Source organism: Consotaella aegiceratis, assembly GCF_036541425.1.
Lineage (GTDB): Bacteria > Pseudomonadota > Alphaproteobacteria > Rhizobiales > Rhizobiaceae > Consotaella > Consotaella aegiceratis.
Genome location: NZ_JAZHFT010000030.1, coordinates 1 through 56516 on the forward strand (window position 1 = coordinate 1; position 56516 = coordinate 56516).

The window sequence follows — 56516 nt, forward strand, 5'->3', positions numbered from 1 at the left end:
AGACGCGACTTGGGGCCCAGGGCATCGGCAGTAGGCGACATGGCGGCGGCTCCTCGAATCAACCGCCGCCATGGAATCAGTCTCTGCGCAACCCGTCACCCAATGTCATTTGAGTTCGGAGCCCTGGGGCAAAAGGGGTTAGGGATTCCCATATGGCGTCACGTCCCGGCCTCCAGGGCTGGACCGCGCCACGATTCGCCCTTAAGCGACGTGTCGATACGACGTGGACAGGCCGTCGCCTCGTCATCCTGTCAGAACGCCGGAGCTGCCATGCGTCCCTATCTCGATCTTCTGTCGCATGTCTTGGAGCGCGGCACCGACCGCGCCGACCGGACGGGAACCGGCACGCGCTCAGTGTTCGGCCATCAGATGCGCTTCGACCTCTCGGCCGGCTTTCCGGTGGTCACCACCAAGAAGCTGCATCTGCGCTCGATCATCCACGAGCTGCTCTGGTTTTTGAAGGGCGATACCAACATCGCCTATCTGAAGGAAAACGGCGTCTCGATCTGGGACGAGTGGGCCGACGAGAACGGCGATCTCGGCCCGGTCTACGGCGCGCAATGGCGGTCCTGGCCCGACTATGACGGCGGCCACATCGACCAGATCGCCAAGCTCGTCGCCGATATCAGGGCCAACCCGAATTCGCGCCGGCTGATCGTCTCGGCCTGGAACCCGGCGCTGGTGGACGAAATGGCGCTGCCGCCGTGCCACTGCCTGTTCCAGTTCTACGTCGCCGATGGCCGGCTGTCGTGCCAGCTCTACCAGCGTTCGGCCGACATCTTTCTCGGCGTGCCCTTCAACATCGCGTCCTATGCGTTGCTCACCATGATGGTGGCCCAGGTCACGGGGCTCGAGCCTGGCGATTTCGTCCACGCGCTGGGCGACGCTCATCTCTACGCCAATCATTTCGAGCAGGCGCGGCTGCAGTTGGCGCGCGATCCACGTCCGCTGCCAAGGATGCACCTCAATCCGGAGGTCACGGACCTGTTCGCCTTCCGCTACGACGATTTTTCGCTGGAGGGCTACGATCCGCATCCGAGCATCAAGGCGCCGATTGCCGTCTGATCGGGAGAAACCGATGACCGAACCGAGGATCGTTGCCGTTTTCGCCATGGGCGAAAACCGAGTGATCGGACGCGACGGGGCGATGCCGTGGCGGCTTTCCACCGATTTCAAACGCTATCGTCGGCTCACCATGGGCAAGCCGATGATCATGGGACGCAAGACGCTGGAGTCGATCGGCCGCGCGCTGGACGGCCGTGAGACGATCGTCCTGACGCGGCGCGAAAGCCTGCCCTTCGAGGGGGTGCATTTGGCGGCTTCCGTCGAGGAAGCGCTGTCGAAGGCCAAGGATCTCGCTCGATCAATCGGCGCCGACGAAATTGTGATCGCCGGCGGAGAAGAGATCTATCGGCAGTTCCTGCCGTTCACCGACACTCTCTACGTCACCCTCGTCGATACGCGGCCCGAGGGCGACGCGTACGCTCCCGAGATCGACGAAACGATCTGGGTGAAGGCGGAGGAGGAGGCGGTGGCTGCCGGAGAGAAGGACAGCGCCGCCATGCGTTTCGTGCGCTACGATCGCCGCTGACGATCGGCGCCAGCATGGGGTCTGCGGCGTCTACGTCCCGGCGCATTCGATCGAGGCGCCGGAAGCCCGACGCTGAAAAGCCGGCGCTTGCGTTGAAAGGGCGCCTGCCAGTCATTATTAGAGCAACGCAATGCATGCGGCAGCTGTGAAGCGGTGCCGCTTCCGAACGCTTGGAGAGGACATCGATGCCCTGGAGCAATCAAACCGGCGGAGGCGGCTGGCAAGGAGGGGGCGGCCCATGGGGGCAGGGGCCGCAAGGACCGCGTCCGGGCGGCGGCGGTTCGCCCGACCTGGAAGAGATCCTGCGCCGCGGCCAGGATCGGCTGCGTCGTGCCATGCCCGGCGGTGGCGGTGGTGGCGGCTCGACGGGCGCCGCCTTGATCGCCGGACTGGTCGTCGTCGCGCTGGCGGTGATCTGGGTGTTTAACTCGATCTACACCGTGCAGCCGGACGAAGTCGGCGTCGAAATGCTGTTCGGCAAGCCGAAGCAGGAATTGTCGCAGCCGGGGCTGCATTTCGTGTTCTGGCCGATCGAGACGGTCGACACCGTGCCGACGGTCGAGAGCCAGGTCACGCTGGGCAGCGGCCAGAGCCGGGACGGCAGCGGCCTGATGCTGTCGGGCGACCAGAACATCGTCGACGTGCAGTTCGCGGTGCTCTACCAGGTCGACAATCCGCAGAACTATCTCTTCAACGTGCTCGATCCGGCGGGAATGCTGCAGCAGGTGTCGGAGAGCGCGATGCGCGAAGTCGTCGGACGACGGCCGGTGCAAGACGTGTTCCGTGACGATCGTGCCGGCATTGCCGAAGAGGTTCGCGGCATCGTCCAGGACACGCTCAACGAATACGGCGCCGGCCTGCGCGTCAACGCCATTTCGATCGAGGATGCGGCGCCGCCGCGCGAGGTGGCCGATGCTTTCGACGAAGTGCAGCGCGCCGAACAGGACGAGGACCGCTTCGTCGAGGAGGCCAACCGCTATCAGAACGAAAAACTCGGCGCCGCGCGCGGCCAGGCCGCACAGATTCGGGAGGATGCGGCCGGCTACAAGGATCGCGTCGTCCAGGAGGCCGAAGGTGAGGCGCAGCGCTTCGTCTCGGTGCTGAACGAATACGAGAAGGCGCCGGAGGTCACCAAGAAGCGCCTGTTCCTCGAAACGATGGAGGGCGTGCTGCGCGGCTCCGACAAGGTGATCGTGGAGCAGGACGCGGAAGGCGCCCAAGGCGTGGTTCCCTATCTGCCGCTCCCCGAACTGCGGCGCTCGTCCAAAACGACCACCCAGAATACCGACACCACCGGCCAGGGGGGCAACTGATGTCCAACCGCTTCTACGGCGCCCTCATCGTCATCGTCGCGGCCGTCCTTCTCCTGTGGAACTCCATTTTCATCGTCAACGAGAAGGAGCAGGCCATCGTCCTGCGGTTCGGCGAGATTCGGCGCGTGGTCAAGGATCCAGGGCTCTACTTCAAGATGCCGTTCTCCTTCGCCGGCGCCGATCGCATCCAGCGTCTGCCGGATCGGCTGCTGCGCTTCGATCTCGACGACATCCGGGTGCAGGTCTCGGGCGGCAAGTTCTACGAGGTCGATGCGTTCCTGGTCTATAAGATCGACGACGCCGCGCGGTTTCGTCAGGCCGTCTCCGGCGACATTCCGCAGGCTGAGCAGCGGCTGCGCACGCGTCTCGACGCCGCGCTTCGCCGCACCTACGGTCTGCGCGGCTTCGAGGCGGCGCTGTCGGCCGAACGCACCGACATGATGCGGGAAGTGCGCGACCAGATCCGTCCCGACGCGGCCTCCCTCGGCATCGCGCTGGAGGACGTGCGGATCCGCCGCACCGATCTCACGCAGGAAGTCTCCCAGCAGACCTACCAGCGTATGCAGGCGGAGCGCCTGGCCGAAGCAGAGCGGCTGAGGGCCCGTGGCCGCGAGGCGGGGGCGCGCATCAAGGCGGCGGCCGACCGCCAGGTCATCGAAACCCTGGCGGGAGCCCAGCGCGACGCCGAAATCCTGCGAGGCGAGGGCGAGGGGCAACGCACGGCGATCTTCGCCGAGGCCTTCGGACGTGATCCGGAATTCTTCGACTTCTACCGGTCGATGAAAGCCTACACGTCGGCGCTTCAGGATTCGGGCACCACCATGGTGCTCTCTCCGGATTCGGAATTCTTCCGGTATTTCAAATCCATCGGAGAGGCAGCGCCGACGGCTGCCGGCCGCGAGACGCCTGCTGCCTCGCCGGGCGGGCAGGCGACCGCGACCCCATCGTCCGATGCGGTGCCGGAAAGCCAGGCAGAGCCCGGCGATCGGGCGCAGGCGCCTGACGCCGCGGGAGAGCAGGCTTCCGGCGAAACCGGGAAGCCGTCTGCCGGACAGGCCTCTGCGCCAGTCGCGCCGCAGCAAGGAGATGCCCGCAACGGCGGGTCGGCCGAAGCCGCCAATCCGTGACCGACCTTTTCGCCGCGCTGGCGCTGATCTTCGTCATCGAGGGCGCTCTTTATGCCCTCTTTCCCGAGGCGGTGCGGCGGATGGGCCGGTCGGTGCAGGACATCTCGGAGACAAAGTTGCGAGCCGGCGGCCTGGCGGCCGCCGTTTTCGGCGTCCTCCTGGTCTGGTTGGTGCGCGGCGGCTGACATCGCCGCCACCGATGGCCGTTCGAATCACAGTCGCGCCAACTTGTCGGTTTGTACTTGATTCGGACTTTTTTATCGGATTGCGTTCAGCATCGCGCCGTGTTGGCCGTAAGACTCGAAGCGGTGATCCCGACTTCGGCGATGACGAAATGCGGCATTCCATGGATGCAACGGCCACGCATTCGATCTGGACCGGCTTTGGCCGACTGACAGGATCTCAGATGACCGGATATTCCCGTCGTTCCTCCGCGCCCCTTCCGGCGGTGTTGATTGCGTTGGGTCTGGCGCTGGCGGCCGAGCCGACTGCGGCGCAGACATCGGCCCCGGCTCCCGCCGCAGACGATGCGGACGCGCCAGCCGCGAGCCCGATGACCGTCGCGCCGGCAATGCCGCGCGGCCCGGCCTCGGTGGCCGACGTGGCCGAGGATCTGGTCGACGCGGTCGTCAACATCTCGACCTCTCAGCGCGTGGAAAGCGCCGGCCTTGGCGTGCCGCCGCCGGAGGCGCCGGAAGGCTCGCCGCTTCAGGACTTCTTCGACGACCTGATGCGCGAGGGCGAGGGTTCGCGCCGCGTCCAGTCGCTCGGCTCGGGCTTCGTGATCGACCCCTCGGGCTACGTCGTCACCAGCAACCACGTCATCGCCGATGCCGATGAGATCGCCGTCAACTTTCCCGACGGCACGCGGCTGGTGGCCGAGATCGTCGGCACCGACGAGAAGACCGATCTCGCGCTCCTGAAGGTCGAGCCGGAGAAGCCGATCAAGGCGGTCAAGTTCGGCGATTCCGACAAGGCGCGGATCGGCGACTGGGTGATGGCGATCGGCAATCCGTTCGGGCTCGGCGGCAGCGTGACTCTGGGCATCATTTCGGCCCGCGGCCGCAACATCAATGCCGGCCCTTATGACGACTTCATCCAGACCGATGCCGCGATCAACCGCGGCAATTCCGGCGGCCCGCTGTTCAACATGGCGGGCGAGGTCATCGGCATCAACACGGCGATCATCTCGCCGTCTGGCGGCTCGATCGGCATCGGCTTTTCGATCCCGTCACTTTTGGCCGAGAACGTCGTCGGCCAGCTCAGGGAGTTCGGCGAGACCCGCCGCGGCTGGCTGGGCATCCGGTTGCAGGAGGTCACCGACGAGATCGCCGATGGTCTTGGGCTGGACGAGGCCAAGGGCGCGCTGGTGATGGGCGTCGTGCCGGATGGTCCCTCCGACAACGGCGCCTTCGAGGTGGGCGACGTCATCGTCAAGTTCGACGGGCGCACCATCGACAGCTCGCACCAATTGCCGCGCGTCGTCGCCGAGACCGAAGTCGGCAAGAAGGTTGAGATCGAGATCCTGCGCAAGGCATCGCGCGACGCGCCGGCTGAGCGGCGGACCGTCGAGGTGACGCTCGGGCGGCTCGAGGACAGCGAGCAGGTCGCGGCCGATGCGGGCGATACGGACGACAGTGCCGATACCGGCGGCAATGAGGTCATGGCCGAGGATGTGCTGGGCCTGACGCTGGCGGCGGTCGATGACGAGACGCGGACGGAGTTCGAGCTGTCGGAGGATCTGGCCGGCGTCGTCATCACCGAGGTCGATCCCAATTCGGCGGCTGCCGAAAAGGGCATCGAGCCGGGCATGGTGATCAAGGAAGTTTCCCAGGAGACGGTTTCGAGCCCTGAGGAGGTCCGCACGAAGATTCAGGACCTGCAGGTCGAAGGTCGCCGCAATGCCTTGATGCTGATCGCGTCGAACACCGGCGATCTGCGCTTTATCGTGCTGCCGATCGAGTGATCGGCTGTCGGCGGAACGGCGTCAGGCAGGGCGGCGCCGTTCGATCCAGCGCTGCTTGGCCAGCCGGAACAGGCGGTGCGGCGAAAGCTCGGGATGACGCTGCGGATCGATCGTCGGATGGGCGAAGCGTCCGGCTTCGTCCTCGACGAATCCGAGGCGCAGCATGACGGCCGCCGATTTCACGTTGCTTTCGACGCAGAAGCTGACGATTTCACTGAGACCGAGCTCATCGAAGCCGTAGTCGAGGCAGGCTGCCGCCGCCTCGGTGGCGAAACCCTGGCCCCAGGCCGAAGGCATCAGCCGCCAGCCGATCTCCACCGCCGGACCGAAGGGGAGCTCGGTGCCGACGGGCGATAGTCCGGTGAAGCCGATGACCTCGCTTGTGTCGCGCCGTTCCAGCGCAAAGAAGGTCATGGCGTGGGCCGTGAACCGTTCGTTGAGCCGGTCCATGAGCGCATCTGACTCGTCCCGATTGCGCCGAAATGGGAAGAAGCGCATCACGGTCTCGTCCGAGTTCATCTCGTGAAAACGCGGCCGGTCGCGTTCTTCCCAGGGCCGGATGATCAGTCGGTCGCTGACGAGCGGGATCATTCGACGAATTCCGTGGCGTGGTAGCCCTGCATGAAGAGCAGGGCGGTCAGATCGCCGTGGTCGATGCGATGCGGCGCGGCGGCGGCGACCGATGGCTTGGCGTGCAGCGCCACGCCGGTGCCTGCGGCTTGGATCATCGCCAGATCGTTGGCCCCGTCGCCGACCACGATCGCATCGGCGATGGAAAGTCCCTGCGCGGCGGCGATGTCGTGGAGCGCGGCGAGCTTGGCCTCGCGGCCGAGAATCGGCTCGGCGACCTTGCCGGTCAGCCGGCCGCCTGTCACCAGCAGGCGGTTGGCGCGGTTCTCATGAAACCCCAACGCGGCGGCGATCTGGTCGGTAAAGGCGGTGAAGCCACCAGAAATCAGTGCGGTGTGGGCGCCGTGTGCGCGCATCGTCGCGACCAGCGTCTTGCCGCCGGCGGCAAGCGTGATGCGTTTTTCGATCACCTCGTCGATGACACTCTCGGCCAGGCCTTGCAGGAGCGAGACGCGTTCGCGCAGCGCCGGCTCGAAGGCGATTTCGCCGTTCATGGCCCGCGCGGTGATGGCCGCCACCCTGTCCTTGATGCCGATCTCAGCCGCCAATTCGTCGATGCACTCCTGGCCGATCATGGTGGAGTCCATGTCGGCGAGGAGAATCTGCTTGCGCCGCCGGCCTCTCTCCTGCACCACGCAGTCGAGCGCGGCCTCGAAGGCGAATGCGCGCAGCTCGGCCACGGCTTCGGGTGCAAGGGGCGCCTGGGTGAAAAAGTCGGCGGCGACGTCCGGCTCGAGCCAGTCGGGTCGCGTGCCGTCCAGCAACCGGGATGCCTCGTCGGCCAGCAAGGGCGTGAGGCCGGCGCGCGAACGCCCCGAGATCAGCGTGACGACGACCATGATCGGCAAGGCTCCGGGGCTTCGATGCGGCAGGAAGACGCAATTCTGATAGCGGGACCGACGGCGAGCGGCAAGTCGGGCTTGGCCTTGGCGCTGGCTCGACGGCTCGACGGCGTCGTCGTCAATGCCGATTCGATGCAGGTCTATGACGGCTTGAGGATCGTCACAGCGCGCCCGGGCGATGCGGATCTCGCCCTTGCGCCGCATCGCCTCTACGGCCATGTGCCGCCGGACCAGCCCTATTCGGTGGGGGCGTGGTCGCGCGACGCCGAATCGGTGCTGCGCGATATCCGGAGTACAGGCCGTCTGCCGATCGTCTGCGGCGGCACCGGCCTTTATTTCAGGGCGCTGCTCGGCGGTCTCGACGCGATCCCGCCGATTCCCGAAGTCGTGCGACGGCACTGGCGGGGCCGTCTGGCAGAGGAGGGGCCTGAGGCTTTGCATCGGCACCTGCAGGCGTTGGACGGCCAGACGGCTGCGCGGCTGGCGCCCGCCGATACGCAGCGCGTGCTGCGGGCGCTCGAGGTGGTCGAGGCGACCGGCCGACCGATCGGCGCATTCCAGGCCGGACAAGGCGCGCCGTTGGTCGATCCGAATCGGTGCCGGCGCTGGGTGCTGGCGCCCGATCGCGCAGTGCTGCGCGAGCGGATCGCGCAGCGTTTCGACGCGATGCTGGACGAAGGCGCGGTGGAGGAGATCGCCGCCTTTCGGCGCGACTGGCCGGCGGCCATGCAGGGGTCGGTCGGCAAGGCGATCGCCGTCGCGGAACTCTCGGCCTATCTCGACGGTGATCTGACGCTGGACGAAGCGCGCGAGCGCGCGATCAACCGAACGCGGCAATACGCCAAGCGCCAGGAGACCTGGTTCCGGCATCAGTTGGACGGCGGCTGGATTCGGCTAGCCACCGCTTCGGACCTCGATCTCGATCGGCTCTGACGCGGCGTTCTCGTCGCCCGTTCGGGAACCTGCCGCGGTCCACACAGTTGCATTCGACAGCAACAGGACGGGAAGGCCGATGATTGCACGACAAGCCATCCGCAGCGGCACGGATATGCTGGAGACCCTCGCGCGTGGAGGCTATGCAGCGCGGGGCCTGGTCTTTCTGATCATCGGCTACTTCGCCTTTCGAGCCGCTTTTGCGACCGGCCGGGCGATGGATTCCAAGGATGCGATCGAGCAGATTTTCGGCTCGACGTTCGGCGGCATCATGATCTGCGCGCTGGTCGTTGCGCTGGTGGCCTTCTCTCTTTGGCGCTTCGGCCAGAGCCTGCTCGATGTCGACGATCACGGCACCGGCGCCAAGGGACTGGCGGTCCGCGCCGGGCTGTTCGGAAGCGCCATCACCTACGGTGCGCTCGCCTTCTACGCCGCCTCGATCGTCATCGGCTACGGCTCGTCTTCGGACGGAGGTTCCGGCGGTCTGGTCGCCAAAGCCTATGAGGCCGGGTTCGGACGCGCGGCCACCTACTTGATCGGCGCGGTCTTCGCCGGTGTCGGCGGCGCCCACATCGTCAAGGGCGCCAAGGCGGGCTTCATGAAGTACATGTCGATCCCCGAGCGCTACTGCCGTTGGCTGAAGCCCGTATGCCAGTTCGGCCTGATCGCGCGAGGCATGACCTTCCTGGTGATCGCCCTGCTGCTCTTCACCGGCGCGGCGTCCTATCGGGAGGGCGACTCGCCGGGCCTGCGCGCCGCGCTGGAGGCAATGGACAGCTGGCCCTTCGGATGGCTGCTCCTGTCGCTCACCGGCCTGGGGCTGATCGCCTTCGGCTTATACGGAATTACCGAAGCCTTTTTCCGCCGCGTCGAACTGGACGAATAGGCTAGGCGACAACGAGACGGACGAGAGACCGTTCCCGGCGGCGGCACGGCTATTTTTCGGAATGGCCGCAAGGGGCTCTTGCGAAATGACAGCCGGGTCAGTAGGTACAGCGCCCGGAGGGCCTCGTGGCGGAGTGGTGACGCAGAGGACTGCAAATCCTTGCACGCCGGTTCGATTCCGGCCGAGGCCTCCAATTTCCCGTTAAATTTTGTTTCTGTTGGACGTCCGAGGTCGTTTGAAACCGCCTTTCGGCGATGGCGCGCAACGATTGCCGCCGCCGGTGCGCTTGCGCGTCACCGAGTGCCCGACTAAGGATTTGCGCGAGATTCCTTGCAAGAGTTGGGCTGATCCATGGATTTCGACACTGCACGCAGGATGATGGTCGATAATCAGGTCCGGACGACCGACGTCACCGACTACCGGGTGCTGGAAGCGCTGTTGACGGTGCCTCGGGAGGAATTCGTACCGTCGGCCAAGCGGCCTCTCGCCTATATCGACGAGGATTTGGCGGTCGGGTCCGGCCGTTATCTCATGGAGCCGTCGCCCTTCGCACGTCTGTTGCAACTCGCCAATGTGCAGGATCGCGATGTGGTCCTCGATGTCGGCTGTGCCACCGGTTACTCCTCGGCCGTGATCTCGCAGCTCGCCAGTTCCGTGGTGGCGCTCGAATCCGATGCTGATCTGGCGGCCGTTGCGACGGACAATTTGTCGCGGCTGGATTTCGTCAACTGCGTCGTGGTGGAGGGGCCGCTGCAGGAAGGCTATGCCTCCGAGGCACCCTACGATCTCATCATGATCGAAGGTGCGGTTCAGGACCTGCCGGCGCTGTTTTTCGACCAACTGCGCGACGGCGGCCGACTGGTGAGTGTCGAGGGGATCGGCAACGCGGCTTCGGCCCGCCTCTACATCAAAGAGGATGGTCAGATGTCCGCCCGGTTTGGTTTCAATTGCGCGGTCAAGCCGCTGCCGGGATTCGAGAGGAAGGCTGAGTTCGTATTTCAATGATAGGGTCCGGCTCGCATGCTCCTCTGGTCGATACATTCAGATCGAGTCGGACCTGAGATGATGTAAACAAGTCTTTGATTTTTAAGGTGTTGGCGAAGTCAATTGTCGACTTACGGCTATTGACTGCCGGTCTTCGACAACGAAACGCGTCCACGGGCGAAGATCATGCAAACCTGTTTTATCAAAGACACAGCCTTTGGAGTAAAAGGCTGTCATTTTCCTTGGAAGCTTTTTTGGACGACGCTTCTGAGCTACCTGGACATCAGGATACAGCTTTCGTCGGACGGGTCCGTCATCGGCCTCATCGACAGGGCGGCGGAAGTCAGCGTCTGACGTGGAGTATAGACCAATGACGAGACGATCTTGGATCACGGCAGCGTTGGCTGCCGGGAGCATCCTTTTCGGTGCGGCTGACGTGAGCGCGGAAACGCTCAGCGGAGCGCTCGCCAAGGCTTATGCCAACAATCCCGATCTGAATGCTGCGCGAGCCGAGCTGCGTGCCACGGACGAGTCCGTGCCACAGGCAAAATCAGGCCTGCGGCCGTACATCACCGGATCCAGCAGCGCGAGTGCCCAGCGAACCTATACGACGCACAGCGCCACTTACGGCGACGACGACTATCATTCCGATACGGTCGGCTTCGGCTTCGGCGTCACGCTCAGCCAATCGCTCTTCGACGGCTTCCAGACGCCCAACAACGTCAATGCGGCGAAAGCCTCGGTGCTGGCCAGCCAGAAAAGTCTCGTCAACACGATGCAGAACACGCTGACGGATGCCGTCACCGCCTATGCAAACGTGCTGCGCGACCGCGAGATCGCGTCGCTGCGGCGTCAGAACCTACAGTTCCTGGAAGAGCAGGTGAGGGCGGCTCGCGCCCGGTTGGATGTCGGCGAAGGCACCCGCACCGACGTGGCACAGGCCGACTCGGAACGCGCCCTGGCCACCGCTCTTCTCAATTCGGCGTTGGCGACCGTGGCCAGCAGCGAGGCCAACTATCGGCAGATCATCGGCGACGATCCCAACGGCCTGCAGCCTGCTCAGCCGCTGACCAAAGGTCTGCCGCCTTCGATCGACGCCGCCTATGCCATCGCGCAGCAGCAGCATCCGGCAATCCTGGCCACTCTACATCTCGTCGACGCGGCGGCCTATCAGGTCAAATCCGCCGAAGGCGCGTTGCTGCCGCAAGTCGGCCTGACCGGCGAAGTGGAGGACAGCTATTCGACGACGAATTCGGATCTGCCAGGCGTCGGTTCGACCAGCACCAACAGCAATGCCGTTACGGCGAGCGTCGGTCTCCAGCTGACCGTTCCGATCTATCAGGGTGGGCTGGCGTCCTCGCAGGTGCGTGAAGCCAAGGAGACCCTGGGGCAGCGCCGCATCGAGGTGGATTCGGCCCGCGACCAAGTTCGCTATGCCGTCGCCAGCGCCTGGGCCACTCTGCAGGCGGCCAAGGCGAACATCACCGGCTACGGCTCGCAGGTGGACGCTGCCAAGCTGGCGCTCCAGGGCGTCAGCGAGGAACGCAACGTCGGCCAGCGGACGACGCTCGACGTTCTCGATGCGCAGGCGGACGTGATCACTGCGCAGATCCTGCTCGTCGGTTCGCGTCGCGATCTGGTTGTGGGCAGCTACGCTCTGGCCTCCGCGATCGGCGCCCTGGACCCTGGAACGCTTGGCCTTTCGGTCGCCCGCTACGATCCGCAGGAGCATTATAAGGCGGTCGAAGACAAATGGTTCGGCCTGCGCACGCCCGACGGCCGGTGAGTCGACAGCCAGAGAACTGTTGTTGAAAGGTTAATTGCTAAGCCCCGGGGATTCATTTCCCCGGGGTTTTCGGTTTAGGTTTGGGTTATGATTCGGCGAAACTGGTTCGCCGATTTGATCATGATGCGGAGCCTGACGAATGAGCAATGCCTTGCCGGCAAAAGAGCCGTCGATGGATGAAATCCTCGCCTCCATCCGGCGTATCATCGAAAGCGGTGACGATCGGGGGCTGGGGCAGCCCCAGTCGGGCAGCCGGTCCGCTGCCGCTGGCGGTGCGGGCAACTCGCGGTCGGCCACGGCCGCGTCGCGGGTGGAAAGCCCGATTTCGCAGCAGGATGCGTCGGTTGGCGCCGACGCTGGGCAGCCGCACGCCGAGCATGAGCAGGACCGGGCCGTAGCCCGCCAGCCCGTCGCCCAGCCGCAGAGCGAGGCGTCGACCGTTCAGGTCGAGAACCTCGGCACGGAACTTCGGGCGACCGGCACCGGCCCCGTCGGATATGCCGATATTTCGGCGATCCGCGGCAGCATGCCGTTGTCGTCCTCTTCGGCGTCGATCTCGTCGGTGTCGCGGTCGACCCCGGCTGCGCAGGGACGTAGGGGCGGTGCCTCGCTGGCCCAGAAGGAGCAACCTGCTCCGCAGCCCGATTTTGAGCTCGACGATCGCTTTGCCGAAGAGCTGATGACCGAGGCCTATCGGCTCGGCGCGGCCGAGCCGGCTCCTGCCGCCGCTTCGGAGACTGAAGAAGCACGAGCCGATTTCGTTGAAGAGGAGACGGCCGGCACGCCCGATCGTGCCGCCAACGACGAGCGGCTGACATGGCCCGCCGACTCGTCCCGGGCGGCGTCGATCGAGGAGGACGGGTCGCTGGTGTCCGAGAACACCGGCCGGGAAGTCGCGGCTGCTTTCGATGAGCTGTCGAGGGCGATCCGCGAGGGCGAGATGCGCTCCCTGGAAGAGATGACCCGCGAGATGCTTCGCCCGATGCTTCAGGAATGGCTCGACGACAACCTGCCACGGCTGGTCGAACGTCTGGTGCGCGAGGAGATCGAGCGCGTGGCGCGCGGCAGTGGCCGCCGGTAAAGCGCCGATAAAGCGCCGGTCGAGAGCAGCTCGAACGTCGTCTGTCTTGGTTCAGGATGCCGGGAGCCCGTGTGGCTTCCGGCATTCGCGTTTTTAAGGGCCGTGGTCGAACGCTTGAAGCGATCGCGCCGCGCCATCGCCTCACGGCGCATTCGTCGCAGAATGCATCTGCTGGCGTAGATGGCAGAGCGGCGCCGTCTACCGAGATGGCGGATCGAAGCCCGCCTCCACCTCGGCGACGAGCTCGTCCACGGGACGGCAGCCGTCGACCTTGACGACCGTGCAGGCGAGGGTTTCGAGCCAGGTCAGGTGGCGAAGCCGGTTGCGGCCGGGGTGGTCGCTGTAGTCGTAGCTGGCTGCCCAATCCAGGAAGGCCGTATGCGTCTCATACATGGTGCCTCCCGGCGCCAGCGCGGCGGCGCCGAACCGAGCCAACTCCCGCTGCCGCAGCCGCTCGAGCCGGATCGACGTCGGTGTGTCGACGAACACCACCAGGTCGAACCAGGGTGCGAAGATGTCGCCCCAGCCATTGACCGACCCGGACAGGACCCAGCCGTGGCGCGCCGCGGCGAACGCCTTGCGCAGCCGCCTGAGCCGCTCTTCCACCGTCCGCTTTTCTTGATAGGGCGGCTCCGTCCTCTTCCAATAGAAATCGTCGGTGTCGCAGTGGGTCAGGCCGAGACGCTGCGAGAGCGCGGCGCCCAAGGTTGTCACGCCGGCGCCGGCGGCACCGGTGATGTGGATGTTTCGACTTGAAGACGGCATAGCCTGGACCGCAGGAGTCTCGAAATCCGAGACGAAGGAGCGTACAAGGCGCCACTGCCGCTGGAAAGAGGGCGCGCGATCGTGCCGCGTCGGCAAATCTCGGCCTGACGCGCCGGAAACGCGCGTTGACAGGGCTTAAAGCTTGCCTGTAACCCGCAGCGAAGCCGCAACACCCCTTCGGAACGACGATGATCGAGAAGACCTACGACGCCGCCCAGTTGGAACCCCGTATCGCCGAACGCTGGGACGCGGCCGATGCCTTCAAGGCGGGGGCCGGCGCCAAACCCGGTGCGGAAGCCTATTCGATCGTCATCCCGCCGCCGAATGTGACCGGCTCGCTGCATATGGGCCACGCGCTCAACGACACGCTGCAGGACGTGCTGGTGCGTTTCGAGCGGATGCGCGGCAAGGACGTGCTGTGGCAGCCGGGCCTCGACCACGCCGGCATCGCCACGCAGATGGTCGTCGAGCGGCAACTGATGGAACGCCAGGAGCCCGGCCGCCGCGCCATGGGCCGCGAAGCCTTCGTCGAGCGCGTGTGGCAGTGGAAGGCGGAATCGGGCGGCGTGATCCTCAAGCAGCTGCGCCGGCTTGGCGCGTCCTGCGACTGGTCGCGCGAACGCTTCACCATGGACGAAGGTCTGTCGAAGGCGGTCCTGGAGGTGTTCGTCGGCCTCTATAAGGATGGCCTGATCTACAAGGACAAGCGGCTGGTCAACTGGGACCCGAAGCTCCTGACCGCCATCTCTGATCTGGAGGTCGAGCAGAGGGAAGTGAAGGGGCACCTCTGGCACTTCCGCTATCCCATCGAAGGACGCGCCTTCGACCCCGAGGATCCCTCGACCTTCATCGTCGTGGCGACGACCCGGCCCGAGACCATGCTGGGCGATTCCGGCGTTGCGGTAAACCCCGAGGACGATCGCTACCGGACGCTGATCGGCGAGCACGTGGTGCTGCCGCTGGTCGGGCGCCGCATCCCGATCGTTGCCGACGACTATGCCGACCCCGAAGCGGGCTCCGGCGCGGTCAAGATCACGCCGGCTCATGACTTCAACGATTTCGAGGTCGGGCGCCGGCACAGCCTTGCGATGATCAGCGTCATGACGGTCGAGGCGGACATTACGCTCGCCGACAATGCCGATTTCCTCGAAGGATTGGAGCGGACCGAGGCGCTGGAGCGCACCATCGCGGCCCTGCATGGCCAGGAGCGGTTTGCCGCACGCGAGCGTGTGGTCGCGATGATGGAGGAGGGCGGCTTCCTCGCCAAGATCGAGGACCATGGACACATGGTGCCGCACGGCGACCGTGGCGGCGTGCCGATCGAGCCGTTCCTGACCGACCAGTGGTACGTGGACGCGGCGACGCTCGCCAAGCCGGCCATCGCAAGCGTGCGCGAGGGACGGACCAAGATCATCCCCGCCAACTGGGAAAAGACCTATTTCGACTGGATGGAGAATATCCAGCCCTGGTGTATCTCGCGTCAGCTCTGGTGGGGGCATCAGGTGCCGGCGTGGTACGGACCGGACGGCGCGGTGTTCGTCGAAAAGACGGAAGAAGAGGCGGTGGCTGCCGCGCTCGCCCACTATGTGGTCAACGAGACCATCACCGACGAGGAAGCCCGCGCAATGGCGGCCGATCCGGCCAAACGCCAGGGCTTCCTGAAGCGCGACGAGGACGTTCTCGACACCTGGTTCTCTTCGGCGCTCTGGCCGTTCTCGACGCTCGGCTGGCCGGACGAGACGCCCGCGCTCGCCACCTACTATCCGACCAGCGTGCTCGTCACCGGTTTCGACCTCATCTTCTTCTGGGTCGCCCGGATGATGATGATGGGTCTCTATTGCATGAAGACGGAGCCGTTCCACACCGTCTACATGCACGCGCTGGTGCGCGATAAGAACGGCGCCAAGATGTCGAAGTCCAAGGGCAACGTCATCGATCCGCTGGACCTGATCGAGGACTATGGCGCCGACGCGCTGCGCTTCACCCTGGCGATCATGGCGGCACAAGGCCGCGACGTGAAGCTCGATCCGCAGCGCATCGCCGGCTATCGCAACTTCGGCACCAAGCTCTGGAACGCCACGCGGTTTGCGGAGATGAACGGTGCCCGGCATGGCGCGACGGTCGATCCGTCGGCGCTGGAATTGCCGCTCAACCGTTGGCTCGTGACCGAACTCGGCCGCACCATCAACACCGTGACTGCCGCGCTCGAAGCCTACCGCTTCAACGAGGCGGCGGGTGCGGTCTATCGCTTCGTCTGGAATCTGTTCTGCGACTGGTATCTGGAACTCGCCAAGCCGGTCTTCGGCGAAGGCAGCGAGGCGGCCCAGGCGGAGACGAGGGCGGTGACGGGCTATGTGCTCGACCGCGTCTACGCGCTGCTGCATCCGTTCATGCCGTTCCTCACGGAGGAACTGTGGAGGGTCACCGCACCTGAGGGCGCGCCGCGAGCGGCGCTGCTGTGCCATACCGAATGGCCGACGCTCGACTTTGTCGATACCGATGCCGCCGACGATATCAACTGGCTGATCGAACTGGTCGGCGAGATCCGTTCCGTGCGCACGGAGATGAACGTTCCGGCCGGTGCGGAAGCCGCCTTGGTCGCGGTGCGTCCCGAGCCCACCATGGCCGAACGCCTCTCCCGGCACGATGCCGCGCTGCGCCGTCTGGCTCGGCTGAGCACCATCGGTTCGGACGAGGCACCGCCAGCCCAGTCTGCTCAGATCATCGTAGCGGGGATGACCTTCGCCCTGCCGCTCGAAGGCATGATCGACATCACGGCCGAGCGGGCGCGCCTCGACAAGGCGTTGCAGAAAGCCGAAGCGGAAGCCGGGCGGATCGAAAAGAAGCTCGGCAATGAGAAGTTCGTGGCCAACGCGCCCGAGGAGATCGTCGAGCAGGAGCGCGAGAAGCTCGCTGCCTATCGCGCGGAAGCCGACAAGCTTCGCACGGCGCGCCAGCGGCTGGGCTGACGCACCGGCTATATGGCCTGCGGCGCGGGGAGCGTGGGAATTCGGCAACGTTTCACGGTCCCCATCACGCTGTGGATTTCTCGCAACACTGTGGCGAACTTGCTTTCGTTATAATCGTTCTCAGTTCGAACGCCGCGCTGCTGCCATAAAGAATGGGCACTTCACGGGGCGTTCGAGCGCGGCCGTTGCCAGATCGACGGCGCGATCGCTTGCACGACCTGAGGGGCGTGAGGGGGCAATGAGGACAAGACGGTTTTGGCCGGCGGGCGTGTTTTCGCCGGCGCGGCAGGGCTGTGCCCTGCGTGAAGGAGAGCGGACCTGTGCGCCCGCCGCAGCCGGCATCGTCCGCGCTGCGCGTCGCCCGGCCTTGCTCGCGATGACGCTGATGGCGCTGCTGGCTTCGACCAATGGCTTGCAGGCGCTCGATCCGAACACGGTGATCACCCAGGACCCCGGCCCGATCGAATCCTTCATGCGCGGCTTCAAGGCCTATCAGCGCGGCGAAAAGGCCGCGGCTGTCGAGGCGCTGCGCTACGCGGCCGAAAAAGGCCATCCGGGTGCGCGCTGGAAGCTCGGCCGGATGTATGCCGACGGCGACGGCGTCAAGGAAGACGATTACCAGGCCTTCAAGATTTTCGAAGGGATCGTGCGCGATCAGCAGGACGACACAGCCGCCTCGCAGAACGCCGCCTACGTCGCCAGTTCGATCGTGGCGCTCGCCGACTATCTACGGCGCGGCATCCCCGACAGCCCGGTTCAGGTGAACCTGCCTCAGGCCCGGCAGCTCTACTTCCATGCCGCGAGCTATTTCGGCGATCCCGAGGCGCAGTTCGAGCTGGGACGCATGCTGCTCAATGGCGAAGGCGGGCGGACCGACCCCAGGCAGGCGGCGCGCTGGCTCAAACTGGCGGCCGGCAAGGGGCATGTCGGTGCCCAGGCTCTGCTCGGCTATCTGCTGTTCAACGGCGAGAAGATCGCAGTGCGTCCGCAGCCGGTGCGCGGCCTGAGCCTGCTCACCGACGCCCTTGCGCACGCCTCGCCGTCGGACAGGGAATGGATTCGCCCGCTTCAGGAGGAGGTCTTCGGCCTCGCCGACGAAACGACGCGCAAGACCGCGATGGCGTCCGTGGAAGAGCAGCAGCCCATCGTCAGCAAGAATTGAATCGAGGCCATTACGGCCGCCGGTTCTGATCGACATGCAAAAGGCGGCTCGAAGCCGCTTTTTTCATGGATGCGTGCGGACGATCCGGCTCCGGGTGCTGCGAAGCGGTCTATGAGCAGCCGACCTCAGGCGGCGAGTTCGACCACCACGGGAACGTGGTCGGACGGCTTTTCCCAGGCCCGCACGTCCTTGTCGATCCCGACGCCGGCAAGGCGGCTTGCAGCCTCCGGCGACAGCAGCAGGTGGTCGATCCTGATGCCGTTGTTCTTCTGCCAGGCGCCTGCCTGATAGTCCCAGAACGTGTAGGTCCCTGCATCGGCTGTCGCGGCGCGAACCGCATCGGTGAACCCCAGATTGACGAGCCGCCGCCACGCGCCGCGGCTTTCCGGCTGAAACAGCGCGTCGCCGACCCACGCCTCGGGTGTCTTGGCGTCGATCGGCTCGGGAATGACATTGTAGTCACCGGCCAGCACCACATCGCATTCGGTCGCGAGCAGACGCCGCCCGTGCGCTTCGAGCCGGGCCATCCAGCGAAGCTTGTAGTCGAATTTCTCGGTGCCCATGGGATTGCCGTTGGGCAGATAGATCGAGGCGACGATCAGCTTGCGCTGACCGATACTCCACTGTCCCTCGATGAAGCGTGCCTGGACATCGTCCTCGTCGCCCAAAAGGCCGTTCTCTGACCGCTCAGGTGGCACCTTCGACAGAAGGGCGACGCCGTTGAAGCCTTTCTGTCCGTGAGTCTCGACATGATAGCCGAGGGCCTCGATCGGCTGCCGCGGGAAGCTGTCGTCCTGCGATTTGATCTCCTGCAGGCAGACGATGTCGGGCGAACGCTGCTCGAGCCAGTCGAGCAGATTGTCCAGACGAGCCCTGACGCCGTTGATATTCCAGGTCGCAATCAGCATGGTTGGTGGATCCACTGTCTGGCGTCGCGCGCCCAAAATAGCCTACCGGCGGCGAAATCATCGTCGCTCGTCGCTTCGACGACCAGAACTCTCGGCCGTTGGTGTCCTGGCTCAGATCGAGAAACTGGTGCCGCAGCCGCAGGAGGCGACCGCGTTGGGATTGCGGATCTGGAAAGACTGGCCCATCAGATCATCGACGAAATCGACGACGGAGCCTTCCATGTAGGCCAGCGAGACGGGGTCGACCAAGACGGTCGCGCCATCCTTCTCGATGATCAGATCGTCGGGCTCGCTCTGGCCGGTCAGATCGTATTTATAGGAAAAGCCGGAGCACCCGCCGCCTTCGACGGAGATGCGCAGGGCAGTCGGTTCGCCGCGCTTTGCCGCGATCGCCGCAATGCGCCGGGCGGCAGCCTCGGACACGACGACCGGGTTGGCGGGAGCAGTGGTTTCACTCATATCTGGCCGCAACGAGCTTCCACCGGCGGCATCGGCTCGTTTCCCTCATTGGACTATCCGCATAAGTATGAGGCCCGATACGACGGGTCAATCCGGCGAAGGCACGCGACATGGACGACGATCTTCTGACGAGCATCGCGATGGGCGGCGAACGCGCCGTATGGGCGGCTCGGCCGGATCGCTCGCGCGGGCGGTTTCATGCCGAACCGGCGAGCCTCACCCGCACGCCGTTTCAACGCGACCGCGACCGCATCGTGCATTCGACCGCGTTTCGCCGCCTGAAGCACAAGACGCAAGTGTTCGTCGCCTATGAAGGGGATCATTTCCGCACGCGGCTGACCCATACGATCGAGGTCTCGCAGATCGCCCGCGCCTTCGCCCGGGCTTTGCGGCTGGACGAGGATCTGGCGGAGGCGGTCGCCCTGGTCCACGACTTCGGCCATACGCCGTTCGGTCATGCCGGCGAGCGCGTGCTTCAGGCCAAGATGGCCGACTACGGCGGGTTCGACCACAACGCCCAGTCGCTGCGCATCGTCACGGCGCTGGAGCGGCGCTATGCCGAATTCGACGGCCTCAATCTCACCTGGGAAACGCTGGAAGGGCTGGTCAAGCATAACGGGCCGCTGACCGGTCCGCATGCCGGGGGCGAGCCGGCGACCCGGCCGATCCTGGAGTTCGACGCGGCCTATCCGCTCGATCTCGACTCGCATGCCAGCCTCGAAGCCCAGTCGGCGGCGCTCTCGGACGACATCGCCTACAACACGCACGACCTGGACGACGGCCTGCGCGCCGGGCTGCTCGATATCGACGACCTGCGCGAACTGGATCTGGCCGGCGATATCCTCGCCGAGGTCGAAGGCAAATATCCGGGGCTCGAAAGGCCCCGGCTGATCAACGAGATCATGCGCCGGCATATCACCCGGATGGTGGAGGACGTGATCAGGACGACCTTGTCGGGCCTGCATGAACTTCAGCCGGACGGCGCCGACGCGGTGCGCCAGGCGGGCCGGACCATCGTGCGGTTTTCGCCCGCGATGGAGCGCGCACAGCGGCAGACGCGCCGGTTCCTGTTTGAGCGGGTCTACCGCCATGAGACGGTGATGCGCGTGATGCGCCAGGCGGAAGGCGTCGTGGCGGAGCTCTTCGACCGGTTCATGGACAAGCCCGAGGAGATGCCGGACGAGTGGCACGAAAATGCCGCGTCGCTCGACCGTCTGAAGCTGGCGCGGCGCGTCGCCGACTACCTGTCGGGCATGACCGACACCTATGCGCTCGACGAGCATCGCCGCCTGTTTGACCGCACACTGGATATGCGATAGGCGCCGCGCATTCTGTCAACCCAGATCCCTGCCGCTTGACGGCCATTCGAGGCGTGTCGTCCTTCGCAGGCGACATGCCGAAGCTTCGAGATCGACGATGAACATCTTCAAGGACTTCGAAAATCGCATCAGGAAAGTGGTCGAAGGGATCGTCGTCGGGCGCCAGGAGGGGCCGGTCGATCTCGACAAGATCGTCGTCGAGCCGCCGCGCGATTCCGGTCACGGCGATCTCGCGACCAATGCGGCCCTGGTGCTCGCCAAGCCGCTCAAGACCAAGCCGCGGGAACTGGCGGCGATTATCGCCGGGGCGCTCACGATCGACCCGGACGTCGATGCCGTCGAGGTGGCCGGGCCCGGTTTCATCAATCTGCGCCTGAAGCCGGAGTTCTGGACGAACCATCTCGGCGCGATCCTGAAGGCCGGGCTCGACTATGGCCGGGGCGCGCCGACGGGGCGCAAGGTCAATGTCGAATATGTCTCGGCCAATCCGACCGGCCCGATGCATGTCGGCCATTGCCGCGGCGCGGTGGTGGGCGATACGCTCGCCGAAATCATGGACTTTGCCGGCGACGACGTCACCAAGGAATACTATGTCAATGACGCGGGTGTGCAGATCGACGTGCTCGCGCGCTCGGTCTATCTGCGCTATCGCGAGGCGCTCGGCCAGTCGATCGGCGAGATCCCGGCCGGCCTTTATCCGGGCGACTATCTGAAGCCGGTGGGCTCGGCCCTCGCCATCCGGCACGGCGACAAGCTCCTGTCGATGGACGAGGCGGAGTGGCTGCCGCCGGTGCGCGACTTCGCCATCGACGCCATGATGATGGCGATCCGCGACGATCTGAAGCTTCTCGGCATCAAGCACGACGTGTTCTTTTCCGAGCGCACGCTGCATGGGCATAATGGCGGACGCGTCGGCGCCGCGATCGAGGATTTGCGGGCCAAGGGCTTCATCTATACCGGGACCCTGCCGCCGCCGAAGGGACAGGTGCCGGACGATTGGGAGGACCGCGAGCAGACGCTGTTCCGTTCGACCGACGTCGGCGACGACATGGACCGGCCGTTGATCAAGTCGGACGGCGCCTATACCTACTTCGCCGGGGACGTGGCCTACTTCAAGGACAAGTTCGACCGTGGCTTCAACGAGATGGTCTATGTGCTCGGCGCCGACCACGGCGGCTATGTGAAGCGGCTGGAGGCGGTCGCGCGCGCCGTCTCCGGCGGCACGGCAAAGCTGGAGGTGCTGCTCTGCCAGCTGGTCAAGCTGTTCCGCAACGGCGAGCCGGTGCGCATGTCCAAGCGGGCCGGCGAGTTCGTGACCCTCGCCGAGGTCGTCGAGGAAGTCGGTCGCGATCCCGTGCGCTTCATGATGCTGTTCCGCAAGAGCGACGCGCCGCTCGACTTCGACTTCCAGAAGGTGACGGAGCAATCGAAGGACAACCCGGTCTTTTACGTTCAGTATGCCCACGCCCGGGCGAAATCCGTGTTGCGGCAGGCGGCGGGCGAGCGGATCGCCTTCGACGCCTCCGAAGAGATCGGCGAGCACATGCTCGCACGGCTGACGGACGAGGGCGAAACAGGGCTGATTCGCAAGCTGGCCGAGTTTCCGCGCCTGATCCTGAGTGCCGCTCAGAGCAAGGAGCCGCACCGGCTGCCGTTCTATCTCTACGACCTCGCATCGGCCTTCCACGCCCAATACAACCGCGGCAAAGATCTTCCGGAATTACGCTTCGTTAAGGTTGACGATCCAGAACTAACCCAGGCGAGATTGGCTCTGGTCTTGTGCGTGGCTTGCGTGATCGCCTCTGGTTTGCGTCTGGTTGGCGCCGATGCCCCGGAGGAAATGCGATAGTTGTTGCCCGGGATCATCCTTTCGACAATTTCATCTTTTAGCTCCGTTCTATCCTTGCATTTTTAACCATTGCTGGTGGGGCGGCGACGGGGGACACGATGACGGTGGAGACGAAAGGGTTGCCACGCGGGATCGATTTTGGCGGCGCGGATGATGATCCATTCGCGGAGCTCGCTCGAATCGTCGATCAGCCGCATTGGCAATGGCCGAAATCGGAGCGCGCGCAGCCTGAAGAGGCGCGCATCGCCGCCGTTTCGAGCCCGGCTGACAAGGCCCGGCCCACGCCCCAGCCGTTCTTCGACGACGGCGCGCTTGCCGCCTCGCATATCGCCGCGCTCCCCGACGAATCGACCGGCGATTTCGTGCCCCAGCAGGCGTGGCGGCCGGCGGCCGCCGATTCGCACCGGAAGCCTGACCCGTGGGCCGAGGATGTCGTCGAAGACGGATGGACCGAGAATGCGGTGGCGGATGAGTGGGATGATGGGGCACTAGACCCGGCCGCGTCAGAGCTGTCCGCCTCGGACGAGCCGCAGCCGTTCGCGGATGTGGCGGATCCCGTCCTGTCCACGCACGAGCAGGCAGAACCCGAAGCGGCGCTCGACGACCTCGATCAGGCGCTGGCCAACGCGCTGACCTGGGATATCGACGAATCGGCGTTCGCCGACGAGATCGCTCTCTCCGACGAACCGGAGATCTCCGCCCAAGCGAATGATCGTCATGGTGGTGCGGTGCCGACTGCCGAAGTCGCTGCGGTGTCAGCCCGCGAGGCCTCGGCCGCGCCGGCGGAAAGCTACAGCGCTTGGCTGCGGCCCCGCGAACAGGAGCCGCAGCGCTCCGTGGTGGCCGCAGCCGCGCCGGGCGTAGTCGCCGCTGCCCCGGCTGCGGTCGAACAGAAGCGGTCGTTGGAGGCCGATCTGGAGCTGGCGCTGGAGCGTCTCAGCGCACCGTTGCGTCCGCGTGACACGCACGTCGCCGAGGCGCCGTCCTTCGCTCCCGAGTCGGTGGCCAGCGAGGAGCCGAAGCCTGCCGCCGCGCCGCTGGATGACTTCGACGAGTTGATTGCCAGCGAACTGGCCATGCTGCGGGTCCCGCCGCAGCAGGTCGACATGGCTGACGAACACGATGGCGAGCGTCTTGCCGCCGTCGATTGGATCGCCGACGATGACGAGGTCGGGGGAACCGGTCGGGACGGCACGCACGAGCCGCTCGGTGCGGTCCAGGCGACGGACGACGGGTCTTGGCGCACACCGGCTGGCCGCTCAGCAGTCCGGCGGCGGTCGCCGCGCGGACGCTATATGCTGGCGGCGAGCGTGTTGGCGCTGGTCTTGGCGGGTGGCGCGGCGTGGAGCCTGATGGGGCCGTCTTCGCCGATCGGCGAGGAATCGCCGATCCTGATCAAGGCCGATCTCGATCCGGTGAAGATCAAGCCGGAAAACCCAGGCGGCAAGCCGATCCCCAATCAGAACAAGGCCGTCTACGATCGTGTCGACGGCGAAGGTGCGCCGGCGGCACCGGTGCAGCAGGCCTTGCTGACAAGCTCCGAAGAGCCCGTCGAGATCGTTCCGGAACCCGAGGAGGTCGATGACCTGCCGGGCGTCGGCATGATGGACGAGGACATGATTCCGATGAAGGGCGACGAGCGTCTGGCGGAAGACGACATGGACTCTGCCGATCAGTCTGCGCCGGTTCCCGTGCTCCAGCCCCGGCGCGTGCGCACTGTCACTGTTCGGCCCGATGGCACGCTCGGCCCTGCGGTCGAGGTTGGCGCTTCAGACAAGCCGGCCGAGGATGCGACTTCGCTGGTGGCGAGCCTCGCCCGTTCGCCTGAAGCGCAACAGGTCGGAATGATCAACACCTCTGCGCCGATGCTCGGCGGTGGCGGCACGGCGATGGCTGCTCTCGAGCCGGCGGCTGCAATAGGTGTACCGACCGACGTGACCGCGCAGGAAGCGACTGCCCAACCTCAGCCGGAGCTTCCGACTGCAGATGAGGCAGCGGCGGCGCAGATCCCGGTGGAGGCGATGGCGCCTGGTGCGGACGCGCCGATGGGAACCGCGACGAACATCGCGGATGCTCCAGCGGCAGCGGCGGACGATGCCTCCGAGTTGCTGGCTGAGGAAATGGCTGGCACGTCCAGCGAAACGCAGATCGCCGCTCTCGCGTCCGGCGGAATGGACGCCTCGGACGACGCCGCGTTGGAAACGACCGCACCGGCCGATCCGAGCCCGGCTCTGGCGTTCGTGCCCGTGCCGCGCACCCGCCCCGGCGATCAGCCGCTGGAGCGGGTTCAAATGGCCAGTGCCGAGCCCCGCCAGGCCACCGCAGTTTCGACGCCGCCGGCGGCTTCAACACCAGTGGCGGCCCAGAGCGTCCCGGCCGGATCGTATTTCGTGCAGATCGCGTCGCAGCCCTCCGAGGCCTTGGCTCAGGAAAGCTCGCGCAAGCTGGCGGGGCAGTATGCGGGCGTCATCGGCGGCCGGAACCTTTCGATCCAGTCGGCCGATATTCCGGGGCGCGGGACCTATTTCCGCGTTCGGATCGCCGCCGGATCGCAGAGCGAGGCCAATACTCTCTGCGGTCAGCTGAAATCGGCCGGAGCCAGCTGCTTCGTGGCGCGCTGAACCGATATCTCGTAAGCGATCGAGTCTTGGCATGATATCGCCCGAAAGGTCTGCGACCTCTCGGGCGATCCGCTGTGGATCCAACCGATGGCGATGAACGAGACGATGACGGAATCGAAAGCGTGGATCGCCGGCTGTGCCGGCCAGCGGCTGACGGCAGACGAGAAAGCTTTCTTCGCCGACGAGCGTCCGTGGGGCTTTATTCTGTTCGGTCGCAATGTGGCCGAAGCGTCGCAGCTCGGCGATCTGGTCGCCGAACTCAAAGCCATCGCATCACGGCCGAATCCACCGATCTTCGTCGATCAGGAGGGCGGGCGCGTCCAGCGGCTGCGTCCGCCTCTGGCGCCGCTTTATCCGCCGGGCGGCGTCCTCGGCCGACTGTATGCCGCCGATGCCGAGGCCGGCGAACGAGCTGCCTGGCTGCAGGGCAGGCTGATCGCGGCCGACCTTCAGCGATATGGCATCAATGCCGACTGTCTGCCGTGTCTCGATGTGCCCGCCGTGGGCTCGCATTCGGTCATCGGCGAGCGCGCCTATGCCGGGGATCCGGCCGTCGTCGCCCGGCTGGGCCGGCTTGCTGCCGAGGGCCTCATGGCGGGCGGCGTGCTGCCGGTGATGAAGCATTTGCCGGGGCACGGTCGGGGCAATGCCGACAGCCACCTGGAAATGCCGGTGGTCGAGGCGCCGCTCTGCGAACTGGAAAAGACCGATTTCGCGCCGTTTACCGCCTTGCGTGATCTGCCGTGCGCCATGACGGCGCATCTGCTCTTCACCGCGATCGATCCGGACAAGCCGGCCACGCTCTCGAAAAAAGTGATCGGAGACGTGATTCGCGGCCGCATCGGCTTCGACGGTCTGCTGATGACGGACGACATGTCGATGAAGGCGCTACGCGGGGAGCTTGGCGACCTGGCCGGGCAGGCGCTCGCGGCTGGGTGCGACATGGTGCTTCATTGCAACGGCGACATGGCGGAGATGCGGGCCGTGGCGCAATCCGTGGTGCCCCTGGCAGGGGAGGCCAAGCGCCGTGCCGAAGCGGCCGAGAGCGGGCTTGCCGCTGGCCCGGCCCCGATCGAAGAGGCGATCTTGCGAGACGAGTTCGCCGGCCTTCTGGCGGTTGCGGTGTAGACCCTGGGTTGAACGGTCGAGTGCGCCATTCAGATCGACGGGCCGGAAGTTTTACGTTGACGAACGGAAAGGCTTTAGCCCGCCGCCCGGACGCGCTATGAACCCCGTGGATTACGGGTGGCCCTGACCAAAAACGGGCAAAACCGCGTCGCAGGCCTTCAGCGTTTGCAAGCGCGGCCGCCGATGATTAGCTTTTCTGTACGCGGAGACCCGCGACTAAGGAGTTTCGAAATGGGTAGCCTCAGCATCTGGCACTGGCTTATCGTTCTCGCCGTCGTGCTGCTCCTGTTCGGGCGCGGCAAGATCCCCGATCTGATGGGCGATGTCGCCAAGGGCATCAAGAACTTCAAGAAGGGCATGGCCGACGACGACGACGATGCGGTCAAGGAGCGCCGGGCGCTCGATCACCGCGACGACGAAATCGTCACGCACGACGTCAAAGCCGAGAAGACGCACAGCTGACGCTCTCTAACGTCGGCTTGAGGAGGTTCGAGCGTCCCGGCGGGCCGGGATGCTGTCGCTTCTGGCCGGTGGGATAGTCCATGTTCGATATCGGTTGGTCCGAATTTCTTGTCGTGGCGGTGGTTCTTGTCGTGGTCGTCGGCCCCAAGGATCTGCCGCAGATGCTGCGTACCTTTGGTCGTGCGACCGGCCAGATGCGTCGGATGGCGGGCGACTTTCGTCGCCAGTTCGACGAAGCGTTGCGGGAGTCGGAGTTGGACGACGTGCGTTCGACCGTGCGCGATATCCGCAAGCTCGATCCGACCAGCGATATCCGCAAGGCGATGAACCCGATGCGGGCCGTGGGCGACGAGATCCGCTCGTCGCTTTCGGCGGCGGTCAAGGCGCCCGAGCCCAAGGTTCCGGCTGCCCAGGACACGGCGAAGCCGGTCGGCCCCGAAGATGCTGTTGCCGCGGAGACGCCCGCCGGCACGCCGTCGACGGCAGCCCCGGCCGAGCCGGTCAATTCCGGTGCCAACAGCGAGACGGAAAAACCGCAGAAGGCCGATCCGGCTCGGGTTGAGGACGCGAGCTAGATGCGCGACGAAACAGAAATCGAGGCTTCGTCGGCGCCGCTGATCGAGCATCTGATCGAGCTGCGGCGGCGGCTGGTTTGGAGCCTCGCCGGCTTCTTCATCGCCTTCCTCCTGTGCTTCTTCTTCGCCAAGCAGCTGTTCAATCTGCTCGTCGTGCCCTACCAGATCGCCGTCGGATGGGCGGGGCTCGCCGACGATCAGGTGCGGCTGATCTACACGGCACCGCAGGAATTCTTTTTCACCCAGGTGAAGATCGCGGCCTTCGGTGGCCTGTTTCTGGCGTTCCCGATCATCGCCATGCAGATCTACAAATTCGTGGCGCCGGGCCTCTATCGCGACGAACGTCAGGCGTTTCTGCCGTTCCTCGTCGCGACTCCGATCCTCTTCGTGATGGGCGGGGCGATGGTCTATTTTTTCTTCATGCCCATGGTGATGTGGTTCTTCCTGTCGATGCAGCAGATCGGCGTGGGAGATCAGCCGGCGATCGAGCTGTTGCCTCGCGTTTCGGAATATTTGTCGCTGGTGATGACGCTGATCTTCGCCTTCGGCCTGGTGTTCCAGTTGCCGGTGGTGACCTCGCTGCTGGCACGCGCCGGCATCGTCAGTGCCGAGGGCCTCAAGGGCAAGCGCAAATACGCCATCGTGCTGGCCTTCGTGGCGGCCGCCGTGCTGACGCCGCCCGATCCGATGTCGCAGATCGGCCTTGCGGTTCCCACCATCCTTCTCTACGAGATTTCCATTCTGACGGCGCGGCTGATCGAGCGCAAACGGGCCGAGCGGCAGCAAGAAAGCGAAGCGTCCGCCGAATAGGGGGCCTACTCCTTCGCTGCGAGCTATCCTCCGTCTGCCACGGTCGCTGTGCCGGAATGCGCGAACTGGTGGACAATGCTCGATATCAAGTGGATCCGCGAAAATCCTGAGAAACTGGATGAAGCGCTCGCGGCACGCGGCGCCAATCCGGCGGCCGGCGATCTTCTCAAGCTCGACGAGGCCCGGCGCGATCATCTGAAGCTGCTGCAGGACCTGCAGAGCCGGCGCAACGAGGCCTCCAAGGCGATCGGCAAGGCCAAGGGCTCGGGCGACGAGGCCCAGGCGGCCGAGCTGATTCGCCAGGTGGCGGACCTCAAGGCCGAGATCCAGGACGGCGAAGAGAAGGAGCGGCGCATCGATCTGGCGCTGGAGGATGCGCTGGCGCGCATTCCCAACGTGCCGCTCGCCGACGTGCCGACGGGTGCCGACGAACACGACAATGTCGAGGTGCGGCGGGTCGGCGACAAGCCGCAATTCTCCTTCGAGCCCAAGGAGCATTTCGATCTCGGCGAGGCGCTGGGCCTGATGGATTTCGAGCAGGCCTCGAAGATCGCCGGCGCCCGCTTCACCATCCTCAAGGGCGGGCTCGCCAAGCTGGAGCGGGCGCTCGGCCAGTTCATGATCGACCTGCACACCGGCGAGCACGGCTACCAGGAGGTGTCGCCGCCGCTTCTGGTGCGCGACGAGGCGCTCTTCGGCACCAGCAATCTGCCGAAGTTCGAGGAGGATCTGTTCCACACGACCGAGGGGCGCTGGCTGATCCCGACCGCCGAGGTGCCGCTGACGAACTTGGCGCGCGAGCAGATCTGGGACGAGGCGGCTCTGCCGATGCGCTTCACCGCGCTTACGCCCTGCTTTAGATCGGAGGCCGGCTCCGCCGGGCGCGATACGCGCGGCATGCTGCGCCAGCACCAGTTCTACAAGGTCGAGTTGGTGTCGATCACGATGCCGGAAACCTCGATCGCCGAGCACGAGCGCATGGCGGCGGCGGCGGAGGAGGTGTTGAAGCGGCTGGGCCTTCACTACCGTGTGGTGGTGCTGTGCACCGGCGACATGGGCTTTGGCTCTCAGAAGACCTACGACATCGAGGTCTGGCTGCCGGGGCAGGATAGCTATCGCGAGATCTCGAGCTGTTCGGTGTGCGGCGATTTCCAGGCGCGGCGGATGGGCGCGCGCTTCCGTGCGTCCGGAGACAAGGCGCCGCGCTTCGTGCACACGCTGAACGGCTCCGGCGTCGCGGTCGGCCGTGCGCTCATCGCCGTCATGGAGAACTATCAGAACGAGGACGGTTCGATCACGATTCCCGAGGTGCTGCGGCCCTATATGGGCGGCATGGACCGCATCGGCGCGGCGGGCTGAGATGCGCATTCTGCTGACCAACGACGACGGCATTCACGCCGAGGGCCTGTCGGTCCTCGAACGGATCGCCCGCCAGCTCTCCGACGACGTCTGGATCGTGGCGCCCGAGACCGATCAGAGCGGCCTGTCGCATTCGCTGACGCTGTCCTCGCCGCTGCGCCTGCGCCAGGTCGACGAGGGCAAGTTCGCCCTCAGCGGCACCCCGACCGACTGCGTGATCATGGGCGTCAAGAAAGTCATGCCGGGGCCGCCCGATCTCGTGCTGTCGGGCGTCAACGCCGGACAGAACATCTGTGACGACGTCACCTATTCGGGCACGGTCGCCGGCGCCATGGAAGGCATGATGCTGGGCTTCCGCTCGATCGCGCTCAGCCAAGCCTACGAATGGGGCGGCGAACGCAAGCTGAACTGGCAGACCGCCGAAACCCATGCGCCGGCGGTCATCGACAAGCTGCTTGGGCTGGAATTTCGACCGGGAACACTGTTCAACGTCAACTTTCCGGCGGTGCCCGCCGAAGCGGTCGCCGGCGTGGAAGTGACGCGCCAGGGCAAGCTCGAATACACGCTCGGCCTGGAAGAACGCCGGGACGGCCGCGGCTTTCCGTATTTCTGGTTGAAATTCGGCCGCCAGGCCGGGCCGGAGATGAGCAACTCCGATTTCGGCGCGTTGATGGCCAAGCGGATCTCGGTGACGCCGCTGAAGCTCGACCTCACCGAGCACGAGCTGCGTCAGGAGTTGCAGGCGCTGTTCGCGTGATGAACCCAGCCCCGGCCCGTGATCGCGAGGACTTGGCGGCCTTTCTGCTGCGACTGCGCTCGGGACAGATCGACGGGCGGCTGCTGGCGGCCGTCGAGGCCGTGCCCCGCCGCCGCTTCGTGACGGCCGACGTGAGCGATGCCTTCGTCGACGCCTGGCTGCCGATCGACTGCGGCCAGACGATGCCGGGCGCGCCATGGGCGGTGCAACTGGTCAAAGCATTGCGGGTGGAGGAGGCCAGCCGAATTCTCGAGATCGGCACCGGCAGCGGCTACGTCACGGCGCTGTTGGCCAAGCTCGGGTCGCGCGTGGTCTCGCTCGACCGGTACCGGACGCTGTTGCAGGCGGCCAGCGGCCGGCTGAAGGCGCTCGGCCTCGCCAACGCGCTTCTGGAGCTGGAGGACGGCCGCAACGGCTATCCGTCGACCGCGCCCTACGACCGGATCATCGTTCACGGCGCCTTTGCGGAAGTGCCGCGATATTTCGTCGAGCAATTGGCGCCCCATGGCCTGCTGCTCTGCGCGGTCGGCCAGGCTGGCCGGGAGCAGGTCCTGGTCCGGATGCAGAAGGTGGGAAGCCGTTTCGAACGCACCGACCTCGGCCCGGTGCGCTATCAGCCACTGGAGCCGGGCATCGCGGCCGTGCTTTAGGCGCTGCGGATTTCACCGTATCGCCCGGTGAAATCCGGCTTCGCGAAAGCCGGATCAGCCATAACAAGCTTCGCCGGCATGGGCGCTTCGCTCCACCAAGGCGCGATATAGCAAACGAAAAACTGCTGCACCGGCGGTGATTTAACCGGCCGGTAACACTAACGCGCTTCAATGTCGGCAAGCATGGTTGAGTGTGCACGGGGACGGCAATGTCTTTGAATGTGCTGAGAACTGCCCGGTTCCGCCTGATCCGGTCAGCAGCGATCCTTTCGGTAGCGGGCCTGGCGGCTGGCTGTAGCGCGGACGTCGTCCGGTTCGACGACGGCTTCTATACGGGTGCGGTTCCCCAGAGCACGCAGGTCGCCACGACGACCTACGGCAGCAGCGCGCCGACCAGCGCCGCCGCCGGCTATCCTGTGGCACAGACCTACAACGCGCCTGGCAGCAATCCCGGGGCGGGCGTGCAGAGCGGCAGCTATCAGAGTGCTCCGGTCGCCGCCGCCGGCACGCAGGGCTACGGCTCGTCATCGAGCGTGCAGCGCGTGGAACTCGCGCCGCCATCGACGTCATCCGGCAACGGGCTGACCCAGGGCACGCTGCCGCCGCCGCCGGAAAAATCGGCGACGTATCAGACGGCCTCCGCAGCTCCGGCCATGTCTGGTTCCGCCAGCGCGCCCACCTACTCATACGGGGCATCCGCGCCGTCCTACGGGGCGCAGGCTCCGGTATCGAACAATGCGCCGTCCAGCATGCCGGCGCCCGCCGGCATGTCCGGGCCGGCGGCAGTGGCCTCGCCGTCGACGGTCAGCCAAAGCAGCACGATCACGGTCGCTTCCGGAGATTCACTCGGCGGCATCGCTCGCCGTCATGGCGTCTCGGTCGCCGAACTGCGTCGCGTAAACGGGCTGTCCGGCGACACGATCCGGATCGGCCAGACGCTGACCTTGCCGCAGGGCGCCAGCACGCAGGTGGCCTCGCTGCAGTCGAACACGGCGCTGTCCGATACTGCGCCGGGGCGGGGAGAGCCGCCGAAGTCGCTCGGCACCATGAACGTCGACAGCGCCGGCTCCGTGCAGGCGGCAACGGCAACGGCGACGCCGGCTCCGGCGCCGCAGCAGCCGAAGGCCTACCAGCCGCCCAAGCCGGCGCAGGAAGCCGCTCCGGCTCCCAAGGAAGCGACGGCCGCGCCGCAGGAAGCCAAGCCGGCGCAGCCTCAGCCGACGTCCACGGTCGCAAAGCAGGCGGAAGAGGCCAAGGTGGCCGCGATCGCGCCGGAAAGCACCGGCATCGGCCAGTTCCGCTGGCCCGTCCAGGGGCGCGTCGTCAAAGGCTTTGGCGATCGTGTCGGCGCACGCCGCAACGACGGCCTGAATATTTCCGTGCCGCGCGGCACGCCGGTCAAGGCGGCCGAGAACGGTGTGGTGATCTATGCCGGCGAAGGCCTGAAGGAGTTCGGCAAGACGGTGCTGATCAAGCACGACGACGGCCTCGTCACCGTCTACGGCCATGCCGACGAACTCGAGGTGTCTCGCGGCGCGACGGTCAAGCGCGGCCAGGAGATCGCCAAGTCCGGCATGACCGGCGACACCGACGTGCCGATCCTGCACTTCGAGGTGCGCAAGGATTCGGCGCCGGTCGACCCGATGAAATACCTGTAGTTTCGAAACGTCGGCGGCCTCCCATCGGGGCGGCCGCAACAGGACCCCGGCAAAAAAGCGGCGGAGACGATCCGCCGCTTTTTTTGCGTCTTTGGATGGATGGGGCTTTCGGCCGCGCCGGCGTCGGCCGGGCGTAACGTCAGTGATGCTCGGGCAAACCGGGACGCCGGTAAATGAACCAGTAGACGCCGCCCACGAGCAGCGCGCCGCCCACCCAGTTGCCGGCGGTGACGGCAATCAGATTGTTGAGCACGCCCGACATCGGGATGCTGGGCTGGTGGCCATACGCCGTCCAGAAGCTGTCGGGCGCCCACCAGGAGATGAACAGGCCGAACGACAGATAGTACATGTTGGCGACGCAGTGCTCGAAGCCGGCCGCCACGAACGCCGCCACGGGAAAGATGATCGCCACGATGCGGTCGGTGACGGTGCGGCCGGCCAGCGTCAGCCAGACGGCCAGGCAGACCAGCACGTTGCACAGGATGCCGAGGGCGAAGGCCTGGCCGAACGGCAGTGCCGCCTTGGCTTCGGCATAGTGCAGCGCCGTGGCGCCGATCGCGCCGCCGCCGAAGCTATATTGACCGGAAAGGAAAACGAGCGCGGCGGTTCCGACGCCGCCGATGAAATTGCCGAACCACACGGTCGCCCAGACCTTGACCATCGCGCCGGTCTTCAGGCGCTTGCTCGCCCAGGCCATCACCATGAGCATGTCGCCGGTGAACAGCTGGGCACCGCCGATGAGGACGAGGATCAGACCGAGGGAGAAGGTGACGCCGGCGAGCAGCCGGATGACGCCGTAGGGCAGCAGGCCTTCGGCGCCGGCGACGACGGTGGTGGCGAACATGGTGCCGAGGCCGATGAAGGCGCCTGCCAGAATGGCCAGGGCCAGCAGGGTCAGGGTATCGCTGCTGGCCTTCTTGACGCCCAGTTCCTCGGCGGCGACGGCGATCGAGGCCGGAGCGAGCGATCCGCCGGCTTCGATCCCGCGGAACATGGCAGAGGGGACCGGGCTGTCCGTCCGGTCCTCGACGTTTTTCTGAACTGTCAAAAGCGAGGTCCTATTCGGCGGCGTTCAGGGCGGAGGATGCCTTTTGCGGCAGCGTATGCTCGGCCTGGATGGCCGTCAGGGCAATGGTGAAGACGATGTCGTCCACAAGCGCCCCGCGCGACAGGTCGTTGACCGGCTTGCGCAACCCCTGAAGCATCGGGCCGACGCTGACCACGTGGGCCGACCGCTGCACCGCCTTGTAGGTGGTGTTGCCGGTGTTGAGATCCGGGAAGATGAAGACGTTGGCGCGTCCGGCCACCGGGCTGTTGGGCGCCTTAGAACGGCCGACGCTCTCGACGCTCGCCGCGTCGTATTGCATCGGGCCGTCGATCACCAGATCCGGCCGCTTCTCTTGGGCCAGCGCCGTGGCGGCCCGCACTTTCTCGACGTCGTTGCCCGACCCCGAGCTGCCGGTGGAGTAGGAGATCATCGCGACGCGCGGGTCGATGCCGAAGGCGACGGCCGTCTCGGCCGACTGGATCGCGATCTCGGCGAGCTGCTCGGCCGTCGGGTTCGGATTGACGGCGCAGTCGCCGTAGACCAGCACCTGATCCGGCATCAGCATGAAGAACACGCTGGAAACGATGCTGACGCCCGGCTGGGTCTTGATCAGCTGAAGGGCAGGGCGGATCGTGTTGGCGGTGGTGTGGACGGCGCCGGAAACCAAGCCGTCGACCTCGCCTTCGGCCAGCATCACGGTGCCGAGGACGACGGTGTCCTCAAGCTGCTCGGCTGCCTGCGGAGGCGTCATGCCCTTGCTTTTGCGCAGCTCCACCAAAGGCGCGATGTAGTCGGCCTTGACGGCGTCGGGATCGACGATCTCCAGATCGGCAGGCAGATCGAGATGCTGGGCGCGGGCCAGGCTTTCGACCTCGGCGCGGTTGCCGAGCAGGACGCAGCGGGCGATGTTCTTCTGGTGGCAGATCACGGCCGCTTGCAGGGTGCGGGGCTCGTTGCCCTCGGGCAGCACGATGCGCCGGTTGGCGGCGCGCGCCAGCTGGATCAGGCGGTGGCGGAAGCTCGGCGGCGACATGCGAACCTCGGACGGCTCGCCGATGCGCTGACGCAAGACGGTCGTGTCCATATGGTCGGCGATGAAGTCGATCACCCGCTCCATATGCTCGCTATCGTCGCGACTGACGTGATAGCTGAGATGCGACAGGCGCGACGCGGTCACATAGGTGTCGTCGGGCGAGCTCAGGATCGGCAGGGCGTTCTTGCTGCCCGGGGCGGCGATCAGCTCGTTGACCGGGTCGGGTAGCATCGAGCCGCAGGTGAGCAGCATGCCGGCCAACGGGACGCCGCGCTGCGAGGCGAGAGCGGCCGCGAGGCCGATGTCGCTGCGCTCGCCGGGCGTGACGACGAGAACGCCCGGCCGCAGCCGGCGGATGATGTTCTCGACCGTTCGCGCGGCCACCACGATTTCCTGAACGCGGACCTGATCCAGGTTCTCGCCCTGCACGACGTTGAGGCCGAGCGAGGAGACAATGTCGGAGAGCCGCGGCGCGTTGAGCCGGGGGGCATAGGGCACCGCGCTGATGATCGGGCAGTCGGCGGTGTCGGACAGCTTGAGAGCAGCCTCCATCGCCGCGCCGTTGCCGGTGTCTGGCATCTTGTTGATGATGATGCCGGGGAAGGGGCGGTCGGCCTGCTGCAGGTACTGCTGGCTGCCGAGCATCACCGTATCGGCAAGGGCCTTGGGATCGTACTCCGCGCCCGACAGAACGGGGATGATGTCGGCCCCCAGGCTGCGGGCGATCTCGACGTTGAGACGCAGGGCTCCCTGCAGATTGGAGATGGGGATGAGCCCCTCGACGATGATCGCGTCGTGGTCGGCCTTCAGCGCCTCGATCATCGTCACGACCTCCTCCAGGAGCGCGTCGAGGTCGCCGCGACGGATGAACTCCTCCGCCCGCTCGAAGGGGATCGAGTCGGGCGACTGGATCATGCAGAGGGTCCGCGCGAAATAGCTCGACGTTTCCGTGCTGGTTCCGGACCGGGACCGGCCGCTGGCGTCGGGCTGCGAGATCGGCTTGACGAAGCCGACCTTGATGCCGTCGCGCTGAAGGGCACGGACAAGACCGAGCGCGATCGACGTCAGGCCGACATCCTGGGCGAGCGGGGCGAGAAAGAGGAGGCGTGTGGACATAGCCATGTTTCCCTGAATGCAAACGGTTCGGGCCATCGCCACCGCCGGCCGATCAAGCGACCGAAAGACCGACAGCCCCGCGGAGTGCGGATCTCCCGCGATGCTCCTTGCGGCTCAGCTTGCCGAACGTGCGGCGTTCGTTCCGTGCGCGATCTCCGCAGTATCCTTGGCGATCAGCCATTCCTCGTTGGTGCCGATGACCGCCGCGATCGGGCTCTGGCTGCTGCTGATGACGCCGCACTCGCCGCGCACCATCTTTTCGTTGAGAGCCGCGTCGAGCTTCAGGCCGAGCGGCGCCAGGCGGTCCATCGTCATCTTGCGGATCAGGCTCGAATTCTCGCCGATGCCGCCGGTGAACACCAGCGCGTCGAGACGCGGCAACGCCATTGCCAGCGCGCCGACATAACGCGCCAGACGATGGACGAAGACGTCGAGCGCAAGCTTGGCGCGCTCGTTTCCTTCGGCCGCGGCGGATTCCAGCGTCCGGCAGTCGTTGGAAATGCCGGACAGGCCGAGCAGGCCGCTCTTGCGGTTGAGAAGATTGTCGAGCTGGTCGACGTCGAGGCCGTCCTCGCGACCGATATAAAGGACGGCGGCCGGATCGATGTCGCCGGAACGCGTGCCCATGACGAGGCCTTCCAGCGGCGACATGCCCATCGAGGTGTCGACGCTCTTGCCGTTGTGGACGGCGGTCGCCGAGCAGCCGTTGCCCAGATGGGCGACGACGATGCCATGGTCGTCCGGGTTCAGGTTCAGCACGTCGACGGCTTCCATCGCGATGAAGCGGTGGCTGGTGCCGTGATAGCCGTAGCGCCGGATGCCGTGCTTTTCGTAGATCTCCATCGGGATGGCGTAGAAATAGGCTTCCGGCGGCATCGTCTTGACGTGGAACGAGGTGTCGAATGCCGCGATGTGCGGAACGTTCGGCAGCGCCTCGCGGCCGATCTTGATGCCGAGCACGTTCGGCGGGTTGTGCAGCGGAGCGCGATGCGTGCACTTCTCGATCTCGGCGAGCACCTCGTCCGTGATGAGCTCGGAGCTGGTGAACTTCTCGCCGCCGTGGATGACGCGGTGTCCCACGGCTTCGATCGAGCTCAGCAGGTCCTGCTCCTTCAAAATTTCGATGAGCTTGGTCAGCGCCACGTGATGGTCGCCGCCGCCCAGCGAGATCGTGGTCTTCTCGCCGTTCTGCTTCACCGTCAGGCGGCTTTCGCTCTGGCCGATATTCTCGGCAAGCCCTGACATGAGCGGGTCTCGTTCGCCTTCCGGCAGGAGCGCGAATTTGAGCGACGAGGAGCCGCAATTGATGACGAGGATGAGAGGTTTATCGGTCATTTCGCTGTCTTTGGCTGGCGGCAGACGCAGGGCTGCTCGCATCGGTCAATCATGAGACGTTGAATGCGAACCCGCAAAACGCATCGTTCGCCGAACGCAACGATCACCCGCACTGCCGTCGGAAGGAGCCTTCGGCGCTCGTTCGATCTCGCAAAGCGGTCGAAGACGCCTTCCGGCGGCAAACGGGCCTGTGAGGCAAAAGGCCATGCGGCGACCAAGCCGGTCCAAGCGGTGACCGATCGTCATCAACGCCATCTTGCCGTTTCCTGCGTCGTACATGCACAGGGGCGAAGATTTCAATGCCGGCTATCCGTCGCACATTGCCGGAGGCACGGTGAGACCAAAAGCCGCAATATCAATTCAATCGGTTTATTTGCCCCTGCGTAATTGATGAAACGCAAAACTCCTCAGTCTCGGATAGATTTTTGAGACGAGATGACGCAGGCAATGCGCTTTTCTGCGAAGAAGCGGGCAGCCAATCAAAAAACGCAAGGCAGGCTTGCGTTGGGCCTATTGCTTCGGCGCGACCGGCGAATTGAGAATCGACGGGGTGTCCGGGGCATCGCTGTCGCTCAGCCAAAAGGCCAACCCGCCGACTGCCAAAATCAGGATGAGAATGAAGACGAGACAACCCGACAGGGCGTCCCGTTGTCCGGGCGGTGTCGTACTCATTGGCTCGTTCCCCGTTACGCTTCCCCGAAGCCGTTATCGGGCGCAAAACGGGCAAAGATGCGACTCGCAGCTCGATTGGGGGGCGGGTGAGGCCTATCAGGCCACGCCGAAGACCCGGGCGAAGATCGTGTCGACCTGCTTGGTGTGATAGCCCAGATCGAACTTTTCGCGGATCTCGGTCTCGCCAAGCGCGGCCGTGACTTCTGGGTCGGCGAGCAGCTCTTCCAGGAAGTCCTTGCCCTGTTCCCAGACCTTCATGGCGTTGCGTTGCACCAGCCGGTAGGCATCCTCGCGGCTGACGCCGGCCTGGGTGAGGGCCAGAAGCACCCGCTGGGAATGGACCAGGCCCTTGAACTTGTTGAGATTGGCGTCCATCCGCTCCGGATAGACGAGGAGCTTGTCGACGACGCCGGTGAGGCGGGCCAGGGCAAAATCCAGCGTGATGGTGGCGTCCGGCCCGATATAGCGCTCGACGGACGAGTGCGAGATGTCGCGCTCGTGCCAGAGCGCCACATTCTCCATGGCCGGCAGGGCGTAGGAGCGCACCATGCGTGCCAGACCCGTCAGGTTTTCCGTCAGCACCGGATTGCGCTTGTGCGGCATTGCCGAGGAGCCCTTCTGACCCGGCGAGAAATACTCTTCGGCCTCCAGGACCTCGGTGCGCTGGAGATGGCGGATCTCGATCGCCAGCCGCTCGAGCGAGGAGGCGACGACGCCCAGCGTGGCGAAGAACATGGCGTGGCGGTCGCGCGGAATGACCTGGGTCGAGACCGGCTCGGGGGCGAGGCCCATGGCCTTCGCGACATGCTCCTCGACGCGGGGATCGATGTTGGCGAAGGTGCCGACGGCGCCGGAGATGGCGCAGGTGGCGATTTCGGCGCGCGCCGCCTCCAGCCGCGCCCGGCAGCGGCTGAACTCGGCATGGTAGCCGGCGAGCTTGACGCCGAAGGTGGTCGGCTCGGCATGGATGCCGTGCGAGCGGCCGATGGTGACGGTGTCCTTGTGCTCGTAGGCCCGACGCTTCAGTGCGGCGAGCAGCGCGTCGAGATCGGCGAGCAGAATGTCGGCGGCCTTGGTGAGCTGCACGTTGAAGCAGGTGTCGAGCACGTCCGACGAGGTCATGCCCTGGTGCACGAAGCGCGCATCGGGCCCGACGATCTCCGAAAGGTGCGTCAGGAACGCGATGACGTCGTGCTTGGTCTCGCGCTCGATCTCATCGATGCGGGCGATGTCGAAGGTGGCTGCCCCGCCCTTGTCCCAGATCGTCTTCGCGGCCTCCTTGGGGATGACGCCGAGCTCGGCCAGCGCGTCGCAGGCATGCGCCTCGATCTCGAACCAGATGCGGAACTTGGTCTCCGGCGACCAGACGGCGGTCATGTCGGGGCGGGCATAGCGGGGGATCATCGTTCGTCCTCAGTTCGGGCGGCCAGCGCGACGCCCATATCAGTGCGCCTTAGCAAAGGCGGCGGTCGGTCACAACGAAGCCGTGGCCGGACTGCCGATCAAAATGCGTCGCGCCACGCCGGCAGCGTGTCGCCCGGCGCGGCACTCGCCTCGTGGACGCCGCGGGCGATCGCCCGCGCCATGACCGAGGCGGCTGCGGCGGCGATCTCCAGTCCCTGGCGCGGATCGGGGCGGATGCCAGTGGCGCCGGTGGCGAGCGCAAAGACGAGATCGCCGTCATAGTCGGTGTGTACCGGCCACAGCGCGCGGGCAAAGCCGTCATGGGCGGCCACGGCCAGCCGTTTGGCCTGGGCCTTGTCGATCTCGGCGTCGGTGGCCACGACCGCGATCGTGGTATTGGCCCCCTCGCGCAGGTCCAGCTTGGTGCGCGGGCGCGTCGCGTCCGACGGCCAGGGATGCGGCAGGCCGAGGCCGCCGAACTCCCGGCCGATCTCGAACGGGGCAGCCCAGAAGTGGCGCGTCTTGCCGACGAGCGGCGAGCCGACCGCATTGACGGCCACCAGCGCGGCGACGGTGATGCCGCTCTCCAGCCGGACGGAGGCCGAGCCCAACCCGCCTTTCACGGTCGCCGTCGACGCGCCGGCGCCGGCGCCCACGCTGCCGAGCGCGAAACTCTGGGCGGCGTGGCTGGCCGCCAGCAGGCCGAGCTCGCGGTAGGGCGGATAGCGCTCCCAGGTTTTGTCGCCGCCATTGGCGAGGTCGAAGAGGATGGCCGCCGGCACGATGGGCACATGCGCGTCGCCGACCCGGAAACCGCGACCGGCTTCGCGCAGAAAGGCCTGGACACCGGACGCGGCGTCGAGCCCGAATGCCGAGCCGCCGGCCAGAACCAGCGCATCGACCGCGCCCACGGTCTTGTCCGGCGCCAGCAGCGCCGTCTCGCGCGTTCCCGGCGCGCCACCCATGATCTCGACTGCGGCCACCGCGGGATCCTCGCAGAGGACGGCGGTGACACCGCTCTTCAGCCGCGCGTCGTCGGCATGGCCGACGAGAAGGCCGTGAACGTCGGTCAGGAGATTGCGCGGGCCGCTCTGCCAAGGATGCACGGCTCAGCCTCCTTCTTCGAGAACGAAGCGCTCTCCGTCCCAGCGATAGGTTCGATAGAGTTCGAGGTTCGAATCGCCGTTCTCATCGAAGCGCACGGCACCGAGAGGCGTGTCGAAACTCGTCGTGTTTAGGACCTCATTCAGCGGCGTGCCGTCGATCCGAGCCGCCTTGGCAGCTTGAACCGCGATGTCCGCCGCGGCCGCCGCCACGCCGAAATGGCCCTCCGGCGCGGCATCGTCTCTCGCCGGGAAGGCGGGGAAGTCGACCTGCGGGCCGACGGCCGTCACGCCGGTGGGAAGCGGCGCATCGGGGCTGGTCTCGTCGAACAGCGACTCACCGCCGACCACCTCCAGGCTCAAGCCGAGATCGGCCGCATCGCGCGCGATGATGGCAACGTCCGGCCGGTCGCCGGCGATGAAGAAACGGGTCACGCCGGTGCGCTGCAATCGGCGCGCCAAGCCGAACTGCTTTTCCTCGGCCGGGCGATAGGTGTCGATGGTCGACGGCTGCATGCCTTCGCCTTCGAGGCGAAGGCGAACGGCGTCGGACAGGCTGCGATTGTAGATCGTGCCGTCGTCGATTAGCCCGAACGGCCTGTCGCGCCATCTCTTGGCGAGCAAGGCGGCGATGGCATCGGCTTCGGCGGTCGCTCGCGGCGCGAGCCGCCAGACGAGAAAGCCGGTGCGCGCCCGCTTGTCGGTGAGGCGACTGGCGCGCACGCCGACATCGAGCGTGGGAATGCCGGCGCGCGTGAGAAGCGGCAGCGCCGCTTCGATCGCCTCGGTGCACAGAAAGCCGACGGCGACCGTGGCCTTGGCCTCGATCAGTTGCCGTGCGGCATTTTGCCCCCCGTCCTGCGAGCAGGCGGTATCGGCCGTCACGATTTCGGTCGCGGTGTCGTCGCTTCGCAGGCGCACCATGGCCGCGCCGACGCCGTCGACGACCTGTTTTCCCAGAATGGCGGGCGAATCCGACAGCGGCGCGGCGACGCCGATGATCACGGGGGCGCCGGTTTGCGCGAAGGCCGCCGGCGTTCCGGCAAAGGTCGCCAGGATGGCGGCGGCTGTGGCGAGAGCGTGTCGCATGATGGCGTTCTAGCCCGCCCGCCGGACAAATTCGAGATGCTGCATGCCGGGACGTCCTAAACGGGCGCTCGCATGCTTGACCGGCTGGCGGCGCCCCGCCAAACTCGCGCCATTTCCAACAACAATCCGGCCTGGAAGCCGTGGGGAGATGTGATGCGTTCAGGATTGAAGTTTGCTTGCCTTGCCGCCGTGGCGGCGGGCGCCTTGACGGCAGGACGCGCTGGTGCGCAGGAGGCCGACATCAAGGTCGGCTTCATCGGTGGTATCACGGGTCCGATCGAGAGCATGGCGCCGGCCATCCAGGCGGGCGCGAAACTCGCGGTCGATCAGGCCAATCAGGGCGGCGGCCTGAGCAGCGGTGGCACGTTTTCGCTCGACGTCGGCGATACGGGCTGCATCGACGCCGCCAAGGCCTCCGATGTCGCCGACCGTGTGATCAATTCCGACGGAGTCGTGGCCATCGTCGGCGCGCTGTGCTCCGGCGCCACCATCGCGGCGGCCAACAGCGCGGCGATCCCGGCCGGGGTGGTCATGGTCTCGCCGGCGTCGACCTCTCCGGCGGTCACGGCGCTCGACGACAACGACCTGGTTTTCCGCACCGCGGCCTCCGACGCCTACCAGGGCGAGGTGCTGGCCCGCGTGGTGCAGAAGAACGGCATCGACAACGTCGCGGTGACCTACGTCAACAACGATTACGGCAAGGGTTTTGCCGAAGCTTTCCAGGCCGCGTTCGAGGCCGAAGGCGGCACCATCCTGGCTTCTGAGGCGCATGAGGACGGCAAGGCCGACTACCGGGCGGAGATCGGCTCCCTGGCGTCGACCGGGGCGGAGGCGCTGATCGTTCTCGCCTATGTCGACGGCTCGGGCGGCCGGATTGCCCAGCAGGCGATGGAAGCCGGCGACTTCGACGTCTTCGTCGGTGGCGACGGCATGGTCGGGCCGGCGATCGCCAGCGTTCCGGAGGGCGGCTCGAAGCTCATCCTGACGCACCCGGGCAGCAGCGAGACGCCCGGGACGGCGCTTTTTTCCGATGCCGCCAAGGCCGCGGGCTTCGACCCCGGCGCCGTCTACGCCGCGACCAGCTACGACGCGACCTTCGCCTTGCTTCTGGCGCTGGAAAAGACCGGCGGCAAGAAGGAAGGGCTGTCGGACGCGCTGCGCGAGGTCTCGACCGAGCCCGGCGAAACGATCCTGCCTGGCGAGTGGGAGAAGGCCGTCAAGCTTATCTCCGAGGGCACCGACATCAACTACGAGGGCGCGTCCGGTTCTCTGGAATTCGACGACAATGGCGATGTGCCGGGCGTCTACAACGAAGTGACGTATGAGAACGGGGAGATGAAGGTGATCGGCCCGGCGAACTGATCGCCGCCTACATCTCGACCTCATTGCACAAGGCCCGGGCGGCGGCGGTCGGGCCTTTTTTACGGCCGCCTCCGCACGACCGTCGAACGAGCCTCCGATGCGACATATAATTGACTTTAGCAATTAGTTATTTGATAATAGCAATATGAACGACGATCGGCCCACTGAGCCAACGATCCAAGTAAGCCGAGTCGCGACGGTGCGGCGGTTCAATCGTGCCCACACCAAACTGGTGGGCGCCCTGAACGAACATTTGCTGAAGTCGCCATTGCCGTTGCCGCAGGCCCGTCTGGTCTGGGAATTGGCGCAGCTCGGCTGGCAGCCGCCGAGCCGGCTGGCCGCAGATCTCGCCCTCGATCCCGGCTATCTCAGCCGGCTGCTCAAGGATCTCGAAGCAAAGGGCCTGGTCGCGCGCGCGCCGTCGCCGGACGACGGACGCCAGCTTCTGGTGGCGCTGACGGATGCCGGACGGTCCTTGGTCGAGGACCTCGATCGCCGGTCCGTGGCCGAAGTCGAAGAGTTGCTCGGCCGGCTCGGTGATGGCCAACAGAGCGAACTCGTCGGCGCGATGGAGCGCATCCTTCAGCTGCTCGGGCCACCTTCGACGCCGTCCGCTTATGTCCTGCGTGATCCCTATCCGGGCGATCTGAGTCTGGTGGCCAGTCGCCAGATGCACCTCTATGCCCGCGAATACGGGTGGGACTGGACGTTCGAGGCGCTGCTTTGCGACATTCTCGCCCAGTTCGTCCGCGACTTCGATCCGAAGAAGGAGCGGTGCTGGATCGCCGAACAGGAGGGGCGGGTGGCCGGCTCCGTCTTCGTGGTTCGGCAGGACGAGAGCGCCGCCAAGCTGCGTATGCTCTATGTCGAACCGGAGGCGCGCGGACAGGGGATCGGTCGCCGACTCGTCGACGAGGCGATCCGCTTCGCGCGCCAATGCGGCTATCGGCGGATGACGCTGTGGACGAACGACATCCTCCACGCGGCCCGCCGCATCTACGAGGCGGCGGGATTCTGCCTGGTCGAAGAGGAGCCGCATCACAGCTTTGGCCGGGATCTCGTCGGCCAATACTGGACCAGGGATCTCTAATGGGCTCGGCCGTTCCGGTCCCGATGAGGCCGACCGGCGAACTTTACGACGCGCTTGTCGTTGCCTCTCGAAGACCTGTAACCGGATTCGAGAGGTGGATCATGACCGTCGCGAACGAGGCGATCGAAAGGAAAACTATCAGCGAGGCCCGGGCGACGCGTGCCGCCGTCTACAGGATGGTCATGCCCGAGCACGTCTGCCCCTATGGCCTCAAGGCCAAGGCCTTGCTCGAACGCAAGGGGTTCGATGTCGAGGACCATTGGCTGACGACCCGCGAGGAGACCGACGCCTTTCAGCATGAGCACGACGTCGACACGACGCCCCAGATCTTTATCGAAGGGCAGCGCATCGGCGGTTACGACGAGCTGCGCGAACACCTCGGTCAGCACGTGCGCAAGGACGGCGAGACGACCTATCAGCCGGTGATCGCGATCTTTTCCGTGGCGTTTCTGATGGCGCTTGCGGTGAGTTGGGCGGCCTTCGGCACCATCTTCACGGTTCGCGCCCTGGAGTGGTTCGTGGCGATCTCCATGTGTCTGCTCGGCGTTCAGAAGCTGCAGGACGTTGAGAGCTTTTCCACGATGTTCTTGAACTATGACCTGCTGGCGCGTCGCGAGGTCCGCTACGCCTATCTCTATCCTTTCGGGGAGACGCTCGCCGGCATTCTGATGATCGCGGGCGCGCTGATCTGGGTCGCGGCCCCGGTGGCGCTGTTTATCGGCACGGTCGGGGCGGTCTCGGTGTTCAAGGCCGTCTATGTCGACAAGCGCGAGCTGAAATGCGCCTGCGTCGGCGGAAGCAGCGCCGTGCCGCTCGGCTTCATCTCGCTCACCGAGAATCTGATGATGATCCTGATGGCGGTCTGGATGCCTCTCAGGGCGACAATCATCGGCTAAGTGGGCACCGGGCGGACCGTCGACACAGTGGCGGCCTTGTAATTTCAGCCTTGGAGCGGCATATAGGCTTATCGATGGACGCCCGAATATTGGGCTTTGCGCCGATGAATCGGTGTCTTGTTCAAATTTCCTGTCGACAGATCGACCCGGCGGCTTGGCATTCGGCAGGCCGCATTGTCTGTCAACCTGTCCATCGTTTCTTGGGTTTTGGACGCACGGTCGGGAGTTGCTGTCTGCACTCCGGTCCTTGAGCGTCCATCGAGCCGCCGCTTCCTCTCATGGCCGCGAGCCGTGGCCGAGGGGGCAGCCACCGGCCGATCGCTCGGCCAGACAATCGTGACGGTTCGCGCTGTTGGGACGCGGCCAGTAAGGAGGCATTTTGCAGGTTCTCGTTCGAGACAACAATGTTGATCAGGCTCTTCGCGTTCTGAAGAAGAAGCTGCAGCGCGAAGGCGTATTCCGCGAGATGAAGGCGCGCCGCGCCTATGAAAAGCCGTCGGAGCGGCGGGCACGCGAGAAGCAGGAAGCGGTTCGGCGGGCCAGGAAGCTCGCTCGCAAGCAGGCCCAGCGCGAAGGTCTCATCCCGCGCGCCAAGCGCAAGTAGCCGTCGGCGCAGCGATGCCGGAACGTCTGAGACGTTTCGGGTCGGCACCATGATGCGGTGATGCGGGAATTGACGTGACCGTGCTTTATGCCGATCGCATGTCGCGCCAAAACTCCCGAGAAAGGTTGTCTGGCCGAGTTTACGGCCAGATCCATCTGACAATTTCGAAGAGCACCGGCTGAGAGGCAAGGCGAAGCTTTCGGGCTTCGCAAAACCCGTTGATGCTCTCGTCTTCTCCTGATTTTCTCAGTCGTCGTGGCGGATGCGCTCGGGCAGAACGCCTTGCGGCGCATAGCGCAGCACGAGCGTGATCGTCAGGCCGATCACGAACACGCGCATCTGCAGAGCGCGGCCATCGAGGTCTGCAGGCGCAGTCCAGCCGAACAGATCCTGGCCCCAGTCGCGGGCCAGATGGAACAAGGCGAGTGCCGCCGGTTCCGACATCGTCCAGACGATATAGACGAAGATCGCGCCGAACACGGCGCCCCGGTTGTTGCCGGCTCCCCCCAGAATGACCATCACCCAGATCAGGAACGAATGGTTGAGGTCGATGAAGCCGGATGGGTCGAAGATCGACGTGAAGTGCACCAGGATGGCACCGCCGATGCCGATCAGGACGCAGCCGACGATGAAAATCTCCAGGCGCCGCCGGTTGACGTCCTTTCCCATGGAGGCGGCGGCCTGTTCGTTGTCGCGGATGGCCCGCATCATCCGGCCCCATGGCGCGCGATAGGCGCGTTCCATCGCCAGATAGACCAGCAGCAGAACCAGCGCCGTCACCGACAGGTAGAGGCCGCGCGCCCATAGGAAGCCAAGCTCGTTGGCCGTCGGCACCGGCCAGGGCAGGGGCGACACGGTGAGCGTGCCGCGCGTCAGCCAGTCGGCATTCTTCAGGAACGTCTTGATGATCTGCGCGATGCCGATGGTGGCGATCGCCAGATAATCGCTCCTCAGGCCCAGGCAGATGCGGCCAACGAACCACGCGATCAGACCGGCCAGAAGGCCGGCGGCGGCCCATCCGAGCACCACCGGCAGCCCGAGACCGCCGATGAACCCGGCTTCCTTTTCGATCTGGGTGGTGGCGGGATCGAACGCCGCGACGATGACCATGTAGGCGATGGCCGCCGCGATGATGGTGAGCGTCCTGGCGAGGCCCTTCGGCACTCCGAACCGATGGCTCCTGGCGATCAGCGCGACGACGGCGATGGAGCCCAGCAGCCAGAGCAGCGCCTGGCCGAGGAGAGCAGGGCCGTCGGAGTTCCAGAAGGCGTCGTTGACCGGGAAGGACACGAACATCGAGGCGAAGGCGCCGGCGGCGATGAAACCCATGATGCCGACGTTGAAGAGGCCGGCGTAGCCCCATTGGACGTTGAGCCCGATCGCGATGATCGCATAGGCCGCGGCTTCGACCAGCATGCGGGTGCCGTAAGCCGCGCCCTGCAGCAGGTAGACGGCGAGGACCAGCAGCGCGAGACCGCCGAAGACCAGGAGATCGCGACGCCGCGCGGCAGCGGACGAGGTAAGGGCGAGATCGCTGCGAGGCATCTAGAAAACCCTTCCCTTGAAGATGCCGGTCGGTCGGTAGATCAGCACCACGACCAGGATGAAGAAGGGAACCGCGAGGCGATATTCGGTCGGGACCACGGCGAGGCTGGCCGGGATTTCGACCCAGGACGGCAGAAGCGGCTTCAAGGGGCGCAGCAGCACGGAAAAATTGAAGACCGCGAGCGTTTCGGAAAAGCCGACGATGTAGCCCCCGGCCACCGCGCCATAGGGCTGGCCGATGCCGCCGAGGATCACCGCGGCGAAGATCGGCAGCAGGATGTTGTAGGCGAGATCGGGCTTCAGCGTGACGTCCATGGCGAGCATCGTTCCGGCCAGCGCCGCGAGCGCGCCGCCGATCACCCAGGTCACCTTCGTCACCGTCTGAAGCGAAATGCCTGTGACGCGCGCGAGGTCCGGGTTGTCGGAGACGGCGCGCATGGCCTTGCCCAGGCGCGAACGGGTGAGGAAAAGATGCAGCGCGACGACGCTCACCGCCGTCAGCACGATGAGGATCATCTGGGGCTGGCTGACGACGATGTCGCGAAAGCCGGTCGGGATCCGGTAGATCGTCTTCGGTGCGTTCAGATACATGTCGTGCGAGCCGGTGCCGCCGAACAGGCGGATCAGGCCCTGCAGCATCAGCGTGACGCCGATCGAGGCCATCACCAGCACCACCGGCCGCGCGCCGCGAGCGCGCAACGGCTCGTAGAACAGCTTGTCGATGCCGATGGTGAAGCCGGCCGTCGCGATCATCACCACCGGCAGCAGCAGGATCGCCAGCGGCAGCGGCGTCACGATGCCGAAGGAGGCCAGGATGGCGGCCAGGGTGAAGGCGAAGAACGCGCCAGCGGTCATCACGTCGCCATGGGCGAAATGGGCGAAGCGCAGGATGCCGAAGATCAGGGTGACGCCGATCGCGCCGAGCGCGTAGATCGAGCCGATGACAAGTCCGCCGACAAGACCCTTGTTGATGAAGAAGATGATCTCGTTCAACGGGTTGGCCTTGGTTGTCTCAGGTTTTGATTCATCTGCTTCATGTCCTGATTCAACCGCCCAGAAAGCTGCGGGCGACCTGCGGGTCGGCGAGCAGTTCCGCGCCGGTGCCGGTGAAGCGATTGCATCCGCCGGCGAGCACGAAGCCCTTGTGGGCGATAGCGAGCGCCTGGCGGGCGTTCTGTTCGACCATGGCGACGGTGACGCCCGTCGCATTGATCGCCAGGATGCGGTCGAAGATCTCGCTCATGAAGAGCGGCGAAAGGCCGGCCGTCGGTTCGTCCAGCAGGATCAGCTTCGGCTCGATCATCATGGCGCGGCCGACCGCCACCATTTGCCGCTGGCCGCCGGACAGCTCGCCGGCCGGCTGGTGGCGCTTCTCCTTCAGCGGCGGAAAGATCTCGTAGACGTGGTCGAGAAGGGCGGAGAAATCGTCGCGCCGGATATAGGCGCCCATCTCCAGGTTCTCGTGCACCGACAGGGTGCGGAAGACGTTGTTTTCCTGCGGCACGAAGGCGATGCCGAGGCGGCTCAGGCTTTCGGGCGGCCGGTTGGTGATGTCCTGGCCGTCGAAGACGACCGCGCCCCGCTGGATGCCGACCAGGCCAAACATGGCCTTCAGCATGGTCGACTTGCCGGCGCCGTTGGGGCCGACAATGACGCCGATCTCGCCGGGATTCAGCGAAAGCTCGACGCCCTTGAGAATGCTCGCGCCGCCATAGCCGGCCTCCACGTCGGTCAGGCTGACGAGGCTCATGCCGAAGCTCCCGGGCGGGTGGTCGCGTTGCCGGTGGGAGAGCCGCCAAAATAGGCCTCGATCACCGCCTCGTTCGCCTTGATCTCGTCCAGCGTGCCGGTGGTCATCACCTGGCCCGCCGCCATGACGATCACCGGGTCGCAGAGCCGCCCGATCAGGTCCATGTCGTGTTCGATGACGAAAAAGGTATAGCCGCGCTCGCGGTTGAGCCGCTCAATGTCACCGGCCAGATCCTTCAGCAGCGTGCGGTTGACGCCCGCTGCGATCTCATCGAGCAGCACAACCGAGGGGTCGGCCATCATGGTGCGGCCCAGTTCGAGCAGCTTCTTCTGGCCGCCCGACAGATTGCCGGCCAGCTCGCCCTTCAAATGGCTGATCTTCAGGAAGGCGGCGACGTCCTCTGCCTTTTCGCGGACCGCGCGTTCCTCCTCGCGGATGCGGGCGGGGCGCACCCAGGTCGAGAGCAGGGTTTCGCCGGTCTGGCCGGCCGGCACCATCATCAGGTTCTCGAGCACAGTGAGGTGCGAGAACTCGTGGGCGAGCTGGAAGGTGCGCGCCAGCCCGCGGCCGAAAAGCTTGTGCGGCGGCAGGCCGGTGACGTCCCGCCCATCCAGCTCGATCCGCCCCGACGTGGGTCGGAGGTTGCCGGCGATCATGTTGAAGAGGGTCGACTTGCCGGCGCCGTTCGGGCCGATGAGGCCGGTGATCGTGCCTTTCTCGACGGCGAGCGAACAATTGTCGACGGCAACGAAGCCGCCGAACCGGCAGGTGACGTTGCTGACTTGGATCACGGGTGCCATCGCGGCCTAGACGACATCGATCATGGGGAAAACCGGCCCGACGAACCCGAAACCGGCATTTGAACCGGTTCATTAGCAACAGGACGACTGAGAGGCAATGCAAAGGCCGTGATGGAGAAGGCGCCGATCCGTTTACCGATTGCACCGTGTGAAGCGTGGCGCGATACCCTATGTGTCACTGGCGCTGGTTCAGCAGCAGAAACAGGATGGTCAATGCCAACGGAATGGGTTCAGGACCGGCGATCGGTATCGACCGGTGTCGACGGTGCGGCTTTTCGGGGCGCGATGACGCGATTTGCCGCAGCGGTGAGTGTGGTGACGACCGACGGCACGGCCGGACGACGCGGCGTCACTGTGAGTTCGGCGTGTTCGGTCTCGGACGACCCGGCCATCCTGCTCGTCTGCATCAACAGCCAGAGCATCATGAACCAGCGGTTCCTGCAGAACGGCGTGTTCGCGGTGAACGTGCTGGCGGCCGACCAGGAAGCCGTTGCCCGCGCCTTTGCCGGCGAGGGCAATCTCGGTCTCGACGAGCGCTTTGCACAAGCCGCCTGGTCGACGCTCGAAACCGGTTCGCCGATCCTGGAAGGGGCGCTGGCGAGCTTCGACTGCCGCTTGCGCGAGCATCACACCGTGGCGACCCATCACGTGCTCTATGGCGAGGTCGTCGGACTGCAGGCCGAGCGGCCGGGCCATTCGCTGCTCTATCTCGACCGAAGCTACCGGACGCTATGATGGCTTCCTTGATCGTCCAACCCCTCGGTTCACTGCCGGCCCTCGATCCTGTCGGCCTTGCCCTACGATGGATGAAGGACGGACGCAGGTCGGCGCTGGCGACGGTGATCGAGACCTGGGGCTCGGCGCCGCGACCGGCCGGCAGCCATCTCGTGATCGATGCAGACGGCAATTTCGAGGGCTCGGTGTCCGGCGGCTGCGTCGAAGGGGCCGTGGTGGCGGAGGCGCTCGACGTGATCGAAACGCATGAACCGCGGATGCTGGAGTTCGGCGTCGCCGACGAGACGGCCTGGCAGGTCGGCCTATCCTGCGGCGGTCGGATCAAGGTCTATGTCGAACCGCTGGCTGCTGGAGACGAGGCCGCGTTCCGCGATCTCGATCGGGAACGATCGGCCCGCCGCGCGGCGGTGCTGGTGACGGCGCTGGATGGCCGCGGGCGCCGATTGGTGGGCGAGGCGGATGCAGCCGGCGATCCGTTGTCCGATGCCGTCGGCCAGGCTCTCCGCCTCGGCAAGCCCGGGTTGGTCGAGGTGCAAGAGGGCGCGGTCTTCATCAACCCCTATCTGCCGCCACCCCGTCTTGTGGCGATCGGCGCCGTTCATATCAGTCAGGCTTTGGCGCCGATGGCGGCCCTGGCCGGCTTCGATCTCGACATCATCGACCCACGCGCGGCCTTTGCCAGCGAGGAGCGGTTTCCGGGTGCCGTCGTCCATTCCGAGTGGCCGGACGAGGTGCTGAAGCGCCGTCCGCTCGATGCCTATACGGCGGTGGCAGCCCTGACGCATGATCCGAAGATCGACGACCAGCCGCTGATCGCGGCGCTTCAGGCCGGATGCTTCTATGTGGGCGCGCTTGGCAGCCGAAAGACCCATGCGCGTCGGGTCGAGCGGCTGCTCGCGGCGGGCGTGCCCGAACACAGGCTCGCGTGCATCGACGCGCCGATCGGCGCCGATATCGGAGCGGCGAACCCGGCCGAGATCGCGGTGGCGATTCTGGCGTCGGTGATAGAGGCCTTTCGTCGCCGCAAGATGCTGGCCGAGCGCCGCGGCGAGATGGCACCGGCGTGACGTCGCGCAGGCCCCGCCGCGTTGCGGCCGTCATTCTGGCCGCAGGCCGATCGACCCGCATGGGGGACACCAACAAGCTACTGGCGCCGTTGGCGGGCAGGGCGCTGGTGCGGCATGTCGCCGAAGCGGCCCTGGCGAGCCGGGCGCAGGGCGTCTTCGCGGTGGTCGGCCATCGACGCGACGATGTGGCGGCGGCCTTGAGCGACCTTGACCTGACCTTGGTCGACAATCCGGCCTATGCCGAGGGCTTGGCGACCTCGCTGATCGCCGGGTACCGGGCGGCAGCCGGAGATGCGGACGGGGTCCTCGTTCTCCTCGGCGACCAGCCGCTGGTCGGCTCGGGTGATCTCGACGCAATGATCGACGCCTTCACCAATGCCGAGGCCGACGCCATCGTGGCGGCCAGCCACGGCGGCCGGCGCGGCAATCCGGTGCTGCTGCCGACGGTCTATGCGGCCGAGGTCCTGTCGCTGACGGGCGATGTCGGCGCGCGCGACATCCTCGCCGCCCACCGCGACAGGATCCGCCTAGTCAAGATCGGGCCGGCCGCCGTGATCGACGTCGATACGCCGGAGGCGCTCGACGAAGTACGCCGCACCGTGGATCGCACCTGAGTCGACACGGTCCGCGCCGCCCGGGGCGGTGGACCAATGGTGCGCATTTCGTTGACGCTGAGTTTCAAGGATGCAGGTCGTTCGACCAATGGCTGAGTGCTAGATGGAAGGGAGGGCATGCTTGGCATGCCCGTTCCAACCGTCCTCCCAACGTTCTCCCAAAACGAGTGTATTCATGAGCCATAATCGCTTTGTCGAGGTCCTGCGGACCCGGCGCAGCCAATATCATTTGGGAAAATCGCTGCCTCTTCCCTCCGAGGAGGTCGCAGACCTGATCAAGGAAGCCATCCGCCAGGCACCTTCGTCGTTCAACTCGCAGAGTTCCCGCGCGATCATCCTGTTTGGCGATGAAAGTGCGAAGCTCTGGCAGATCACCAAGGAAACGCTGCGCCGCATCGCGCCGGAAGAGGGCTTCGCCGCCACCGAAGCGAAGATCGACAGCTTCGCGGCCGGCGCCGGAACGATCCTCTTCTACGAGGACCAGAGCGTCGTGCAGGGACTTCAGGAAAGCTTCTCGCTCTATGCCGACAATTTCCCGGTCTGGTCCGAGCAGGCCAGTGGCATGGCGCAGCTTGCCGTCTGGGCCGCGCTTGCCGAAGCCGGCATCGGCGCCAGCCTGCAGCACTACAATCCACTGATCGACGAGGACGTCGCCGCTACCTGGGACGTGCCGTCCAACTGGAAGCTGCGCGCCCAGATGCCGTTCGGCTCGCACGAGAAGTCGTTCGGCGACAAGACGTTCATGGATGACGAAGCCCGCTTCAAGGTCTTCGCCTAAGTTCAATACGAGCGGGTGGCGGATAAGCCCGCTCCCCGCTTGCGGCGGCGCGGGCGTGTCACGTCCGCGCCGCCGCACAAAGCTTCTCGATCGTGTTCCAGTTCCGTGCGGTACCCGGCTGTCCCAGCCGCTGTTCGAGCACCGCGGTGGTCAGCTTCGACCGTCCGACACCATCGACATAGTCGATATAGACGTCTCGGCCGATGGCCTTGATCCGCTCGGGTCGCCAACCGGCTTCGAGTTCGGTTGCTCGATCCGTATCCGCTTCCTGCTCCAAGAACAGCACGAGCGTGTGGTTGGGTCGTGCGGCGATCGCGTCCGGAAAAGGGGCCTGAGCCAGCACGGCTTCCAACTCACCCGGCCGTCGCAGAAAGACCGCGTTGTCCAGGCCATGCGACCGGACGATGGCGTCGAGCTTGTGCTTCACCACCGTCTGCGTTTGCGACGCCGAAAAGACCAGGTTGCCGGTGGCCAGGATCGTGCGGACGTGGGCGAAGCCGGCGTTGGCGCAGGCTTCGCGCAGTTGCCCCATGGACATCAGCCTATGGGTCGCCGGTCCGATGGCCCTCAACAATGCGATCCAGGTGGCGATGGCGCTCTCCTTCCGTGCCGATGTCATCGCAGTCGTCGAGAAACATAAGAGGGCGCGCGCCGGCACCCTGCAAGCTTGCCTCAAGCATCGAACCGCACTCTGTTTCTTCTGGGAGGCCTGATCTCGATCCAGAAGGAGCATCCCGATGCCGCATGTTCCCGATATTCAATTCGAGCGGATGCTCTCGGGCTTCGGCCTGACGACTGCAGAGGTGCTCTACCGCATGCCTGACCATCCCGGGTTGCTGCAGAGCTTTTCCTGGCAGTTCGAGGATCTGGCGCCCGACTATCCCCGGCTCAAGCGCTTTCTCGACCACTGGGAGCGCGAGATCGAGGCGGCCATCCACTCGGTGCGCGTGATGCACCATCGGCTGATCACGCCACGCGAGGTGCGGATGGTTCGCGACGGCGGTCTCATGCAATAGCGCGAGGCCGGACAACGCCGGCCGCCGCTCAGTGCGCGGGGTCGTGCTCGAAGGTCACGCGGACCACGCCGTGGTCGTTCGAGCCGTCCGAGTGATCCGGATCGAAATGCAGGTGGTCGTTGGCGATCGACAGGTCGACGAACTTCCAGATGCGGCGGCGGCTGTTGTCGTAGAGTTCCTGGCTCACCAGGATCTGATCGAGCGACTCGAAATTGTTCTGGAAGATGTGGGTGTAATACACGTCGCGCGTGCTGCGATATTCCTGCAGGGTCTGGGCCGTGTAGAGATCGGTATCGCCGCCGCCGAGCGAGAACCCGACAAGGAAGTTCGGTTGACCGGTCAGGACGTTCATCGTGTTGCTTAGGACACCGTCGTTGACGTCGCCGAGGACGATCACCGGCTCGTCGGTGTTCTTCATGCGCTCCGTCAGGATATAGCGCAAAGCTGCGGCCTCGGCCGTGCGCCGGATCGTGGAAACGGCGCTGCCGATCGCTTCGCTATGCTTAGAATGGGTGTCGGGGTCGTACCACGGCTCGCGCCACACCTTGGTCGGGCTTTTGGACTTGAGGTGACAGACATAGACGTGAAGGGCCGGGGCCCCGGCGACGGGCTTGATCTGAAAGTGCAGCACGGGCCGCGAGAAGCTCTTCAGACTGACTGAGATGCCTTCGGTCTGGGCGTCGTCGCCGCCGCTGGACAGATGCAGGTCCTCTGGAAACGTCTCGATCCATTCCGGGTCGCCGGCGAGGATCTCCTGGTGGACCGCCGCCGCGCAAACGATGCCTTGCCCCGCATGGCCAGGCGGCACGAGCGGGACGTGCGTCGCCAGCCCGGCCGCTGCCAGTGCGTCGTTGAGGGCGCCCGCATGCCAAAGCTCCTGAAAACCCCAAACGTCGGAATGCAGCCCCTGCAACATACGCGCCGTGAACGCGATCTTCCTGTCGTAGGCAGCCTGGGTGAGGCCGGCGGCATCGCCATAGATCGGAAGGCCGGGCCGGTTGAGGTTGAGCAGATTGAAGGTTGCGATCCTGAACTGCGGCTTGGCCATGGCACATCATCCCGTCTGCCAGGTGTCCAGTTGCAGTGATTATAGTGCAGTTCTATGTCTGGTTGAAGATGGTTGCGCATTGGGCGGGCGCGGGGGTCAGATCAATTTGAGGCCCTTGAAGCTCACCTGGCCGTTGCGCCCGACGATCACGTGATCGTGCACTGCGATGCCGAGCGGCTTGGCCGTCTCGATGATGGTCTTCGTCATGTCGATATCGGCGCGCGACGGCGTGGGATCGCCCGACGGATGGTTGTGGATCAAAACAGCCAAAGAAATAATTCTTTATTTATCAGTATGTTACGCGCTCACGCGGATAAACTGGGGTATGGGTTTGGTGTCTGGAACAAATGACGTTCTGTGACCATCCCGCCATATTCCGCCTGATCCTTCCCGCTTCCGGAAACGCATGCGGGATCACGAGTTTCTTTGGCAACCACAGCTACGGGAGAACACAGGTTGCGACAAGTGCCGCACTGGAAGCAGTGTTCGGGCTCGTTCGCTGCAGAGGCTCCGCCCCCGCCAACGGGACGCGGGCTCATCCCGACGAGCACATCCCGCCGGCCTCGGTCCCAACGGTATCAAAAAGGAGATGCCGCGTGCGTTGGCATAGGACGAGCGACGTGGCCCCCAGGTTTTATCCAGCGAGAGTTCGTTTCCGGCGGTTGGGTTGCTTAGTTAGATGGGCGGGGTGAGCGACGGGCGTCAGCGCGGAGCCTATCCTCGGGCGGAGCGCCGGTGCCCGTCGGGTTGGAAAGTTGCCGCAAACTCGGCTGGCATGCGCCCGCCGATCTGGGAACTCGGTCGCGAGATGTTGTGATCATCACGCTTGTTCGTCGCCTGTGACGCTCAAGTTTCGAGAGGCACGGCAGATCACGAGATTCCTTTTGTCCCACTCGTCGAGCTCTTTAATAGGATAAAGAACGGCCTTGCCAATTTTGATGAATGGCGGGCCAATGCGCATTGCGCGCCAGTTGCGAAGGGTACCTACACTGATCTCTTCTCGATAGCGTTCCGTGACTTCCTCGGCCGTTAGATATTTCCGATCGTCCATCATTTGAATTCCCCGGAACAGTGGATCAGGAAAGCATTGTGGCGATCATCGAAGATCATGGAAGTGCCCGAAAAGTGCGGTAGGGCAAAGACAGGGAAACGGCGGTAATCAGCGGCCAGAGCCGCATTGCCCGCTGGAAGCCGGTGCCACTCCATTGAGTATCTGGAGGTTCGCATAGCCACGTCGATGTCCGCTAGATGCTGAGTTCGATGAGTCGGATGGATGGAATGTTAAAAACCAGAGCTTTGCCAAGGTTGGGGTCGTGGGTTCGAATCCCATCGCCCGCTCCAAAAATTCTCCTTAAAAATCAGCGATTTGAACTATTCGCGGCCGCATACTTACTGCTTTGAATCGATGCCGGACACGGCATTCAATGCAGATTCGAAGCAGTTGGGAGAAAGTCGCCGGATAGCGAAGCGTGTGCCCGGCGCTTTGATACAAAGCCAAGGCAGTCCGCCAAACCTCCGACCTACTCCCTAGGAGGGTGATCGCCCGGATCCCGGCGATGCGTTCGAGAGCGCTTCATCGACTGATCGTTGCTGACAAACCCACAGTCGCCGCCCGGATCGAAATCCGCCAGTCGCTGGCGACGCATGCCAGCAAGTGCTGGATGAAATCAAACTTGGTCTGTTTCGCTTGGCCGAAGGCCCTCGACACCCGCCCCGGTCGACTGCGGCGTCAAGTCCAACCCATTATTCCTGAAATGCACTTTGTCAGTCGAAGCGCGACATGGACGCAATTTGCCATCGAGCGTATCGATAGTGGCGGTG

53 protein-coding genes, 1 tRNA gene and 1 pseudogene (1 of these 55 running past the window's edge) are annotated in these 56516 nt (G+C 65.3%); 36 read left to right on the top strand and 19 right to left on the bottom strand.

Annotated features, from left to right (window positions below; translation table 11 throughout):
* Positions 1-270 precede the first annotated feature (270 nt).
* The 6 genes from SMD10_RS17995 to SMD10_RS18020 all read left to right on the top strand — a co-directional run bounded on the left by SMD10_RS17995 (position 271) and on the right by SMD10_RS18020 (position 5997).
* Positions 271-1065, top strand: a complete 795-nt coding sequence (locus SMD10_RS17995) for a thymidylate synthase (RefSeq protein WP_331687123.1) — start codon at positions 271-273, stop codon at positions 1063-1065.
* A 13-nt stretch (positions 1066-1078) separates the two neighbouring features.
* Positions 1079-1591, top strand: coding sequence for a dihydrofolate reductase (locus SMD10_RS18000; protein WP_331687124.1), 513 nt, complete (start codon positions 1079-1081; stop codon positions 1589-1591).
* Between the two features lie 185 nt (positions 1592-1776).
* Entirely contained in the window at positions 1777-2904 is a 1128-nt protein-coding gene (hflK, locus tag SMD10_RS18005; RefSeq protein WP_331687125.1) for an FtsH protease activity modulator HflK, read from the top strand.
* Positions 2904-4031, top strand: coding sequence for a protease modulator HflC (gene hflC / locus SMD10_RS18010; RefSeq protein ID WP_331687126.1), 1128 nt, complete (start codon positions 2904-2906; stop codon positions 4029-4031). The genes hflK and hflC overlap by 1 nt, the downstream gene beginning before the upstream one ends.
* A complete protein-coding gene (locus tag SMD10_RS18015) occupies positions 4028-4216 on the top strand; it encodes a DUF2065 domain-containing protein (protein WP_331687127.1) in 189 nt (62 codons plus the stop codon). The genes hflC and SMD10_RS18015 overlap by 4 nt, the downstream gene beginning before the upstream one ends.
* 221 nt (positions 4217-4437) lie before the next feature.
* Positions 4438-5997 (top strand): DegQ family serine endoprotease, encoded by a 1560-nt coding sequence (locus tag SMD10_RS18020; RefSeq protein WP_432757267.1) that lies wholly within the window; start codon positions 4438-4440, stop codon positions 5995-5997.
* Positions 5998-6018: 21 nt separating this feature from the next.
* On the opposite strand, the gene SMD10_RS18025 is transcribed toward SMD10_RS18020, so the two are convergent.
* Positions 6019-6588 carry a GNAT family N-acetyltransferase gene (locus SMD10_RS18025; RefSeq protein ID WP_331687128.1) on the bottom strand — a complete coding sequence of 190 codons (570 nt, stop codon included), beginning with the start codon at positions 6586-6588 and terminating at the stop codon, positions 6019-6021.
* Positions 6585-7466 carry a phosphoserine phosphatase SerB gene (serB, locus tag SMD10_RS18030; RefSeq protein ID WP_331687129.1) on the bottom strand — a complete coding sequence of 294 codons (882 nt, stop codon included), beginning with the start codon at positions 7464-7466 and terminating at the stop codon, positions 6585-6587. Before serB ends, SMD10_RS18025 begins: the two co-directional genes overlap by 4 nt.
* Positions 7467-7490: 24 nt before the next feature.
* On the opposite strand from serB, the gene miaA reads away from it, so the two are divergent.
* The 6 genes from miaA (at position 7491) to SMD10_RS18060 (ending at position 13139) form a co-directional block, all read left to right on the top strand.
* Positions 7491-8402, top strand: coding sequence for a tRNA (adenosine(37)-N6)-dimethylallyltransferase MiaA (gene miaA / locus SMD10_RS18035; protein ID WP_331687130.1), 912 nt, complete (start codon positions 7491-7493; stop codon positions 8400-8402).
* A 79-nt stretch (positions 8403-8481) separates the two neighbouring features.
* Positions 8482-9288 (top strand): DUF1206 domain-containing protein, encoded by an 807-nt coding sequence (locus SMD10_RS18040; RefSeq protein WP_331687131.1) that lies wholly within the window; start codon positions 8482-8484, stop codon positions 9286-9288.
* Between the two features lie 119 nt (positions 9289-9407).
* A tRNA-Cys gene (locus SMD10_RS18045) sits at positions 9408-9481 on the top strand.
* A 158-nt stretch (positions 9482-9639) separates the two neighbouring features.
* A complete protein-coding gene (locus SMD10_RS18050) occupies positions 9640-10293 on the top strand; it encodes a protein-L-isoaspartate O-methyltransferase family protein (protein ID WP_331687132.1) in 654 nt (217 codons plus the stop codon).
* A gap of 349 nt (positions 10294-10642) precedes the next feature.
* Complete coding sequence (locus SMD10_RS18055) at positions 10643-12058, top strand: TolC family outer membrane protein (protein WP_331687133.1); 1416 nt, start codon at positions 10643-10645, stop codon at positions 12056-12058.
* 172 nt (positions 12059-12230) lie between these two features.
* On the top strand, positions 12231-13139 hold the full coding sequence (locus SMD10_RS18060; RefSeq protein WP_331687134.1) for a PopZ family protein: 909 nt from the start codon (positions 12231-12233) through the stop codon (positions 13137-13139).
* 198 nt (positions 13140-13337) lie between these two features.
* On the opposite strand, the gene SMD10_RS18065 is transcribed toward SMD10_RS18060, so the two are convergent.
* Positions 13338-13904: an AAA family ATPase gene (locus SMD10_RS18065; protein WP_331687135.1), complete on the bottom strand. Its 567-nt coding sequence runs from the start codon at positions 13902-13904 to the stop codon at positions 13338-13340.
* 188 nt (positions 13905-14092) lie between these two features.
* Between SMD10_RS18065 and SMD10_RS18070 the strand changes: the two genes are divergently transcribed.
* Entirely contained in the window at positions 14093-16873 is a 2781-nt protein-coding gene (locus SMD10_RS18070; RefSeq protein ID WP_331687136.1) for a valine--tRNA ligase, read from the top strand.
* Between the two features lie 376 nt (positions 16874-17249).
* Positions 17250-18035 (top strand): tetratricopeptide repeat protein, encoded by a 786-nt coding sequence (locus tag SMD10_RS18075; protein WP_432757270.1) that lies wholly within the window; start codon positions 17250-17252, stop codon positions 18033-18035.
* A 125-nt stretch (positions 18036-18160) separates the two neighbouring features.
* Here SMD10_RS18075 and xth read toward each other — a convergent pair whose 3' ends face one another.
* Together xth and erpA are read right to left on the bottom strand one after the other, a co-directional pair.
* Positions 18161-18943: an exodeoxyribonuclease III gene (xth, locus tag SMD10_RS18080; RefSeq protein ID WP_331687138.1), complete on the bottom strand. Its 783-nt coding sequence runs from the start codon at positions 18941-18943 to the stop codon at positions 18161-18163.
* A gap of 111 nt (positions 18944-19054) precedes the next feature.
* Positions 19055-19402: an iron-sulfur cluster insertion protein ErpA gene (gene erpA, locus SMD10_RS18085; RefSeq protein ID WP_331687139.1), complete on the bottom strand. Its 348-nt coding sequence runs from the start codon at positions 19400-19402 to the stop codon at positions 19055-19057.
* A gap of 110 nt (positions 19403-19512) precedes the next feature.
* On the opposite strand from erpA, the gene SMD10_RS18090 reads away from it, so the two are divergent.
* The 11 genes from SMD10_RS18090 (at position 19513) to SMD10_RS18140 (ending at position 32590) form a co-directional block, all read left to right on the top strand.
* Complete coding sequence (locus SMD10_RS18090) at positions 19513-20721, top strand: deoxyguanosinetriphosphate triphosphohydrolase (RefSeq protein ID WP_331687140.1); 1209 nt, start codon at positions 19513-19515, stop codon at positions 20719-20721.
* 97 nt (positions 20722-20818) lie between these two features.
* Complete coding sequence (gene argS / locus SMD10_RS18095; RefSeq protein ID WP_331687141.1) at positions 20819-22570, top strand: arginine--tRNA ligase; 1752 nt, start codon at positions 20819-20821, stop codon at positions 22568-22570.
* Between the two features lie 98 nt (positions 22571-22668).
* Positions 22669-25191 (top strand): SPOR domain-containing protein, encoded by a 2523-nt coding sequence (locus SMD10_RS18100; protein WP_331687142.1) that lies wholly within the window; start codon positions 22669-22671, stop codon positions 25189-25191.
* A 105-nt stretch (positions 25192-25296) separates the two neighbouring features.
* Entirely contained in the window at positions 25297-26319 is a 1023-nt protein-coding gene (nagZ, locus tag SMD10_RS18105) for a beta-N-acetylhexosaminidase (RefSeq protein ID WP_331687177.1), read from the top strand.
* Positions 26320-26550: 231 nt separating this feature from the next.
* On the top strand, positions 26551-26781 hold the full coding sequence (locus SMD10_RS18110; RefSeq protein ID WP_331687143.1) for a twin-arginine translocase TatA/TatE family subunit: 231 nt from the start codon (positions 26551-26553) through the stop codon (positions 26779-26781).
* A gap of 80 nt (positions 26782-26861) precedes the next feature.
* Positions 26862-27356: a Sec-independent protein translocase protein TatB gene (gene tatB / locus SMD10_RS25625; RefSeq protein ID WP_432757268.1), complete on the top strand. Its 495-nt coding sequence runs from the start codon at positions 26862-26864 to the stop codon at positions 27354-27356.
* On the top strand, positions 27357-28166 hold the full coding sequence (tatC, locus tag SMD10_RS18120) for a twin-arginine translocase subunit TatC (protein WP_331687144.1): 810 nt from the start codon (positions 27357-27359) through the stop codon (positions 28164-28166).
* Positions 28167-28241: 75 nt separating this feature from the next.
* Entirely contained in the window at positions 28242-29525 is a 1284-nt protein-coding gene (serS, locus tag SMD10_RS18125) for a serine--tRNA ligase (protein WP_331687145.1), read from the top strand.
* Between the two features lies 1 nt (position 29526).
* Entirely contained in the window at positions 29527-30282 is a 756-nt protein-coding gene (gene surE, locus SMD10_RS18130; RefSeq protein ID WP_331687146.1) for a 5'/3'-nucleotidase SurE, read from the top strand.
* Positions 30282-30932: a protein-L-isoaspartate(D-aspartate) O-methyltransferase gene (locus SMD10_RS18135; RefSeq protein WP_331687178.1), complete on the top strand. Its 651-nt coding sequence runs from the start codon at positions 30282-30284 to the stop codon at positions 30930-30932. The genes surE and SMD10_RS18135 overlap by 1 nt, the downstream gene beginning before the upstream one ends.
* 209 nt (positions 30933-31141) lie before the next feature.
* The gene (locus tag SMD10_RS18140; protein WP_331687147.1) at positions 31142-32590 is read left to right on the top strand and encodes a peptidoglycan DD-metalloendopeptidase family protein; all 1449 of its coding nucleotides are present in this window, start codon (positions 31142-31144) and stop codon (positions 32588-32590) included.
* 139 nt (positions 32591-32729) lie between these two features.
* Here the strand turns inward: SMD10_RS18140 and SMD10_RS18145 are convergent, their stop codons facing one another.
* The 6 genes from SMD10_RS18145 to SMD10_RS18170 all read right to left on the bottom strand — a co-directional run bounded on the left by SMD10_RS18145 (position 32730) and on the right by SMD10_RS18170 (position 41390).
* Complete coding sequence (locus SMD10_RS18145) at positions 32730-33638, bottom strand: formate/nitrite transporter family protein (RefSeq protein ID WP_331687148.1); 909 nt, start codon at positions 33636-33638, stop codon at positions 32730-32732.
* 10 nt (positions 33639-33648) lie between these two features.
* On the bottom strand, positions 33649-35787 hold the full coding sequence (gene pta, locus SMD10_RS18150; protein ID WP_331687149.1) for a phosphate acetyltransferase: 2139 nt from the start codon (positions 35785-35787) through the stop codon (positions 33649-33651).
* A 114-nt stretch (positions 35788-35901) separates the two neighbouring features.
* Positions 35902-37122, bottom strand: coding sequence for an acetate/propionate family kinase (locus SMD10_RS18155; protein ID WP_331687150.1), 1221 nt, complete (start codon positions 37120-37122; stop codon positions 35902-35904).
* A 768-nt stretch (positions 37123-37890) separates the two neighbouring features.
* Complete coding sequence (gene purB / locus SMD10_RS18160) at positions 37891-39198, bottom strand: adenylosuccinate lyase (protein ID WP_331687151.1); 1308 nt, start codon at positions 39196-39198, stop codon at positions 37891-37893.
* Between the two features lie 98 nt (positions 39199-39296).
* Positions 39297-40304: a P1 family peptidase gene (locus SMD10_RS18165; RefSeq protein WP_331687152.1), complete on the bottom strand. Its 1008-nt coding sequence runs from the start codon at positions 40302-40304 to the stop codon at positions 39297-39299.
* 3 nt (positions 40305-40307) lie between these two features.
* Positions 40308-41390 carry an ABC transporter substrate-binding protein gene (locus tag SMD10_RS18170; RefSeq protein ID WP_331687153.1) on the bottom strand — a complete coding sequence of 361 codons (1083 nt, stop codon included), beginning with the start codon at positions 41388-41390 and terminating at the stop codon, positions 40308-40310.
* 153 nt (positions 41391-41543) lie between these two features.
* Here SMD10_RS18170 and SMD10_RS18175 point away from each other — a divergent pair, with 153 nt between their 5' ends.
* The 4 genes from SMD10_RS18175 (at position 41544) to rpsU (ending at position 45342) form a co-directional block, all read left to right on the top strand.
* Complete coding sequence (locus SMD10_RS18175; RefSeq protein WP_331687154.1) at positions 41544-42752, top strand: ABC transporter substrate-binding protein; 1209 nt, start codon at positions 41544-41546, stop codon at positions 42750-42752.
* Between the two features lie 199 nt (positions 42753-42951).
* On the top strand, positions 42952-43842 hold the full coding sequence (locus SMD10_RS18180) for a bifunctional helix-turn-helix transcriptional regulator/GNAT family N-acetyltransferase (RefSeq protein ID WP_331687155.1): 891 nt from the start codon (positions 42952-42954) through the stop codon (positions 43840-43842).
* Between the two features lie 101 nt (positions 43843-43943).
* A complete protein-coding gene (locus SMD10_RS18185) occupies positions 43944-44738 on the top strand; it encodes a glutaredoxin (protein WP_331687156.1) in 795 nt (264 codons plus the stop codon).
* Positions 44739-45117: 379 nt separating this feature from the next.
* The gene (gene rpsU / locus SMD10_RS18190; RefSeq protein ID WP_331687157.1) at positions 45118-45342 is read left to right on the top strand and encodes a 30S ribosomal protein S21; all 225 of its coding nucleotides are present in this window, start codon (positions 45118-45120) and stop codon (positions 45340-45342) included.
* A 246-nt stretch (positions 45343-45588) separates the two neighbouring features.
* Here rpsU and SMD10_RS18195 read toward each other — a convergent pair whose 3' ends face one another.
* Genes SMD10_RS18195 through SMD10_RS18210 form a run of 4 tightly spaced genes read right to left on the bottom strand, consistent with a single transcriptional unit; the run spans position 45589 to position 49437 of the window.
* Positions 45589-46887: a branched-chain amino acid ABC transporter permease gene (locus tag SMD10_RS18195; RefSeq protein WP_331687158.1), complete on the bottom strand. Its 1299-nt coding sequence runs from the start codon at positions 46885-46887 to the stop codon at positions 45589-45591.
* Complete coding sequence (locus tag SMD10_RS18200; protein ID WP_331687159.1) at positions 46888-47880, bottom strand: branched-chain amino acid ABC transporter permease; 993 nt, start codon at positions 47878-47880, stop codon at positions 46888-46890. It lies immediately after the preceding gene.
* A 52-nt stretch (positions 47881-47932) separates the two neighbouring features.
* Positions 47933-48637 carry an ABC transporter ATP-binding protein gene (locus tag SMD10_RS18205; protein ID WP_331687160.1) on the bottom strand — a complete coding sequence of 235 codons (705 nt, stop codon included), beginning with the start codon at positions 48635-48637 and terminating at the stop codon, positions 47933-47935.
* Positions 48634-49437 (bottom strand): ABC transporter ATP-binding protein, encoded by an 804-nt coding sequence (locus SMD10_RS18210; protein WP_331687161.1) that lies wholly within the window; start codon positions 49435-49437, stop codon positions 48634-48636. The genes SMD10_RS18205 and SMD10_RS18210 overlap by 4 nt, the downstream gene beginning before the upstream one ends.
* Positions 49438-49650: 213 nt before the next feature.
* On the opposite strand from SMD10_RS18210, the gene SMD10_RS18215 reads away from it, so the two are divergent.
* The 4 genes from SMD10_RS18215 to SMD10_RS18230 all read left to right on the top strand — a co-directional run bounded on the left by SMD10_RS18215 (position 49651) and on the right by SMD10_RS18230 (position 52631).
* Positions 49651-50172, top strand: coding sequence for a flavin reductase family protein (locus SMD10_RS18215; protein ID WP_331687162.1), 522 nt, complete (start codon positions 49651-49653; stop codon positions 50170-50172).
* The gene (locus SMD10_RS18220; protein ID WP_331687163.1) at positions 50172-51239 is read left to right on the top strand and encodes an XdhC family protein; all 1068 of its coding nucleotides are present in this window, start codon (positions 50172-50174) and stop codon (positions 51237-51239) included. Before SMD10_RS18215 ends, SMD10_RS18220 begins: the two co-directional genes overlap by 1 nt.
* Positions 51236-51853, top strand: a complete 618-nt coding sequence (locus tag SMD10_RS18225) for a nucleotidyltransferase family protein (RefSeq protein WP_331687164.1) — start codon at positions 51236-51238, stop codon at positions 51851-51853. The genes SMD10_RS18220 and SMD10_RS18225 overlap by 4 nt, the downstream gene beginning before the upstream one ends.
* 175 nt (positions 51854-52028) lie before the next feature.
* Positions 52029-52631, top strand: coding sequence for a nitroreductase family protein (locus SMD10_RS18230; protein WP_331687165.1), 603 nt, complete (start codon positions 52029-52031; stop codon positions 52629-52631).
* A 58-nt stretch (positions 52632-52689) separates the two neighbouring features.
* On the opposite strand, the gene SMD10_RS18235 is transcribed toward SMD10_RS18230, so the two are convergent.
* Positions 52690-53163, bottom strand: coding sequence for a DUF1697 domain-containing protein (locus SMD10_RS18235; protein WP_331687166.1), 474 nt, complete (start codon positions 53161-53163; stop codon positions 52690-52692).
* Here SMD10_RS18235 and SMD10_RS18240 point away from each other — a divergent pair.
* A complete protein-coding gene (locus SMD10_RS18240) occupies positions 53162-53344 on the top strand; it encodes a hypothetical protein (RefSeq protein WP_331687167.1) in 183 nt (60 codons plus the stop codon). The two genes, SMD10_RS18235 and SMD10_RS18240, sit on opposite strands and share 2 nt — an antisense overlap.
* 24 nt (positions 53345-53368) lie before the next feature.
* Positions 53369-53647, top strand: coding sequence for an usg protein (locus SMD10_RS18245; RefSeq protein WP_331687168.1), 279 nt, complete (start codon positions 53369-53371; stop codon positions 53645-53647).
* A 28-nt stretch (positions 53648-53675) separates the two neighbouring features.
* On the opposite strand, the gene SMD10_RS18250 is transcribed toward SMD10_RS18245, so the two are convergent.
* From SMD10_RS18250 to SMD10_RS18260, 3 genes and pseudogenes are all read right to left on the bottom strand, one after another.
* Positions 53676-54695 (bottom strand): endonuclease/exonuclease/phosphatase family protein, encoded by a 1020-nt coding sequence (locus SMD10_RS18250; RefSeq protein ID WP_331687169.1) that lies wholly within the window; start codon positions 54693-54695, stop codon positions 53676-53678.
* Positions 54696-54791: 96 nt separating this feature from the next.
* Positions 54792-54959 (bottom strand): annotated as a pseudogene (locus SMD10_RS18255) (JAB domain-containing protein); the annotation flags it as partial.
* Positions 54960-55515: 556 nt separating this feature from the next.
* The gene (locus tag SMD10_RS18260) at positions 55516-55746 is read right to left on the bottom strand and encodes a helix-turn-helix domain-containing protein (RefSeq protein WP_331687179.1); all 231 of its coding nucleotides are present in this window, start codon (positions 55744-55746) and stop codon (positions 55516-55518) included.
* A 505-nt stretch (positions 55747-56251) separates the two neighbouring features.
* Here SMD10_RS18260 and SMD10_RS18265 point away from each other — a divergent pair.
* Positions 56252-56516, top strand: the 5' portion of a protein-coding gene (locus SMD10_RS18265; protein ID WP_331687170.1) for a hypothetical protein. It continues 47 nt past the right edge of the window; only the first 265 of its 312 coding nucleotides appear in the window; the start codon lies at positions 56252-56254; the stop codon falls past the right edge of the window.

Coding starts and splice junctions, on each gene's coding strand:
- SMD10_RS18250 (WP_331687169.1), bottom strand. CDS start 54,695: ATGGCCAAGCCGCAGTTCAGGATCGCAACCTTCAATCTGCTCAACCTC.
- serS (WP_331687145.1), top strand. CDS start 28,242: ATGCTCGATATCAAGTGGATCCGCGAAAATCCTGAGAAACTGGATGAA.
- SMD10_RS18140 (WP_331687147.1), top strand. CDS start 31,142: ATGTCTTTGAATGTGCTGAGAACTGCCCGGTTCCGCCTGATCCGGTCA.
- erpA (WP_331687139.1), bottom strand. CDS start 19,402: ATGAGTGAAACCACTGCTCCCGCCAACCCGGTCGTCGTGTCCGAGGCT.
- SMD10_RS17995 (WP_331687123.1), top strand. CDS start 271: ATGCGTCCCTATCTCGATCTTCTGTCGCATGTCTTGGAGCGCGGCACC.
- hflC (WP_331687126.1), top strand. CDS start 2,904: ATGTCCAACCGCTTCTACGGCGCCCTCATCGTCATCGTCGCGGCCGTC.
- argS (WP_331687141.1), top strand. CDS start 20,819: ATGAACATCTTCAAGGACTTCGAAAATCGCATCAGGAAAGTGGTCGAA.
- SMD10_RS18220 (WP_331687163.1), top strand. CDS start 50,172: ATGGCTTCCTTGATCGTCCAACCCCTCGGTTCACTGCCGGCCCTCGAT.
- SMD10_RS18235 (WP_331687166.1), bottom strand. CDS start 53,163: ATGGGGCAACTGCGCGAAGCCTGCGCCAACGCCGGCTTCGCCCACGTC.
- SMD10_RS18245 (WP_331687168.1), top strand. CDS start 53,369: ATGCCGCATGTTCCCGATATTCAATTCGAGCGGATGCTCTCGGGCTTC.
- serB (WP_331687129.1), bottom strand. CDS start 7,466: ATGGTCGTCGTCACGCTGATCTCGGGGCGTTCGCGCGCCGGCCTCACG.
- tatB (WP_432757268.1), top strand. CDS start 26,862: ATGTTCGATATCGGTTGGTCCGAATTTCTTGTCGTGGCGGTGGTTCTT.
- SMD10_RS18195 (WP_331687158.1), bottom strand. CDS start 46,887: ATGCCTCGCAGCGATCTCGCCCTTACCTCGTCCGCTGCCGCGCGGCGT.
- SMD10_RS18215 (WP_331687162.1), top strand. CDS start 49,651: ATGCCAACGGAATGGGTTCAGGACCGGCGATCGGTATCGACCGGTGTC.
- SMD10_RS18100 (WP_331687142.1), top strand. CDS start 22,669: ATGACGGTGGAGACGAAAGGGTTGCCACGCGGGATCGATTTTGGCGGC.
- SMD10_RS18155 (WP_331687150.1), bottom strand. CDS start 37,122: ATGACCGATAAACCTCTCATCCTCGTCATCAATTGCGGCTCCTCGTCG.
- SMD10_RS18055 (WP_331687133.1), top strand. CDS start 10,643: ATGACGAGACGATCTTGGATCACGGCAGCGTTGGCTGCCGGGAGCATC.
- SMD10_RS18075 (WP_432757270.1), top strand. CDS start 17,250: ATGACGCTGATGGCGCTGCTGGCTTCGACCAATGGCTTGCAGGCGCTC.
- SMD10_RS18025 (WP_331687128.1), bottom strand. CDS start 6,588: ATGATCCCGCTCGTCAGCGACCGACTGATCATCCGGCCCTGGGAAGAA.
- SMD10_RS18110 (WP_331687143.1), top strand. CDS start 26,551: ATGGGTAGCCTCAGCATCTGGCACTGGCTTATCGTTCTCGCCGTCGTG.
- SMD10_RS18050 (WP_331687132.1), top strand. CDS start 9,640: ATGGATTTCGACACTGCACGCAGGATGATGGTCGATAATCAGGTCCGG.
- SMD10_RS18260 (WP_331687179.1), bottom strand. CDS start 55,746: ATGGACGATCGGAAATATCTAACGGCCGAGGAAGTCACGGAACGCTAT.
- pta (WP_331687149.1), bottom strand. CDS start 35,787: ATGTCCACACGCCTCCTCTTTCTCGCCCCGCTCGCCCAGGATGTCGGC.
- SMD10_RS18135 (WP_331687178.1), top strand. CDS start 30,282: ATGAACCCAGCCCCGGCCCGTGATCGCGAGGACTTGGCGGCCTTTCTG.
- SMD10_RS18240 (WP_331687167.1), top strand. CDS start 53,162: ATGGACATCAGCCTATGGGTCGCCGGTCCGATGGCCCTCAACAATGCG.
- SMD10_RS18090 (WP_331687140.1), top strand. CDS start 19,513: ATGGACGACGATCTTCTGACGAGCATCGCGATGGGCGGCGAACGCGCC.
- SMD10_RS18230 (WP_331687165.1), top strand. CDS start 52,029: ATGAGCCATAATCGCTTTGTCGAGGTCCTGCGGACCCGGCGCAGCCAA.
- miaA (WP_331687130.1), top strand. CDS start 7,491: ATGCGGCAGGAAGACGCAATTCTGATAGCGGGACCGACGGCGAGCGGC.
- surE (WP_331687146.1), top strand. CDS start 29,527: ATGCGCATTCTGCTGACCAACGACGACGGCATTCACGCCGAGGGCCTG.
- SMD10_RS18070 (WP_331687136.1), top strand. CDS start 14,093: ATGATCGAGAAGACCTACGACGCCGCCCAGTTGGAACCCCGTATCGCC.
- SMD10_RS18040 (WP_331687131.1), top strand. CDS start 8,482: ATGATTGCACGACAAGCCATCCGCAGCGGCACGGATATGCTGGAGACC.
- tatC (WP_331687144.1), top strand. CDS start 27,357: ATGCGCGACGAAACAGAAATCGAGGCTTCGTCGGCGCCGCTGATCGAG.
- hflK (WP_331687125.1), top strand. CDS start 1,777: ATGCCCTGGAGCAATCAAACCGGCGGAGGCGGCTGGCAAGGAGGGGGC.
- SMD10_RS18020 (WP_432757267.1), top strand. CDS start 4,438: ATGACCGGATATTCCCGTCGTTCCTCCGCGCCCCTTCCGGCGGTGTTG.
- SMD10_RS18205 (WP_331687160.1), bottom strand. CDS start 48,637: ATGAGCCTCGTCAGCCTGACCGACGTGGAGGCCGGCTATGGCGGCGCG.
- purB (WP_331687151.1), bottom strand. CDS start 39,198: ATGATCCCCCGCTATGCCCGCCCCGACATGACCGCCGTCTGGTCGCCG.
- xth (WP_331687138.1), bottom strand. CDS start 18,943: ATGCTGATTGCGACCTGGAATATCAACGGCGTCAGGGCTCGTCTGGAC.
- SMD10_RS18210 (WP_331687161.1), bottom strand. CDS start 49,437: ATGGCACCCGTGATCCAAGTCAGCAACGTCACCTGCCGGTTCGGCGGC.
- SMD10_RS18175 (WP_331687154.1), top strand. CDS start 41,544: ATGCGTTCAGGATTGAAGTTTGCTTGCCTTGCCGCCGTGGCGGCGGGC.
- nagZ (WP_331687177.1), top strand. CDS start 25,297: ATGACGGAATCGAAAGCGTGGATCGCCGGCTGTGCCGGCCAGCGGCTG.
- SMD10_RS18060 (WP_331687134.1), top strand. CDS start 12,231: ATGGATGAAATCCTCGCCTCCATCCGGCGTATCATCGAAAGCGGTGAC.
- SMD10_RS18185 (WP_331687156.1), top strand. CDS start 43,944: ATGACCGTCGCGAACGAGGCGATCGAAAGGAAAACTATCAGCGAGGCC.
- SMD10_RS18065 (WP_331687135.1), bottom strand. CDS start 13,904: ATGCCGTCTTCAAGTCGAAACATCCACATCACCGGTGCCGCCGGCGCC.
- SMD10_RS18170 (WP_331687153.1), bottom strand. CDS start 41,390: ATGCGACACGCTCTCGCCACAGCCGCCGCCATCCTGGCGACCTTTGCC.
- SMD10_RS18000 (WP_331687124.1), top strand. CDS start 1,079: ATGACCGAACCGAGGATCGTTGCCGTTTTCGCCATGGGCGAAAACCGA.